At 68.1% G+C, this 54,469-nt stretch carries 58 protein-coding genes and 1 tRNA gene (2 of these 59 cut by a window edge); 25 read left to right on the top strand and 34 right to left on the bottom strand.

Annotation, left to right across the window (positions count from 1 at the left end; translation table 11 throughout):
- Positions 1 to 286, top strand: partial view of a DUF4112 domain-containing protein gene (locus tag RCO27_RS17040; protein ID WP_309003979.1) — the 3' portion only. 128 nt of this gene lie to the left of the window's left edge; 286 of the gene's 414 nt are visible here — the last part of the coding sequence; its start codon lies beyond the left edge, outside the window; its stop codon occupies positions 284 to 286.
- Here RCO27_RS17040 and nadC read toward each other — a convergent pair.
- From nadC to RCO27_RS17025, 3 genes are read right to left on the bottom strand one after another with little or no spacing between them, the layout of a single operon-like run.
- Entirely contained in the window at positions 283 to 1,131 is an 849-nt protein-coding gene (gene nadC, locus RCO27_RS17035) for a carboxylating nicotinate-nucleotide diphosphorylase (RefSeq protein WP_309003897.1), read from the bottom strand. The two genes, RCO27_RS17040 and nadC, sit on opposite strands and share 4 nt — an antisense overlap.
- Positions 1,128 to 2,066 carry an aldo/keto reductase family protein gene (locus tag RCO27_RS17030; protein WP_309003896.1) on the bottom strand — a complete coding sequence of 313 codons (939 nt, stop codon included), beginning with the start codon at positions 2,064 to 2,066 and terminating at the stop codon, positions 1,128 to 1,130. Before RCO27_RS17030 ends, nadC begins: the two co-directional genes overlap by 4 nt.
- Positions 2,067 to 2,079: 13 nt before the next feature.
- Positions 2,080 to 3,063: a zinc-dependent alcohol dehydrogenase family protein gene (locus tag RCO27_RS17025; RefSeq protein WP_374990395.1), complete on the bottom strand. Its 984-nt coding sequence runs from the start codon at positions 3,061 to 3,063 to the stop codon at positions 2,080 to 2,082.
- Between the two features lie 218 nt (positions 3,064 to 3,281).
- Between RCO27_RS17025 and RCO27_RS17020 the strand changes: the two genes are divergently transcribed.
- Positions 3,282 to 4,253 (top strand): nitronate monooxygenase family protein, encoded by a 972-nt coding sequence (locus RCO27_RS17020; protein WP_309003895.1) that lies wholly within the window; start codon positions 3,282 to 3,284, stop codon positions 4,251 to 4,253.
- Between the two features lie 24 nt (positions 4,254 to 4,277).
- On the opposite strand, the gene RCO27_RS17015 is transcribed toward RCO27_RS17020, so the two are convergent.
- The 7 genes from RCO27_RS17015 to RCO27_RS16985 form a co-directional block, all read right to left on the bottom strand.
- Positions 4,278 to 4,353 (bottom strand) — tRNA-Val (locus RCO27_RS17015).
- Positions 4,354 to 4,405: 52 nt separating this feature from the next.
- A complete protein-coding gene (locus RCO27_RS17010; protein WP_309003894.1) occupies positions 4,406 to 5,332 on the bottom strand; it encodes a winged helix DNA-binding protein in 927 nt (308 codons plus the stop codon).
- Between the two features lie 366 nt (positions 5,333 to 5,698).
- Positions 5,699 to 7,159 (bottom strand): NAD(P)(+) transhydrogenase (Re/Si-specific) subunit beta, encoded by a 1,461-nt coding sequence (locus tag RCO27_RS17005; RefSeq protein ID WP_309003893.1) that lies wholly within the window; start codon positions 7,157 to 7,159, stop codon positions 5,699 to 5,701.
- Positions 7,160 to 7,306: 147 nt separating this feature from the next.
- A complete protein-coding gene (locus RCO27_RS17000; RefSeq protein WP_309003892.1) occupies positions 7,307 to 7,597 on the bottom strand; it encodes an NAD(P) transhydrogenase subunit alpha in 291 nt (96 codons plus the stop codon).
- 15 nt (positions 7,598 to 7,612) lie between these two features.
- Positions 7,613 to 7,984: a hypothetical protein gene (locus tag RCO27_RS16995; RefSeq protein WP_309003891.1), complete on the bottom strand. Its 372-nt coding sequence runs from the start codon at positions 7,982 to 7,984 to the stop codon at positions 7,613 to 7,615.
- A gap of 44 nt (positions 7,985 to 8,028) precedes the next feature.
- Positions 8,029 to 9,156, bottom strand: a complete 1,128-nt coding sequence (locus RCO27_RS16990; RefSeq protein WP_309003890.1) for a Re/Si-specific NAD(P)(+) transhydrogenase subunit alpha — start codon at positions 9,154 to 9,156, stop codon at positions 8,029 to 8,031.
- Positions 9,157 to 9,172: 16 nt separating this feature from the next.
- Positions 9,173 to 9,310, bottom strand: a complete 138-nt coding sequence (locus RCO27_RS16985) for an aa3-type cytochrome c oxidase subunit IV (RefSeq protein ID WP_309003889.1) — start codon at positions 9,308 to 9,310, stop codon at positions 9,173 to 9,175.
- A 203-nt stretch (positions 9,311 to 9,513) separates the two neighbouring features.
- Here RCO27_RS16985 and RCO27_RS16980 point away from each other — a divergent pair, with 203 nt between their 5' ends.
- The 5 genes from RCO27_RS16980 to RCO27_RS16960 all read left to right on the top strand — a co-directional run bounded on the left by RCO27_RS16980 (position 9,514) and on the right by RCO27_RS16960 (position 13,541).
- The gene (locus RCO27_RS16980) at positions 9,514 to 10,974 is read left to right on the top strand and encodes a sigma-54 dependent transcriptional regulator (protein WP_309003888.1); all 1,461 of its coding nucleotides are present in this window, start codon (positions 9,514 to 9,516) and stop codon (positions 10,972 to 10,974) included.
- A 35-nt stretch (positions 10,975 to 11,009) separates the two neighbouring features.
- Positions 11,010 to 12,008, top strand: a complete 999-nt coding sequence (locus RCO27_RS16975; RefSeq protein WP_309003887.1) for a magnesium and cobalt transport protein CorA — start codon at positions 11,010 to 11,012, stop codon at positions 12,006 to 12,008.
- Positions 12,009 to 12,088: 80 nt separating this feature from the next.
- Complete coding sequence (locus tag RCO27_RS16970) at positions 12,089 to 12,451, top strand: GFA family protein (RefSeq protein ID WP_309003886.1); 363 nt, start codon at positions 12,089 to 12,091, stop codon at positions 12,449 to 12,451.
- A 65-nt stretch (positions 12,452 to 12,516) separates the two neighbouring features.
- A complete protein-coding gene (locus RCO27_RS16965; protein WP_309003885.1) occupies positions 12,517 to 13,155 on the top strand; it encodes an SRPBCC family protein in 639 nt (212 codons plus the stop codon).
- Positions 13,155 to 13,541 carry a metalloregulator ArsR/SmtB family transcription factor gene (locus RCO27_RS16960; protein ID WP_309003884.1) on the top strand — a complete coding sequence of 129 codons (387 nt, stop codon included), beginning with the start codon at positions 13,155 to 13,157 and terminating at the stop codon, positions 13,539 to 13,541. Before RCO27_RS16965 ends, RCO27_RS16960 begins: the two co-directional genes overlap by 1 nt.
- Here the strand turns inward: RCO27_RS16960 and folP are convergent.
- From folP to glmM, 6 genes are all read right to left on the bottom strand, one after another.
- Positions 13,487 to 14,557 carry a dihydropteroate synthase gene (gene folP / locus RCO27_RS16955; protein ID WP_309003883.1) on the bottom strand — a complete coding sequence of 357 codons (1,071 nt, stop codon included), beginning with the start codon at positions 14,555 to 14,557 and terminating at the stop codon, positions 13,487 to 13,489. The two genes, RCO27_RS16960 and folP, sit on opposite strands and share 55 nt — an antisense overlap.
- 94 nt (positions 14,558 to 14,651) lie before the next feature.
- Positions 14,652 to 15,785, bottom strand: coding sequence for a site-specific DNA-methyltransferase (locus RCO27_RS16950; RefSeq protein WP_309003882.1), 1,134 nt, complete (start codon positions 15,783 to 15,785; stop codon positions 14,652 to 14,654).
- Between the two features lie 187 nt (positions 15,786 to 15,972).
- Positions 15,973 to 16,575: a ribonuclease HII gene (locus RCO27_RS16945; protein WP_309003977.1), complete on the bottom strand. Its 603-nt coding sequence runs from the start codon at positions 16,573 to 16,575 to the stop codon at positions 15,973 to 15,975.
- A gap of 52 nt (positions 16,576 to 16,627) precedes the next feature.
- A complete protein-coding gene (gene thiD / locus RCO27_RS16940) occupies positions 16,628 to 17,518 on the bottom strand; it encodes a bifunctional hydroxymethylpyrimidine kinase/phosphomethylpyrimidine kinase (RefSeq protein WP_309003881.1) in 891 nt (296 codons plus the stop codon).
- Positions 17,519 to 17,653: 135 nt separating this feature from the next.
- The gene (locus RCO27_RS16935) at positions 17,654 to 17,878 is read right to left on the bottom strand and encodes a DUF1272 domain-containing protein (protein WP_309003880.1); all 225 of its coding nucleotides are present in this window, start codon (positions 17,876 to 17,878) and stop codon (positions 17,654 to 17,656) included.
- Entirely contained in the window at positions 17,878 to 19,212 is a 1,335-nt protein-coding gene (glmM, locus tag RCO27_RS16930) for a phosphoglucosamine mutase (protein ID WP_309003879.1), read from the bottom strand. Before glmM ends, RCO27_RS16935 begins: the two co-directional genes overlap by 1 nt.
- Before the next feature lie 84 nt (positions 19,213 to 19,296).
- Here glmM and RCO27_RS16925 point away from each other — a divergent pair, with 84 nt between their 5' ends.
- Genes RCO27_RS16925 through RCO27_RS16915 form a run of 3 tightly spaced genes read left to right on the top strand, consistent with a single transcriptional unit; the run spans position 19,297 to position 22,333 of the window.
- Positions 19,297 to 20,574, top strand: a complete 1,278-nt coding sequence (locus RCO27_RS16925) for a cation:dicarboxylate symporter family transporter (RefSeq protein WP_309003878.1) — start codon at positions 19,297 to 19,299, stop codon at positions 20,572 to 20,574.
- Positions 20,575 to 20,611: 37 nt separating this feature from the next.
- Positions 20,612 to 21,043 (top strand): DUF4383 domain-containing protein, encoded by a 432-nt coding sequence (locus tag RCO27_RS16920; RefSeq protein ID WP_309003877.1) that lies wholly within the window; start codon positions 20,612 to 20,614, stop codon positions 21,041 to 21,043.
- A 57-nt stretch (positions 21,044 to 21,100) separates the two neighbouring features.
- Positions 21,101 to 22,333, top strand: coding sequence for a L,D-transpeptidase family protein (locus RCO27_RS16915; protein ID WP_309003876.1), 1,233 nt, complete (start codon positions 21,101 to 21,103; stop codon positions 22,331 to 22,333).
- A gap of 13 nt (positions 22,334 to 22,346) precedes the next feature.
- On the opposite strand, the gene RCO27_RS16910 is transcribed toward RCO27_RS16915, so the two are convergent.
- Positions 22,347 to 23,024, bottom strand: a complete 678-nt coding sequence (locus RCO27_RS16910; protein ID WP_309003875.1) for a murein L,D-transpeptidase catalytic domain family protein — start codon at positions 23,022 to 23,024, stop codon at positions 22,347 to 22,349.
- Between the two features lie 298 nt (positions 23,025 to 23,322).
- Here RCO27_RS16910 and RCO27_RS16905 point away from each other — a divergent pair, with 298 nt between their 5' ends.
- Both RCO27_RS16905 and msrA read left to right on the top strand, forming a co-directional pair.
- The gene (locus tag RCO27_RS16905; protein WP_309003874.1) at positions 23,323 to 23,979 is read left to right on the top strand and encodes a response regulator; all 657 of its coding nucleotides are present in this window, start codon (positions 23,323 to 23,325) and stop codon (positions 23,977 to 23,979) included.
- A gap of 42 nt (positions 23,980 to 24,021) precedes the next feature.
- Entirely contained in the window at positions 24,022 to 24,567 is a 546-nt protein-coding gene (gene msrA, locus RCO27_RS16900) for a peptide-methionine (S)-S-oxide reductase MsrA (protein WP_309003873.1), read from the top strand.
- Here msrA and RCO27_RS16895 read toward each other — a convergent pair.
- Genes RCO27_RS16895 through RCO27_RS16885 form a run of 3 tightly spaced genes read right to left on the bottom strand, consistent with a single transcriptional unit; the run spans position 24,564 to position 27,536 of the window.
- Positions 24,564 to 25,808, bottom strand: a complete 1,245-nt coding sequence (locus tag RCO27_RS16895) for a threonine synthase (RefSeq protein ID WP_309003872.1) — start codon at positions 25,806 to 25,808, stop codon at positions 24,564 to 24,566. The genes msrA and RCO27_RS16895 overlap by 4 nt on opposite strands.
- A 22-nt stretch (positions 25,809 to 25,830) precedes the next feature.
- Positions 25,831 to 26,610, bottom strand: a complete 780-nt coding sequence (locus tag RCO27_RS16890; RefSeq protein ID WP_309003871.1) for a ZIP family zinc transporter — start codon at positions 26,608 to 26,610, stop codon at positions 25,831 to 25,833.
- The gene (locus RCO27_RS16885) at positions 26,607 to 27,536 is read right to left on the bottom strand and encodes an L-threonylcarbamoyladenylate synthase (RefSeq protein WP_309003870.1); all 930 of its coding nucleotides are present in this window, start codon (positions 27,534 to 27,536) and stop codon (positions 26,607 to 26,609) included. The genes RCO27_RS16890 and RCO27_RS16885 overlap by 4 nt, the downstream gene beginning before the upstream one ends.
- A gap of 50 nt (positions 27,537 to 27,586) precedes the next feature.
- Here RCO27_RS16885 and RCO27_RS16880 point away from each other — a divergent pair, with 50 nt between their 5' ends.
- Both RCO27_RS16880 and RCO27_RS16875 read left to right on the top strand, forming a co-directional pair.
- Positions 27,587 to 29,287 carry an acyl-CoA dehydrogenase gene (locus RCO27_RS16880; RefSeq protein ID WP_309003869.1) on the top strand — a complete coding sequence of 567 codons (1,701 nt, stop codon included), beginning with the start codon at positions 27,587 to 27,589 and terminating at the stop codon, positions 29,285 to 29,287.
- Between the two features lie 30 nt (positions 29,288 to 29,317).
- Positions 29,318 to 29,719, top strand: coding sequence for a hypothetical protein (locus RCO27_RS16875; RefSeq protein ID WP_309003868.1), 402 nt, complete (start codon positions 29,318 to 29,320; stop codon positions 29,717 to 29,719).
- On the opposite strand, the gene RCO27_RS16870 is transcribed toward RCO27_RS16875, so the two are convergent.
- The 5 genes from RCO27_RS16870 to RCO27_RS16850 all read right to left on the bottom strand — a co-directional run bounded on the left by RCO27_RS16870 (position 29,716) and on the right by RCO27_RS16850 (position 32,729).
- Positions 29,716 to 30,792: a hypothetical protein gene (locus RCO27_RS16870; RefSeq protein WP_309003867.1), complete on the bottom strand. Its 1,077-nt coding sequence runs from the start codon at positions 30,790 to 30,792 to the stop codon at positions 29,716 to 29,718. The two genes, RCO27_RS16875 and RCO27_RS16870, sit on opposite strands and share 4 nt — an antisense overlap.
- 206 nt (positions 30,793 to 30,998) lie before the next feature.
- A complete protein-coding gene (locus RCO27_RS16865; protein ID WP_309003866.1) occupies positions 30,999 to 31,421 on the bottom strand; it encodes an MliC family protein in 423 nt (140 codons plus the stop codon).
- Between the two features lie 52 nt (positions 31,422 to 31,473).
- Positions 31,474 to 31,620, bottom strand: coding sequence for a hypothetical protein (locus RCO27_RS16860; RefSeq protein WP_309003865.1), 147 nt, complete (start codon positions 31,618 to 31,620; stop codon positions 31,474 to 31,476).
- A 118-nt stretch (positions 31,621 to 31,738) separates the two neighbouring features.
- Positions 31,739 to 32,083, bottom strand: a complete 345-nt coding sequence (locus RCO27_RS16855) for a GntR family transcriptional regulator (protein WP_309003864.1) — start codon at positions 32,081 to 32,083, stop codon at positions 31,739 to 31,741.
- Positions 32,084 to 32,141: 58 nt separating this feature from the next.
- Positions 32,142 to 32,729, bottom strand: a complete 588-nt coding sequence (locus tag RCO27_RS16850) for a nitroreductase (protein ID WP_309003863.1) — start codon at positions 32,727 to 32,729, stop codon at positions 32,142 to 32,144.
- Between the two features lie 124 nt (positions 32,730 to 32,853).
- Here RCO27_RS16850 and RCO27_RS16845 point away from each other — a divergent pair, with 124 nt between their 5' ends.
- From RCO27_RS16845 to RCO27_RS16830, 4 genes are read left to right on the top strand one after another with little or no spacing between them, the layout of a single operon-like run.
- Positions 32,854 to 34,668 carry an oligopeptide:H+ symporter gene (locus tag RCO27_RS16845; RefSeq protein WP_309003862.1) on the top strand — a complete coding sequence of 605 codons (1,815 nt, stop codon included), beginning with the start codon at positions 32,854 to 32,856 and terminating at the stop codon, positions 34,666 to 34,668.
- Positions 34,655 to 36,073 (top strand): amidohydrolase, encoded by a 1,419-nt coding sequence (locus tag RCO27_RS16840; RefSeq protein ID WP_309003861.1) that lies wholly within the window; start codon positions 34,655 to 34,657, stop codon positions 36,071 to 36,073. Before RCO27_RS16845 ends, RCO27_RS16840 begins: the two co-directional genes overlap by 14 nt.
- Positions 36,070 to 37,413, top strand: a complete 1,344-nt coding sequence (locus RCO27_RS16835) for an amidohydrolase family protein (protein WP_309003860.1) — start codon at positions 36,070 to 36,072, stop codon at positions 37,411 to 37,413. Before RCO27_RS16840 ends, RCO27_RS16835 begins: the two co-directional genes overlap by 4 nt.
- A gap of 16 nt (positions 37,414 to 37,429) precedes the next feature.
- Positions 37,430 to 38,128: an NnrU family protein gene (locus RCO27_RS16830; protein ID WP_309003859.1), complete on the top strand. Its 699-nt coding sequence runs from the start codon at positions 37,430 to 37,432 to the stop codon at positions 38,126 to 38,128.
- On the opposite strand, the gene RCO27_RS16825 is transcribed toward RCO27_RS16830, so the two are convergent.
- The 5 genes from RCO27_RS16825 to RCO27_RS16805 all read right to left on the bottom strand — a co-directional run bounded on the left by RCO27_RS16825 (position 38,125) and on the right by RCO27_RS16805 (position 43,462).
- Positions 38,125 to 39,666: an EAL domain-containing protein gene (locus RCO27_RS16825; RefSeq protein ID WP_309003858.1), complete on the bottom strand. Its 1,542-nt coding sequence runs from the start codon at positions 39,664 to 39,666 to the stop codon at positions 38,125 to 38,127. The two genes, RCO27_RS16830 and RCO27_RS16825, sit on opposite strands and share 4 nt — an antisense overlap.
- 113 nt (positions 39,667 to 39,779) lie before the next feature.
- Entirely contained in the window at positions 39,780 to 41,282 is a 1,503-nt protein-coding gene (locus tag RCO27_RS16820) for an aldehyde dehydrogenase family protein (RefSeq protein WP_309003857.1), read from the bottom strand.
- On the bottom strand, positions 41,279 to 42,076 hold the full coding sequence (locus RCO27_RS16815; protein WP_309003856.1) for a DUF72 domain-containing protein: 798 nt from the start codon (positions 42,074 to 42,076) through the stop codon (positions 41,279 to 41,281). The genes RCO27_RS16820 and RCO27_RS16815 overlap by 4 nt, the downstream gene beginning before the upstream one ends.
- Positions 42,077 to 42,179: 103 nt before the next feature.
- Positions 42,180 to 42,698, bottom strand: coding sequence for a carboxymuconolactone decarboxylase family protein (locus RCO27_RS16810; RefSeq protein ID WP_309003855.1), 519 nt, complete (start codon positions 42,696 to 42,698; stop codon positions 42,180 to 42,182).
- 221 nt (positions 42,699 to 42,919) lie between these two features.
- Positions 42,920 to 43,462 carry a peroxiredoxin gene (locus tag RCO27_RS16805; protein WP_309003854.1) on the bottom strand — a complete coding sequence of 181 codons (543 nt, stop codon included), beginning with the start codon at positions 43,460 to 43,462 and terminating at the stop codon, positions 42,920 to 42,922.
- 113 nt (positions 43,463 to 43,575) lie between these two features.
- On the opposite strand from RCO27_RS16805, the gene RCO27_RS16800 reads away from it, so the two are divergent.
- Positions 43,576 to 44,475: a hydrogen peroxide-inducible genes activator gene (locus RCO27_RS16800; RefSeq protein WP_309003853.1), complete on the top strand. Its 900-nt coding sequence runs from the start codon at positions 43,576 to 43,578 to the stop codon at positions 44,473 to 44,475.
- Positions 44,476 to 44,625: 150 nt separating this feature from the next.
- Here the strand turns inward: RCO27_RS16800 and RCO27_RS16795 are convergent, their stop codons facing one another.
- Positions 44,626 to 44,937 carry an antibiotic biosynthesis monooxygenase gene (locus RCO27_RS16795; protein WP_309003852.1) on the bottom strand — a complete coding sequence of 104 codons (312 nt, stop codon included), beginning with the start codon at positions 44,935 to 44,937 and terminating at the stop codon, positions 44,626 to 44,628.
- 20 nt (positions 44,938 to 44,957) lie between these two features.
- Positions 44,958 to 45,533: a CDP-diacylglycerol--glycerol-3-phosphate 3-phosphatidyltransferase gene (gene pgsA / locus RCO27_RS16790; protein ID WP_309003851.1), complete on the bottom strand. Its 576-nt coding sequence runs from the start codon at positions 45,531 to 45,533 to the stop codon at positions 44,958 to 44,960.
- Positions 45,534 to 45,673: 140 nt separating this feature from the next.
- Between pgsA and RCO27_RS16785 the strand changes: the two genes are divergently transcribed.
- Both RCO27_RS16785 and RCO27_RS16780 read left to right on the top strand, forming a co-directional pair.
- Positions 45,674 to 47,230 (top strand): leucyl aminopeptidase, encoded by a 1,557-nt coding sequence (locus RCO27_RS16785; RefSeq protein ID WP_309003850.1) that lies wholly within the window; start codon positions 45,674 to 45,676, stop codon positions 47,228 to 47,230.
- 31 nt (positions 47,231 to 47,261) lie between these two features.
- On the top strand, positions 47,262 to 48,599 hold the full coding sequence (locus RCO27_RS16780) for an MFS transporter (protein WP_309003849.1): 1,338 nt from the start codon (positions 47,262 to 47,264) through the stop codon (positions 48,597 to 48,599).
- Positions 48,600 to 48,606: 7 nt separating this feature from the next.
- Here the strand turns inward: RCO27_RS16780 and RCO27_RS16775 are convergent, their stop codons facing one another.
- Positions 48,607 to 48,780: a hypothetical protein gene (locus RCO27_RS16775; RefSeq protein WP_309003848.1), complete on the bottom strand. Its 174-nt coding sequence runs from the start codon at positions 48,778 to 48,780 to the stop codon at positions 48,607 to 48,609.
- Positions 48,781 to 49,035: 255 nt separating this feature from the next.
- Between RCO27_RS16775 and RCO27_RS16770 the strand changes: the two genes are divergently transcribed.
- Positions 49,036 to 50,832, top strand: coding sequence for a YadA-like family protein (locus RCO27_RS16770; protein ID WP_309003847.1), 1,797 nt, complete (start codon positions 49,036 to 49,038; stop codon positions 50,830 to 50,832).
- Between the two features lie 99 nt (positions 50,833 to 50,931).
- On the opposite strand, the gene RCO27_RS16765 is transcribed toward RCO27_RS16770, so the two are convergent.
- The gene (locus RCO27_RS16765; RefSeq protein WP_309003846.1) at positions 50,932 to 51,291 is read right to left on the bottom strand and encodes a twin-arginine translocation signal domain-containing protein; all 360 of its coding nucleotides are present in this window, start codon (positions 51,289 to 51,291) and stop codon (positions 50,932 to 50,934) included.
- A 126-nt stretch (positions 51,292 to 51,417) separates the two neighbouring features.
- On the opposite strand from RCO27_RS16765, the gene RCO27_RS16760 reads away from it, so the two are divergent.
- The 3 genes from RCO27_RS16760 to RCO27_RS16750 form a co-directional block, all read left to right on the top strand.
- Entirely contained in the window at positions 51,418 to 52,626 is a 1,209-nt protein-coding gene (locus RCO27_RS16760) for a winged helix-turn-helix domain-containing protein (protein ID WP_309003845.1), read from the top strand.
- A gap of 82 nt (positions 52,627 to 52,708) precedes the next feature.
- Positions 52,709 to 53,179 (top strand): hypothetical protein, encoded by a 471-nt coding sequence (locus RCO27_RS16755; protein ID WP_309003844.1) that lies wholly within the window; start codon positions 52,709 to 52,711, stop codon positions 53,177 to 53,179.
- A 61-nt stretch (positions 53,180 to 53,240) separates the two neighbouring features.
- On the top strand, positions 53,241 to 54,469 hold the 5' portion of the coding sequence (locus RCO27_RS16750) for an ATP-binding protein (protein WP_309003843.1). It continues 253 nt past the right edge of the window; only the first 1,229 of its 1,482 coding nucleotides appear in the window; its start codon is at positions 53,241 to 53,243; its stop codon lies beyond the right edge, outside the window.

Here is a 54,469-nt window from a genome sequence, read left to right as displayed (position 1 = left end):
GATCGGCCTGGTGCCGGTGCTGGGCGACGTCGTCACGACCGCGATGGGCGCCTGGCTGGTCTGGGAGGCGCGCAATCTCGGCATGTCGAAATTCCATCTCGCGCGGATGGTCGGCAATGTCGGCATCGACACCGCAATCGGCGCAATCCCGCTGGTCGGCGACCTGTTCGACTTCGCCTTCCGCTCGAACAGCCGCAACTTGAGGATGATCAAGCGCCATCTCGACAAGCACCACCCCGCCGCCCGTACGATCGAGGGAGAAGTGGTCGGGCGAGGAACCGGCTAGAGCGTGGCGAAGTCGAGCCCGATGTCGGCTGCCGGCGCGGACTGGGTGATCCGGCCGACCGAGACGTAGGTCACACCGGTCTCCGCCTTCGCCCGGATCGTATCGAGGGTGACGCCGCCGCTCGCCTCGGTCGGCACCCGGCCGCCGATCAGCGCCACCGCCTCGCGCAGCGTCGCCGGATCCATATTGTCGAGCAGCAGATGCGTCGCCCCCGCGTCGAGCGCCGGCACGATCTGGTCGATCCGGTCGACCTCGACCATGATCCGCTGCACCCCCGATGCTACGGCCCGGCGCACCGCCTCTCCCACCGAGCCGGCGACGGCGACATGATTGTCCTTGATCATCGCCGCATCGTCGAGCCGCATCCGGTGGTTTTGCGCGCCGCCCATCCGGGTCGCATATTTTTCCAGCACCCGCAGGCCCGGAATGGTCTTGCGGGTGTCGAGCAGGATCGCGCCGGTTCCGGCGATCGCGTCGACATAGCGCCGGGTCAGCGTCGCAATGCCGGAAAGGTGCTGGACGGTGTTGAGCGCCGGGCGCTCTGCGGTGAGCAGCGCCCGCGCATTGCCGCGCAGCCGCATCAGATCGGTGCCGGCCGGAACGGATTGACCCTCCTCGGCCAGCCGCGCGATCTCCATCTCGGGATCGAGCGCGCGGAAAAAGGCTTCGGCGATCGGCAGGCCGGCAACGACGATCCCATCGCGGCTGTCCATCACGCCTGAGAAGCGCGCATCGGCCGGAATCACGGACGCCGAGGTGACGTCGCCATGATCGCCCAGGTCCTCCTCGAGCGTCGCCGCGACGAAGCGATCGAGATCGAAGCGTTCGAGCGCGAAACGGGTCATGCGCCGGCCACGATCCGCTCGGCCTCGGCAAACAGCGCCGGATCGACCCGGGCATCAGCCGCCGCCGCATTCTCGTCCACCTGCTCGGGCCGCGACGCGCCGATGATGGCGGAGGCGACGTTCGGCTCACGCAGCACCCAGGCCAAAGCGAACTGGGCGAGGCTGAGCCCGGCCTCGGCGGCCACCGGCTTCAGCCGCTCGACCCCCTCCAGCGTCGGGCGGGTGAGGAAGCGATCGATCCAGCCGCCCATCTCGTCGCTGGTTGCCCGGCTGCCGGCAGGCGGCGGCGCGTCCGGACGATATTTGCCGGTCAGCACGCCCTGGGCGAGCGGCGACCAGACGATCTGCGAGATGCCGTTCGCCGCGGATAGGGGTATCACTTCGGCCTCCGGCGCGCGCCAGAGCAGCGAATATTGCGGCTGGCTCGACACGAAGCGCACCACCCCCGCCATGTCGATCGCCGCACGGATCTTGTCCGCCGGCCATTCGGAGAAGCCGACATGGCGGGCCTTGCCGCCCTCGACCGCGCGGGTCAGCGCCCGCATCGTCTCCTCGAGCGGGGTCTCGTCATCATAGCGGTGGCATTGATAGAGATCGACGTAATCGCACCCGAGACGCCGCAGCGACGCATCGAGCTGCTTTTCGATCTGCGCCGCCGACAGGCCCCGGTCGGTGTCCGACATCGGGAAATAAACCTTGGTCGCCAGCACATAGCTGTCGCGCGGGCGCCCGGCGAGCGCTTCTCCCAGAAACGTTTCTGCGGCACCGCGGCCATAGGCGTTGGCAGTGTCGATGAAATTGATCCCGACATCGAACGCGCGATCAAGGCACGCCCGCGCCTTTTCCGCCTCGACGCCCACGCCATAGGTCAGCCAGGAGCCGAGCGAGATGGCGGAAACCTCGAGATCGCTGTCGCCAAGTCTGCGGTAGTGCATCGGGCGAATCCCCTCATGGCTGGAGCACGGCCGCGCCCTCGATAGCGCCCGTGCGCAGCCGGTCCAGCGCGACATTGGCCTCGGCCAGCGGAAAAACGGTGACGTGCGTCTTCACCGGGACCTGTGCCGCGATGTGGAGGAATTCCCGCCCGTCCGCGCGGGTGAGGTTCGCGACCGAGAGGATGCTGCGTTCGCCCCAGAGGTCCGCATAGGGAAAGGCCGGAATGTCGCTCATATGGATGCCGGCGCAGACGACACGGCCGCCCTTGCGGACATGGCGGAGCGCCACCGGCACCAGCCCCCCGACCGGCGCGAACAGGATCGCCGCGTCGAGCAGCTCCGGCGGCGCCTCGTCCGATCCACCCGCCCAGCCGCAGCCGAGCGACCGCGCGAAATCCTGCGCGGCCGCATCGCCCGTGCGGGTGAAGGCATGGGCCCGCCGCCCCTGCCAGGTCGCGACCTGGGCGAGGATATGGGCGGCGGCGCCGAACCCGTAGAGGCCGATCGCTTCCCCTGCCCCGGCGAGCCGCAGCGCGCGGTAGCCGATCAGCCCCGCGCAGAGCAAAGGTGCCGCCTCGGCATCGCCGAACCGGTCCGGGATCGGGAAGCAATAGCGCGCATCGGCCACGACATGGCTCGCAAAGCCACCATCGCGGGTAAACCCGGTGAACAGCGGCGCGTCGCACAGATTCTCCTGCCCCGTCTGGCAATAGAAGCAGCGGCCGCAGGTCTGCGCGAGCCAGGGCACGCCGACCCGGTCGCCGACCGAGAAACCCTCCGAACCCGCGCCCAGGGCCCTCACCCGCCCCACGATCTCGTGCCCGGGCACGATCGGCAGCGGTCCGTTGAGATCGCCCTCGGCGACATGGAGATCGGTGCGGCAGACGCCGCAGGCGGCCACCTCGATCAGCAGCTCGCCGGGTCCCGGCATCGGGATCGGCCGCTCGACCATCCGGAGCGGGGCGCCGGGCCGCTCCACCTGCATCGCCTGCATCATTCCACCAGTCTAGGACTGCCAGCCTCCGGTTCATAGCCTGCGACAATTCCCGTCATACCGGCGAAGGCCGGTATCCAGCCCGAACAGGAACTGGACCCCGGCCTTCGCCGGGGTGACGATTGAAGGGCAGGGGTGACGATCGAAGAGGAGGCAGCAAAGGTTAGCCAGACCGGTTTGGCGGCGCTTGTCAGTCCGGCAGTTTACGTTAAGGTAAAGCAATGACCCTGCCCGCACTCTTCGACCGCCTGCGCCTGCCGGTGATCGGCTCGCCCTTGTTCATCGTCTCGAGCCCGGAGCTGGTCATCGCCCAGTGCAAGGCGGGAATCGTCGGGTCTTTCCCGGCACTCAATGCCCGGCCTCAGAGCCTGCTCGACGAATGGCTGCACCGGATCACCGAGGAGCTCGCCGCCTGGGACCGCGACCATCCCGACACGCCGTCGGCCCCGTTCGCGGTCAACCAGATCGTCCACAAGTCCAACGCCCGCCTGCAGGAGGACATGGCGACCTGCGCCAAGTGGAAGGCGCCGATCGTCATCACCTCGCTGGGCGCCATCCCCGAGCTCAACGATGCGGTGCACGGCTGGGGCGGCATCACGCTCCACGACATCATCAACGACCGCTTCGCCCGCAAGGCGATCGAGAAGGGCGCGGACGGGATCATTGCGGTCGCCGCCGGCGCGGGCGGCCATGCCGGAACGCTCTCGCCCTTCGCGCTGGTGCAGGAGATCCGAACCTGGTTCGACGGGCCGCTGATCCTCTCCGGCGCGATCGCCAGCGGCCGCGCGATCCTCGCCACGCAGGCGATGGGCGCCGACCTCGCCTATATCGGCTCGCCCTTCATCGCGACCGCGGAGGCCAATGCGACCGACGCCTACAAGAACGGCATCGTCGAGGGCCGGGCGAGCGACATCGTCTATTCGAATCTCTTCACCGGCGTGCACGGCAACTATCTCAGGAAATCGATCGAGCTGGCCGGCCTCGATCCCGCCAACTTGCCCGAGGGCGACATCAGCACGATGAACTTCGCCAATCCCGGCGGCAGCAAGGCCAAGGCCTGGCGCGACATCTGGGGCTCCGGTCAGGGCATCGGCGCGATCGAGGCCGTGCTGCCTGCGGCGGACTATATTTCTCGGCTGACGCGGGAATATGAGGTCGCGAAAGCAGAGCTAGGGGCGAAGATCGCCCGCTGACCGCGCCTCCGGGCTTTTTCGCGATGGTGGGCGCTGACGGGCTCGAACCGCCGACCCGCACGGTGTAAACGTGCTGCTCTACCAACTGAGCTAAGCGCCCACATCGCGTGGGCGGCTCCACTGCCATCGCGGGCGCAGCAGGGCAAGCCTCTTCAGATCACCGTGGGTGCCAGCCGCTGCGCCGCGCGCAGATAGGCCGCGACCGATCGCGCCGCCTCGTCGGACAGCTCGATATAGACCCGCCGGCCGTCGAGCGGATCGGCCGAGCGCACGAACAGGCCCCGGTCGGTCAGCGCCTTGATCCACCGGAGCGCCGTGGTCGGCGGCACCGCCGCCGCGATGCACAGGCTCGAGACCGCGACGCGGCCCTTCTCGATCCGGGCAGCCATGAGATCGAGCAGCATGTCCCAGGCCGGATCGGCGAACAGGTCGTTGCGGAAGAACTGGTCCCGCAACCGGCGGGCCCGGATGATGGCGCGAATATGCCCCGCATCGATATCCGCGAAATCGTCGTCGCTCGCGTGCATCTTGCCGGGCCCGGCGCGCGCCGCTTCCTCGTCCTCCGAGAGCGAGGCCAGGATGCCCGCAATCCGCCCGACCTCCTCGGAAAGCTGATGCAGCAGCGCATGCTGCATCAGTGCGTCGCCCTCCCGATTGACATCGTGGAGCCGTTCCGGTCGGCGCATGCTCGCGAGACGCAAGGCCAGCAGCCGGGCCGGCTCCGGAGCCTCGCACAAATGGGTGATGGACGAATGGAATGCGTGCGCCGCGATCACGTCGATCATTCCACGTGGCGCGGCGACAATGCCGGGTCTTCCCGATTGGGCATCCATCTCCATCCTGTCGAGCAGACCGACCAGGGCCTCCCGAGCGACATGCCCATCCAGATTCAAGAAGATCGGTGCCGGTGCAGCCTGATCGACGGTATCAAAAGCGGAGACGAGGTCGGATCGGACGACCCGGAACCCGGCCACCTCGGCATCGCGTCGCGCCTGATCCAGAGCAATCTGAGTATCGCCAAAGACAAGAAGAGGCTGATCGTCGCCATATTCAATCATCATCAGCGCATCATGCGCCATCTTTACTTCCCATGCCATCATCATTTGCTGGGAAAGATCGCTCCATCTTCGAAGGCATCAAACCGTTTTCGCCTCCGAACCGGAGTGGAATTTAATATCCCCGGGTCGATCCATTCCTGCGTCTTTCTTGAGGCCGCGAGCGCCGAGAGCCAATCGCGGAATCGGGAGGGTCGCCTGCGGGAGAACGGCGGATTCAGTCAGTCTCCCTCTCGGGCATCCTATGTCGCCGAAATTGGTCCATTGTGGACCCACTTGCGAATGCGAGCTGGCTGCGGCGTAGGTGCATGTCGATCGCCCCAGGCGAAGGCTGGTCCGCTCTAGCTCATCGCCGCCTTCACGAGATTGTCAAAAGGCCAGCGCCTCGCGCTAGCCCATGGCTTTGACGATTTCCTCGACCATCTTCTTGGCGTCGGCGAGCAGCATCATCGTGTTGTCGCGGTAGAAGAGCTCGTTGTCGACGCCGGCATAGCCGACGCCGCCCATCGAGCGCTTCACGAACAGCACGGTCTTCGCCTTCTCGACGTCGAGCACGGGCATGCCGTAGATCGGCGACGTCTTGTCGGTCTTCGCCGCCGGGTTGGTCACGTCGTTGGCGCCGATCACGAAGGCGACGTCGGCGCGGCTGAACTCGGAGTTGATGTCCTCGAGCTCGAACACCTCGTCATAGGGCACGTTCGCCTCGGCGAGCAGCACGTTCATGTGGCCCGGCATGCGGCCCGCGACCGGGTGGATCGCATATTTGACGGTGACGCCCTCCTTCTTGAGCAGGTCCGCCATCTCGCGCAGCGCATGCTGCGCCTGCGCGACCGCCATGCCATAGCCCGGCGCGATCACGACCAGCTCGGCCTGCTTCATCAGGAAGGCCGCGTCCTCGGCGGAGCCGCGCTTCCACGGCCGGTCGATCGCCGCCTCGGCGCCCGCGGCGATCGCATCGCCGCCGAAGCCGCCGGCAATGACCGAGATGAAGTTGCGGTTCATCGCCCGGCACATGATGTAGCTGAGGATCGCGCCCGACGAGCCGACCAGCGCGCCGGTGATGATCATCGCGCTGTTCTGCAGCGTGAAGCCCATCGCCGCCGCCGCCCAGCCCGAATAGCTGTTGAGCATCGAAACGACGACCGGCATGTCCGCACCGCCGATCGGGATGATCAGCAGGAAGCCGATCAGGAAAGAAAGCGCCGTGACCGTCCAGAAGATCCACGGGCTCTGGTCCTGCGTGAAATAGCCGACGAGCCCGACGATCACCGCGAGGGTGCCGAGGTTGATTACGTGCCGCAGCGGCAGGATGATCGGCTTGCCCGACATGTTGCCGTTCAGCTTGAGGAACGCGATCACCGAGCCCGAGAAGGTGACCGCGCCGATCGCGACGCCGAGCCCCATCTCGATCCGGCTGACCTGATGGATGACCCCCGCCGCGTCGGCGATGCCGAAGGCGATCGGATTCAGGAAGGCGGCCGCGGCCACCGCGACGGCGGCGAGGCCGACGAGACTGTGGAAGGCGGCGACGAGTTGCGGCATCGCCGTCATCGCGATCCGCCGTGCCATGACCAGGCCGATCGCCGCGCCGATCGCGATCGCGACCAGCACCTCGCCGATCGCCATCCAGTCGGGCCCGACATAGCTGTCGAGCCCCGGTGCCGGCGCGGCGTGCGGCACATAGTGCACCAGCGTGGTCGCCAGCGCGATCGCCATACCGGTCATGCCGAAGCGGTTGCCGCGGCGCGAGCTTTCCGGGCTGGAGAGTCCTCTCAGCGCAAGGATGAAGCAGACGCCCGAAATCAGATAGGCGAGCATCACCCAGGCGGGCGCGGCGGCGGTCTCATGCATGACGGGCACCCCCTGTGACCGTCATCCCGGCCCTTCGACGCCGCCTGCGGCGTCGCTCAGGATAAACTCCGGCCGGGATCTCGGTGAGACACGCCGTGACTTCTGGTCCTGAGACCCCGGCCTTCGCCGGGGTGACGATTGCCCCCTTCACCCCTTGCGCTCCTTCTTCTTGTACATGGCGAGCATGCGCGCGGTGACGGCGAAGCCGCCGAAGATGTTGACGCTCGCCATCACGATCGCGGCGAGGCCCAGCCATTTCGATCCCGGCGAGCTGGCCCCCGCCATCGCGGCGATCAGCGCGCCGACGATGATCACCGAAGAAATGGCGTTGGTGACGCTCATCAGCGGCGTGTGCAGCGCCGGCGTCACCGACCAGACGACGTAGTAGCCGACGAAGCAGGCCAGCACGAAGATCGACAGGATCGAGATGAAATCCACTTTGAAGCCTCCCCCTCAGGCCAGCCCGAGCCGCATTTCCAAGAGCCGCAGCAGCCGCGAATAATGGGTGCGCCACGTAAGGTCCGGCACGTCCGGACAGGGCACGGTCTGCACCGGCTCGGTCCGCGCGCGATCGACCGCGTCCGCGCCGTGCCGGGCCGCCAGGGCCACCCGCACCGCCGCCTCGCGCGCGCCGAAATCATCGTCCCAGTGGGTGCGCACCGACACCGGACTGAATCCCCCGCACAGCGTCGCCTGCTCGCGCGCGATCCCGCCATAGGCGTCCATCGCCGCATAGACGGTGAGATCCGGCGCCCGGCTCCACCCGGCAAGCGGCGCGGAGGGCGAGCTCGTCGCACAGCCGGCGAGCGCGGCAGCGCCGAGCATGACGCAACGTGGCGGCAATCCTTTCAGGGCGCCGCGCATCGCGATCATCCCTGCAGCCGTTCGCTGACGACCTTGCCGCCCCGGGTGAGGCGGGCGCCCTGGACGATCTCGTCCTCGTCGGGCAGCTTCAGCGCCTTCGCCTCGGCGTCCCAGAAGGCGCTGAGCAGGTTGAACAGGTTGCGCGCGTAGAGCGCCGAGGTGTCCGACGCGAGCCGGCTCGGCACGTTCTTGTGGCCGACGATCTTCACCCCATGCTTCTCGACGATTTCGCCCGCGACCGCGCCCTCGACATTGCCGCCCTGCTCGACGGCGAGGTCGACGATCACGCTGCCCGGCCGCATCGTCGCTATCTGCGCGTCGCTGATCAGGCGCGGCGCCGGCCGCCCCGGAATCAGGGCGGTGGTGATGACGATGTCCTGTTTGGCGATATGGTTCGACACCAGCTCGGCCTGCGCCGCCTTGTACTCGTCCGACAACTCCGACGCGTAGCCGCCGGTGCCCTCGCCCTCGATGCCGGCAACGCTCTCGACGAAGATCGCCTTGGCGCCGAGGCTCTGGATCTGCTCCCTGGTCGCCGCGCGCACGTCGGTCGCGGAGACCTGCGCCCCGAGCCGGCGCGCGGTGGCGATCGCCTGCAGGCCGGCGACGCCGACGCCCATCACGAAGACCTTGGCGGCCGACACCGTGCCGGCCGCGGTCATCATCATCGGGAAGGCGCGGCCATATTCGGCCGCCGCGTCGAGCACCGCCTTGTAGCCGGCGAGGTTCGCCTGGCTGGACAGCATGTCCATCGACTGGGCGCGGGTGATGCGCGGCAGGAATTCCATCGCCAGCGTCTCGAAGCCCGCGGCGGCATAGGCGTCGACCCGCTCGCGCTTGCCGAACGGATTGAGCGCGCCGACCAGGATCGCGCCCGATTTCGCGCCCTTCAGCGCATCGGGATCGGGACCCTGGACGGCGAGGATGATCTCCGCATCCTTCAGCACCTCGCCGCGCGGACCGACGACCGCGCCCGCGGTCACGTAATCGGCATCGGCGATGCTGGCACCGTCGCCCGCCCCCGATTCGACGGCGACGCTGGCGCCGAGGCCGACGAATTTCTTCACCGTCTCCGGCGTGGCGGCGACACGGCGTTCCCCCGCTTCGCTTTCTTTCAGAACCGCGATCTTCACCCCCCGCGGTCCCGGCTCAGTTCGCGATGATCAGGACGACGATGATCGCCGTGATCGCGCTGAGGATCGTTCCCCACTTCATCAGGCCGATGAAGAAATCGTAGGTGTTCGCGTGCGCCTTGAATTCCTTGCCCGCTTCAGCGTCGGCAGCCATGTCCTGTCCTTCCTGGAGTCCCCTGTTCGGCGCCTTCTTATCAAGGGCGGGGAAGGAAGGGCAAGGCTCGTCTCGCCGTTGCCCGATTTCCGTTCCGGAAGCGGCACGGCCGGCGCACAGGATCGCCGTTGGAGCAATCTGCTTTAAGCCCCCCTTTACCCGTTTCGGAGTAACCGGTCCCGAATTCGCACAGAGGGGACAAGATGCGGCCGGACCCGACCCGTTGCCTGTTGCTCATCGACGACGAGCCCGCCCAGCGCCGCCTGGTCACGGCGATCGGCGCGCGCGCCGGCTGGTGGGTGCGCGGCGCCAACGATCTCGACGCCGCGCGCGCGATGTTCGCCGATCCACAGGAACCGAAATTCGACGCGATCCTGATCGATCACTGGCTCCCCGGCGAGGAGGGCGCGGAGCTGATCCGCCAGATCCGCGCATTGAAGCCGGAAATCCCGCTCCTCGTCCTCACCGCCCAGAGCAGCGTCGCCGTCGCCGTCGAGGCCATGCGTGCCGGTGCCAGCGACTTCCTGGTGAAGCCGATCGCGCCGGACCGGCTGCTCGGCGCGCTCAACACCGCCACCGACCGCCGTCGCTCGGCCGGCGAACTGCGTCCGCTGTCCGAGAAGATCGCCAAGAGCCTCGGCTTCGACGAGATCGTCGGCTCGGCGCCGCAGTTCCGCGCCGCGCTCGCGGTCGCCGCCAAGGCCGCCCGTGCCCGCGTTTCCGTCCTGATCGAGGGCGAGAGCGGTGCCGGCAAGGAGATCATCGCCCAAGCGATCCATGCCGCCTCCCCGCGCGGCAAGAAGCAGCTCCATGTCGTCAATTGCGGCGCGATTCCCGAGAATCTCGTCGAATCGGTGCTGTTCGGCCATGAGAAAGGCAGCTTCACCGGCGCGTTCGACCGCCATATCGGCCGGTTCGAGGATGCCGACGGCGCGACCCTGTTCCTCGACGAAGTCGGCGAGCTGCCGCTCGACACCCAGGTGAAGCTGCTGCGCGTGCTCGAAAGCGGCGAGTTCCAGCGGATCGGCAGCCGGATCACCCAGACGGTCGACGTCAGGATCATCGCGGCGACCAACAGGCGGCTCGCCGGCGAGGTCGCCGCCGGACGCTTCCGCGAGGACCTCTATTACCGGCTCAACGTCGTCCACGTGCCGGTCCCGCCGCTCCGCGACCGGGCCAGCGACATCCCTGCCCTCGCCCGCCACCTGCTCGCCCGCATCGCCGACCAGCCGGGCATGCGTCCGCTCTCGATCACCGACGATGCGCTCGCGGTGCTGATGTCCTTCGGCTGGCCGGGCAATGTCCGCCAGCTCCAGAACGCCCTCTTCCGTGCCGCGGTGCTGTGCGAGGGCGACGCGCTGACCGCCGCCGATTTCCCGCACATCGCCAACGAGGCGACCTTCGGCCGCCGGGCCGACGACTATCACGCCAAGCCGCTTGCCGGGCAGTCGCAGACCGCCGCCATGGCTCATGGTCCGGGCGTCACACTCTATGATTCGGACGGCAACCTGCGCTCGCTCGAGGCGATCGAGGCCGACGTCATCCGCCTCGCCATCGGCCATTATCGCGGCCGCATGACCGAGGTCGCCCGCCGTCTCGGCATCGGCCGCTCGACCCTCTACCGCAAATTGGGCGAGCTCGGCATCGGCGACATCGCCGCCTGATCGCGCTAAGCTGGCCCTGGCGGAGGGGACCAGCCATGGCGGACGACCAGAGCCCATCGAGACCGGCGAGCCTGATCGCCGCGACGGTCTATCACAAGGGATGCCGCGTCGCCGACATCGGCATCGACGAGGGTGGCGGCTGGGCGGCACGCGAGGGCCATGTCGTCTGGATCGGCCTGCTCGAGCCGTCCGAGGCGGAGCTACGCACCGTCCAGCGGCAATTCGGCCTCAATGAGCTCGCCATCGAGGATGCCGGCCAGGCCCACCAGCGGCCGAAGCTCCAGCGTTACGGCGAATCGCTGTTCGTGGTCGCCCGCACCGCCGAGCTGATCGACGGCCGGATCGAATTCGGCGAGACCCATCTCTTCGTCGGTTGCGGCTATGTCGTCTCGATCCGCCACGGCCCCTCGGCCTCCTACAAGAAGGTCCGCGCCCATTGCGAAGCCTCGCCAGCGCTGCTCGTGCGCGGCGAGACCTATATCCTCCACTCGATCCTCGACTTCATCGTCGACAATTACCAGGGCGTGCTGGAAAGCGTCCACGAGGAGGCCGAGGGGATCGAGAACGACGTGCTCGCCGAGCGCCTCAGCGCGGTCCAGGTCCAGCGCCTCTACATCCTGCGCCGCGACCTGCTGCGGCTGCGCGCCGGCGTGCTGCCGCTGGTCGAGGTCTGCCGCCGGCTCGAGCACAGCGACCTGTTCGAGATGGACGCGAAGATGGAGCTCCTGTTCCGCGACGTGACCGATCATGTCCGCTCGGTGCAGGAGGAGATCGACGGCCTCAGGGAAATGCTCGCCTTCGCCTTCGAGGCGAGCCTGCTCACCTCACAGTCGCAGCAGACGATGATCTCCCGCCGGCTCGCGGCCTGGGCGGCGATCCTCGCGGTGCCGACCGCGGTCGCCGGCATCTACGGCATGAATTTCGAGAACATGCCCGAACTGCGCTGGGCGAACGGCTATTATTTCGTTCTCGCGCTCGTCCTCGCCACCTGCTTTGCGCTCTACGTCAACTTCCGTCGCAGGGACTGGCTGTGAGCGCCCGACCCAAAATCCTGCGGACTTGATTCCCCGTTGGTCCAGGGCTAGCCAGATCCCGGAACAAAAGGAGAATATCGATGCCGTTCACCGGAAGCTGCCACTGCGGCGCGATCGCCTACAGCGTCGACGAAGACACGCCCGCCAAGGCGATGGAATGCAACTGCTCGATCTGCCGCCGGCGCGGCGCGCTGCATCATTTCACGACCGCCGAAAAGTTCACCCTGAACACGCCCCGCGATGCGTTGCTCACGTACAGATGGAACAAACAGGCGATCCGCTACCATTTCTGCAGGACCTGCGGCTGCGCGCCCTTTGCCGAGGGCGACAGCCCGAACGGGCCGATGGTCGAGATCAACCTGCGCTGCGTCGACGAGATCGATCTCGATGCGGTCGAGGTCGAGAGGTTCGACGGGGCCCACCTCGTGCCCGGACCGCAGTAACACGGTCTGGACTTATATAAGTATAAACTGATATAGCGCCCGCCATCACGACGAAGGAGAGAGTGATGGAATTCGATGTCCCACGCCATATCGGCGCGATCACCAGGGAAGTTGTGGGCGGCGAGCGCGACGGCCAGCCGACCCGGATCGTGCGCGCCAGCCGCAGCTTCAGCACCGATATCGACGACACCTGGGACGCGGTCACCAATCCGGCGCGCATCCCGCGCTGGTTCTCGCCGGTGAGCGGCGACCTGAAGCTCGGCGGCCGCTACCAGATCGAGGGCAATGCCGGCGGCACGATCGAGGAATGCGCCCCGCCGCGCCGCCTCGCCGTGACCTGGGAGTTCGGCGGCGGCATGTCGTGGGTGTCGCTGACCCTCGCCGAGGAAGCCGGCGGCACGACGCGGCTCGAGCTCGAACATGCGGCGCCGCTCGACGAGAAGTCGGAGGAATTCTGGAACCAGTACGGCCCCGGCGCGGTCGGAATCGGCTGGGATCTCTCCTTCCTCGGCCTTGCCGAGCATCTCGAGCATGGCTGGGACAAGCCGCCCGAAACCGACACGGAATGGGTCAAGAGCGACAATTACAAGGATTTCGCGCGCGGCAGCAGCACGAACTGGCGCGACGCCTCGATCACCTACGGCACCGATGCCGAGGCCGCGACCGAGGCGGCGGACCGCACGACCCAGTTCTACGGAGGCTGATGCACGCGTTCGACGTCCTCGGCGACCCGGTCCGGCGGCGCATCCTCGAGTTGCTCGCCGAGCGCGAACGCGCGTCCGGCGAGCTGGTCGAGATCGTCGGGGGCGAATTCGGGATCAGCCAGCCGGCGGTTTCGCAACACCTCAAGGTCCTGCGCGACAGCGGCTTCGCGACGGTGCGCGCCGAGGCGCAGCGCCGCGTCTATGCGGTTGACACCGCGCCGCTCGAGCAGGTCGACCGGTGGCTCGGGCGGTTCCGTGTCTTCTGGGAGAGCAAGCTCGACGCGCTCGAAACCGAGATTGCCCGTGGCAAGCGGCAGCGCCACCTCGCCGCTCAGGACGGCGTCAGCGCCGCGTCGCGCAAGCCCCGCCAGACCCGCAGCGCCTGAAGCGTCTCGGGCACGTCGTGGACGCGCAGCAGCTGCGCGCCCTGCTCCGCGCCCTTGAGCGCGAGCGTCAGCGAGCCGGCAAGCCTTCGGTCCGCCGGCGCCTCGTTCGACAGCGCACCGATGGCGCGCTTGCGGCTGGCGCCGAGCATCACCGGACAGCCGAGACCGTGGAAGATGGCGAGGCCGTTCATCAGCTGGAGATTGTGCTGCAGCGTCTTGCCGAAGCCGAAACCGGGATCGACGATGATCCGTTCCCGCGCGATCCCCGACGCCACCGCCGCCTCGATCCGCGCCGCGAGCCAGTCATAGACCTCGAAGAGCACCGGCCGGTCGTAGCGCGGATTGTCCTGCATCGTCTCGGGATCGCCCAGATGGTGCATCAGCACGACCGGACATCCGGTCCGCGCGAGGATCTCCGGGGCGTGCGGATCCCAGGTCAGCGCCGAAACGTCGTTGACCAGCCCCGCGCCTGCCACGATCGCCGCCTCCATCACCGCGGCCTTGCGGGTGTCCACTGACACGGCCGTCCCGGACGCGGCGAGCCGGCGCACCACCGGCACCACCTTCCCGATCTCGTCACCCTCCCAGACCGGCTTGGCGCCGGGCCGGGTCGATTCCCCGCCGACGTCGATCAACGCCGCCCCGGCCGCCGCCATGGCATGGCCCGCCGCAACAGCCGCTTCGGTATCGTCAAATCGTCCGCCGTCGGAAAAGCTGTCCGGCGTCACGTTGAGGATGCCCATCACCTGCGGCTGGTCAAGCCGGATCGTCCGGTCGCCGAGGGTCAGCGGCGCACGCGGCGAGGTGAGATTTGCCCAGACGGCGCGCGCCTGATCTCCCAGAGCATCGAGCCGCACCTCGATGCCTTCGACCGGCGCCAGCTCCGCGGCGCCCTCGCTCACGATCTCGACCGACGAAAACCACAGCAATCCGCCGGCCAGCCGCGCGACCTTGCCGTCATGCCCGAACGGCGCATCGACGAACCCGGTGGGGCGGATATAGATTCGCTCGCTCATCAACCCCTCGTCATTCCAGCGAAAGCTGGAATCTCATTTTCTAAGCTGAAGAAGGAAGAGGGATTCCAGCTTTCGCTGGAATGACGAAGGAAAATCAGGCGAGATTCGCCAGATATCTCTGCCGCAGCGTATCGATCGGCATCAGCGTTCCGGCCTCCTCGACATGCCAGAAGGTCCAGCCGTTGCAGCTCGGCGCGCCCTGGACGGCGGCGCCGATCTTGTGGATCGAGCCCTGCTGGCCGCCATGCTCCAGCGTCGCGTCGGCGAGGACGCGCGCCTGCCAGCGGCGCTTGCTGTCCGTCATGAGACTTCCCGGCACGATCAGCCCGCTTTCGATCATCGCGCCGAACGGCACCTTCGGCTGGGTGGCGCGCGAGGCCATCACCTTCATGGCGCTTTCGTCCAGCTCCAGCGTCGATTCGATCCGCTCCCGCGCGACCTTGATGTAACGGGTCTCGCGCTCGATCCCGATCCAGTGCCGCCCGAGCCGCCGCGCCACCGCGCCGGTCGTCCCGGTGCCGAAAAAGGGATCGAGCACGACATCGCCCTTGTTGGTGCAGGCGAGCAGAACCCGGTAGAGCAGTGCCTCGGGCTTCTGGGTCGGATGCGCCTTGGCCCCCTCCCCGTCCCTCGCCCGCTCAGCCCCGGCGCAGATCGGGATCACCCAGTCGGAGCGCATCTGGAGCTCGTCGTTGAGCGCCTTCATCGCGCGGTAGTTGAACGTGTAGCGGCTGTCCTCGCTGCGCGACGCCCAGATCAGGGTCTCGTGCGCATTGGTGAAGCGGGTGCCGCGGAAGTTCGGCATCGGGTTGGACTTGCGCCAGATGATATCGTTCAAGATCCAGTAGCCGGCGTCCTGCAGCGCCGCGCCGACCCGGAAGATGTTGTGGTAGGAACCGATCACCCAGAGCGTTCCGTTGGGCTTCAGGATACGGCGCGCCTCCCTGAGCCAGGCGCGGGTGAAGGCGTCATACGCCTCGAACGTGTCGAACTTGTCCCAATCGTCGTCGACCGCATCGACCCGGCTGCCCTCGGGGCGGAACAGATCGCCGCCCAATTGCAGATTGTAGGGCGGATCGGCGAAGACCATGTCGACCGAGGCGTCGGGGAGACGCGCCATCGCCTTCACGCAATCGTCCTGCAGGATCTGCTCCAGCGGGAGATCGGGCGAGGGCGCGGCTGATTGGCGCGACTTCACCGCCGTGTCGACACGTCCCAGCACGCCCATGCAGATGCCCCCTTCGAAGTCCTGGACCTTATGCTGAGTCTTCAGGACTCCGCGGTCAAGTTCAAAGGTTTAGGGGTTCGAATCTGAGACAGGGCGGAAGGCGGGAGAACGAAAGGAGTCTGCCCCCAAATGTTGTGGCGCGTGAACCGGCGTGGACTCCATTAGCGGTGGGTGTGGCGCGAAAGACTCACAGGTCGAGGGTAAATTGCCGCACCGGCGCGAAGCTCCGCCGGTGAATCGGCGTCGGCCCGAGCTCGCGCAGCGCGCGCTGGTGGGCGGGGGTCGGATAGCCCTGGTTGGTCTCCCAACCATAGCCGGGCCAGGCGCGGGCATAGTCGGCCATTATCGCATCGCGCGTCACCTTCGCGACGATCGAGGCGGCGGCGATCGAGCGGCATCTGGCATCGCCTCCGACAATCGCGAGGCTTGGCCGCTCCCAGTCCGGACAGCGGTTGCCGTCGACCAGCACCATCGCCGGCTCGACCCCGAGCGCATCGACCGCGCGCTGCATCGCGAGCATCCGCGCCCAGAAGATGTTGATCGTGTCGATCTCCTCGACCGTCGCGATGCCGACGCCGACCACCGCCGTCTTGCGCAGCCGCGCACAGATCGCCTCGCGCGCCTTGGCCGGCAGCGCCTTGGAATCGTCGATGCCGCGCGGGAAGCGTTCGCGATCGAGGATCACGGCGGCGGCAACCACCGGCCCGGCAAGCGGCGCGCAACCCGCCTCGTCCACCCCCGCAAGCGGATCGGGATGCAGCTTCTCGAGCTTGAAGCAGGGACGGCCCATCACCATCAGCCTAGAATCTGCACCCATCGTCATTCCAGCGAAAGCTGGAATCTCAATTATCTTTCCTGTGGATAAGGTCGAAGGGCGCTTCACCAAGCGCGTGTCCGATCGGGCCATGCCCAGCTCCAAAACCCGGCGCGGCGCGCAGCGTGGCCTGCACATAGTCCCGCGCGTTCATCACAGCTCGATCAAGATCGTAGTCCCGGGCAAGGCCGACTGCGATTGCGCTGGCGAGGGTGCATCCAGTGCCGTGCGTATGTCGAGTCTGGATACGCGGATGGGAAAAACCGACTTCTAATGCCTGCCCTTCGTCCGACGCGAAAAAGAGTGCATCGAACAGTTCATCTTCAGTCGATCGAATCCGTGTTTCTCCGGTGGCAATGTCGCTGCTTTGAATCTCGATACCCGGAAAGTGACCGCCTTTCGCCAGAACTGCCCGACAGCCGTGTTTCAGAATGAGTATCTCGGCAGCCGAATATCGGTCCTCGAAAGTCTCGATTCTGGTGCCGGAAAGTTTCTCAAGCTCCGGTGTATTCGGCGTAACGACAGACGCCAGTCGCATCAGCCTGCCGAAAGCTGTCACCGTCGCCGCGTCGGCCAGCACCGAGCCGCTGGTCGCAACCATCACCGGATCGAACACGATCGGCGCGGCGAGATGTTCGAGCCGATCCGCCACGGCGTTGGCGATCTCCGGCGAGCCAATCATGCCAATCTTCACGGCGTCCACGCCGATGTCGCTCACGACTGAGTCGATCTGCGCGATCACCATCTCGGCGGGTATCGGCAGCACCGCCTGCACGCCCAACGTGTTCTGCGCGGTGATCGCGGTGACCGCCGTCATGGCGTGGCCGCCGAGCATCGTCACCGTCTTGATGTCGGCCTGGATGCCGGCGCCGCCGCCGGAATCCGAACCGGCGATGATCAGGATGCGCGGCGTTTTCACGGTGCCGTCATTGCGAGCGGAGCGAAGCAATCCAGTGCAGCCTCCGAGGCCAGCTGGATTGCCGCGTCGCGGCCGCGAAGTGGCAGTTTATCCTGAGCGACGCCGCAGGGCTCCTCGCAATGACCAGGAAGGGTTTCACGCTGGGCCCTTCCGCTCCGTCGAAGCGGGATATTTCTCCAGCAGATGCGCCGGGCGGATCGGGCGGCGTTCGAAATTGCCGCCGCAGTTCGGGCAGGTTCCGGCGAGCGGCCCGTCGGCGCAGCCGGCGCAGAAGGTGCATTCGAAGGTGCAGATGCGCGCGTCGGCTTCGGGCGGCAGGTCGCGGCCGCACCGCTCGCAATCGGGGCGAAGCTCCAGCATCAGGCGGCCTGCACCGCGGCGCAGATCGAGTCGACGACGTCGGCGACCAGCGCCTCGTCGTCGCCCTCGGCCATGACCCGGATCAGCGGCTCGGTGCCCGACTTGCGGATCACCAGCCGGCCACGACCGTCGAGCCGCGCCTCGCCGTCTGCGATCGCCGCCCTGACGCCATCGGCGTCTAGAGGGGCGCCACCGGAGAAGCGCACGTTCCTGAGCAATTGCGGCAGCGGTTCGAACAGGTTCAGGAGCTCGCTCGCCGGCTTGCCCGCGAGCACCAGCTCGGCCAGCACCTGCAGCCCTGCGACCAGACCGTCACCGGTCGTGCCGTGATCGGCGAGGATGATGTGGCCGGACTGCTCGCCGCCGACATTGTAGCCCTTGGCGCGCATCGTCTCGAGCACGTAGCGGTCGCCGACCGTGGTGCGTTCGAGGATGAGTCCCTGCCCGTCCAGGAAGCGCTCCAGGCCGAGATTGGACATCACCGTGGCGACGATGCCGCCGCCCTTCAGCACGCCGCGGCGGTGCCAGGAGGCGCCGATCAGCGCCATGAGCTGGTCGCCGTCGACGATCGCCCCCTTCTCGTCGACGACGATCAGCCGGTCGGCGTCGCCGTCGAGCGCAAGGCCGACATGGGCGCCGGTCTCGACCACGGTCGTGCGGAGCAGCTCCGTATCGGTCGAGCCGCATTCATCGTTGATGTTGAGCCCGTTCGGCGCGACGCCGATCGCCGTCACCTCGGCGCCGAGTTCCCACAGCGCCGAAGGCGCGACCTGGTAGGCGGCGCCGTTGGCGCAGTCGATGACAACCTTTAAACCATCGAGGGTGAGGCGCGGCGGGAAGGTCGCCTTGGCGGCGTGGATATAGCGGCCGCGGGCGTCCTCGATTCGTTTGGCGCGGCCGATCGCCTCGGCCGGCACCAGCTTCGGCGGCTGCTCCAGCAGGGCCTCGATCGCCGCCTCGTCGGCGTCGGAGAGCTTGTAGCCGGTCGGGCCGAACAGCTTGATGCCGTTGTCGGCGAACTTGTTGTGGCTGGCCGAGATCATCACGCCGAGATCGGCGCGCATCGAATGGGTCAGCATCGCCACTGCCGGCGTCGGCACCGGCCCCACCATCACCACGTCCATGCCGACGCTGGTGAAGCCGGCGACGAGCGCGGTCTCCATCATATAGCCGGACAGGCGGGTGTCCTTGCCGATCACCACCCGGTGGCGATGGTCGCCGCGCAGGAAATGGGCGCCGGCCGCCTGGCCGACCTTCAGCGCCATCTCGGCGGTCATCGGGGACTGGTTGGTGCGGCCGCGAATGCCGTCGGTACCGAAATATTTGCGCGTCATTCTTTTCTCAGTCGCGTGAAAAAGACGAGAATCAACCCAAAAGTGATTCTTCCGCCATCGCGCGGAGCCGGTTAAGACGTTCGCGTGTCGCAGCCCACCCGCATTCTTCTCGCCCTCGTCGTCGGTATCGTTGCAGGGATCGCGAGCGTTGCCTGGGCCGGCACCTTCGCCGCCCGCGCCGTCGCCGTCGCCGAGCCGATCGGCGGCATGTGGCTGAGTGCGCTGCAGATGACGATCGTGCCGCTGGTCGTCTCGCTGATCGTGACCGGCATCGCCGCGTCGGCAGAGGCGGCGCGGGCGAGCAAGCTGGCGACCCGGGCGCTCGTCCTGTTCGTCGTCCTGCTCTGGGCGTCCGCGCTCACCGCGGCGCTGCTGACGCCACTATTCCTCAACCTCTTCCCGCTCCCGGCCGAATCGGCCGCCGCGCTCCGCGATGCGCTGACGACCACGGCGCCGGTGGGCGAAGCGCCGAGCTTTACCGATTTCCTGCGCGGGATCGTGCCGACCAACCCGATCGCGGCCGCTTCCCAGGACGCGATCCTGCCGCTCATCGTCTTCACCCTGGTCTTCGCCTTCGCGCTGACCCGCCTTCCGGAAGAGCCCCGCACGAAACTGGTCGGCCTGTTCCAGGCTTTCGCCGATACGATGCTGGTCGTCGTGGGCTGGGTGCTGTGGATCGCCCCGATCGGCGTGTTCGCCCTCGCCTACGTGGTGGGAGTGCGCGCCGGTGGATCGGCGTTCGGGGCCTTGCTCCATTATGTCCTGATCGTCTCGGCGGTCGGCGCCGTGGTCTGGCTCGCCGCCTGGCCGCTGGCCGCGGTCGGCGCGAAAGTCTCTCTCGTCCGCTTCACCAAAGCGGTCGCGCCGAGCCAGGCGATCGCGCTCAGCACCCAGTCCTCGCTCGCCTGCCTGCCGGCGATGCTGCGCGCGGCGCACAAGCTCGACGTCCCGGTCGCCGCCTCGGGCATCACCCTGCCGATGGCGGTGGCGGTGTTCCGCGCGACCGGGCCGGTCATGAACCTCGCGGTCGCGATCTACATCGCATACTGGTTCGGCATCGAGCTGACCCCGGCGCAGATGGCGATGGGCGTCGCCGCCGCCGCGACCACCACCATGGGTGCCGCCGGCGTTCCCGGACAGGCGACCTTCATCACCTCGATCGCGCCGATCTGCCTCGCCATGGGCGTGCCGATCGAGCCGCTCGCGCTGCTGATCGCGGTCGAGGTGCTGCCCGATCTCGTCCGCACGCTTGGCAATGTCAGCATGGACGTCGCCGCCACCGCGACGGTGGCGAAGCGCTCGGGCTTCGAGGCGGATGACGCGACCAGCCGCGAGGACCGGCTGCTGGAGGACGGCGCGTGACGATCATTGGCCGGCAGACCTGGCGGTGAGCCGGAGCATGAGCACGCGGACCTTCGCGGTCCTGCTCGGCGGCATCTTGCTGCTCGGCGCCGCGCTGGGCTTCGTCCCCGCCCTGCTGGTGCCCAGTGCCGACATCCATCCGCTCTCCGTCGATACGCCGCACGACCAGCTGTTCGGCCTGTTTCCGGTCAATGCGGGCGACAACATCCTGCACGCCGTGCTCGGACTTTGGGGCCTGTTCTGGTCGCGCGGCGCGCGGACGGCGGCCCGCTACCTGCGCCTTATGACCGGCATCCTCATCCTGCTGACCCTGCTCGGCTTCGTGCCGGCCCTCAGCAATCTGCTGCCGCTCTACGGCAACGACATCTGGCTGCACGCCCTGTTCGCGCTGCCGACCGCCTATTTCGGCTGGGTCCACCGCAGCGCCCCTGACGCGGTCCTGTCACGCCCCGATGGCACGGTCCGATAGGACATATGTCGGTCTGGCGCCCCGGAGCGTGCTGTCGTAAAGTGGGATATGACCAAAATGTTCAAACTTTCGGCGCTGGCGCTGTTGCTCGCCTCGCCCACCATGCCCGGGGCCATCCAGACGGCCGCCTTCGCCCAGCAGGCGCAGCCGGTGCCCGTGCAGGCGCCGCCACCGCTCAGCTATCAGCCGGTGGCGCCGGTTCCGGTGATCTGGCAGCGCGCGGCGGCCGAGGAGCTGCTCAGCTATGTCGAAGCGATCGGCCAGGAGGGCCTCGACCCCGCCGCCTATGAACCGCAGCAATTGCGTGCGGCGCTCGCCACTGGCGACGATGCCTCGGTCGGCCCGGCCGCGACCGAGATTTTCCTGAGGCTGACGGCAGACCTCAGCGGCGGCGCGGTGCGCGGCGATGCGCGCGGCGAATGGTATATGCCGGACAGCTCGATCGACGGGAACCAGCAGCAGCAGCTGCTCGCCCGCGCTGCCGGCGGCGGCGTAGCCGGAATCCTGAACGCGTTGCTGCCGACCCATCCGCAATATGCCGGCCTCAGGCGCGCGCTCGCCATGGCGCCGGAGGAGGACACCGCGCGGCGCGAGCTGATCCGCGCCAATATGGAGCGCTGGCGCTGGATGCCGCGCAGCCTCGGCCAGCGCCACCTGCTGGTCAACGTGCCGGCCTTCACCGCCGCGATCGTCGATGACGGCCGGGTGACGCGCCGCCACCGCACCGTGGTCGGCGCCCGCCGGACCCAGACGCCTGCACTCAGCGCCACCGTCACCGCCGTCACCCTCAATCCCTGGTGGACGTTGCCGCAGAGCATCATCCGCGAGATGGGCGGGCGCTTCAACAGCAGCTATGTCGTCACCCGCAACGGCGGCATGACGATCGCGCGCCAGCGGCCGGGACCGGGCAACTCGCTCGGCCGGGTGAAGATCGAGATGCCGAACGAGCATGCGATCTACCTGCACGACACGCCGGCGCAGAATCTGTTCAGCCGGCCGGTGCGCGCCTTCAGCCATGGCTGCATCCGCACCCAATATGTCCGCGACTTCGCCGCCGAGCTGCTTGCCTCGACCGGCCAGTGGGACCGCGCGGCGATCGATGCGGCGATCGACGCCGGGCGCACCCAGCAAGTGCCGCTCGCCCAGCCGATCCCGGTCTACATCGCCTATTTCACCGCGGCGGCGACCACCGACGGCAACATCGTCACCTATGCCGACATCTATGGTCGCGATGCCGCCGTGCGCCGGGCATTGAACGGCGGCCGAACCGCCGTCGCCAGCGCGGACTAGGCGGAGGCTGGGGCTAGATCGACCGAATGCGGTCGGCGTAGAGGAAGTGGCCGGGTCCGAGCCGGGCCATCACTTCCTGAAGGCTGCGGTTCGGCAGCGCGAAGCAGCCCTCGCTGCGGCCGAGGCGTCCTTGCTGGGCGATAACCTCCGGCTCGGCGTACCAGGCGGTGTGGACGACGATCGCCCGCGCCTCGGCGTTGTTGTTCGACGGATCGAGTCCGCGCACCCGCATCGAGCGGCCATAGCGGCCGTAATAATAGTCGCCCACGATGTAGGAGCCGTCGGAGCTGGCTTCCGATCCGATCAGGTTCGAGAAGCGCTGCAGGAAGCCGGTGTGGCTGGGATCGGAGCCGCGGCCGTGGGACACGAAGTGTCGCGTCACCCGTCCGGTGTTGGTGTCGAGCAGGTAGAAGCGTGGATCGCTCGAATATTTGGTGAAGTCGACGATGCCGACGACATTGGTGTCGCGGATCTGCGACCGGTGCCGGTCGAACGCCGCGCGCGCGCGCTGGACGATGCGTGGATCGACGGTGGGATCGACCATGACCCGCGGACGCGCGGCCTGCGGCTGCGCCGGTTGCGGATCCATGTCGGGACGGCGCCGAATCCCGTCGGGATCGATCGTGGCCGCAAGCAGCGGCGAGCTGGCCATCAAGGCGAGCGCGCCCGTGGCGGCTCCAGCCTCGATCATCTGCCGACGCGACAATGTCATCCAAATCCCTCCGCTCGGATCAGGAAGCTAGGGTTTTTCCCCTTTCGTCTCAATGAGAAGAACCAAAGCGTTCCATCCGTCTACCGCGACTGAGCCGCGCTTCGCCGCACAATGCGGGGTGATTGGTTAACGCTCTGGCCGCCCCGTCGACGAAGCGTTTTCTTCGCGCGTCGAATGGGTTGCAGATCTTTGGCGCCCCATTTTCCTGCGCATTTTCACGCGTGATCGCGATTGTGACGGGTTGCTCTTTCGGATCGAAATGGTCATTTGCAACGCCATGGTTTCGGCACAGCAACAGGCCGGCGAGTCTCATTATGTCTATGTGGTGGACGACGATCGCGACGTCCGCCGCTCGCTGAGCTTCATGCTGGCCGCATCGGAGACCCGCTCGCACCCTTTTGGATCGGGCATGGACTTCCTCGATGCAGTGCCGGACCTCTCCCCCGGCTGCGTCCTGCTCGATTTGCGCATGCCGCAGATGGACGGCTTTCAGGTGATGGCAGAGCTCGCCAGGCGCGATGTCGACTGGCCGATCATCGTCATGACCGGTCATGGTGAGGTGCCGGTCGCGGTCCGGGCGATGAAGCAGGGCGCGGTCGACTTCATCGAGAAGCCGTTCTCGGAAGAGGCGCTGCTCGGCTGCCTCAACAATGCCTTCAACCTGCTGGGCGAGCGCGAGGCGACCAGCCGGCGGCGGCGCGCCGCGCGTGAGCGGGTTGACCAGCTCACCGCGCGCGAAACCGAGGTGCTGGAGGGGCTACTCGCCGGCGAATCCAACAAGCAGCTCGCCAAGCGGCTCGGCATCAGCCTGCGCACCGTCGAAATGCACCGCGGCAACATGATGGACCGGCTCGAGGTCGCAAATCTCGCCGAAGCGCTTACCTTGGCGATCGAGGCGGGCCTCACACCGGCCACCACCGGCCAGGCCGCCTGAGACGCGAAAAAGCGCCCGGCGCGGGTGCGCAAGGAGACTGACATGGCGATCGAGCAGGCGACTCTGGCCGGCGGATGCTTCTGGTGCACGGAAGCAGTGTTCAAGGACGTGATCGGCGTCGAGAAGGTCGAGAGCGGCTATACCGGCGGCACCGTTCCCAGCCCGACCTACAAGCAGGTGTGCGGCGGCGATACCGGCCATGCCGAAGCGATCCGGATCACCTACGATCCCACCCAGGTCAGTTATGACGACCTGCTCGATATGTTCTTCGCGACCCATGACCCGACCCAGCTCAATCGCCAGGGCAACGATATCGGCACGCAATACCGCTCCGCCATCTTCCCGCATTCGCCGGGGCAGGAGGCGGCTGCGCGCTCGGCGATCGCGCGCGCCCAGCCGGACTGGCCGGCGCCGATCGTGACGACGATCGAGCCCCTCGGCGACTGGTATCCCGCCGAGGACTATCATCAGGACTATTGGGAGGGCGAAGGCCAGCGCAATCCCTACTGCCTCGCGATCATTCCGCCCAAGCTCCAGAAGCTAAGAAAGAGCTTCGCGGCGCGGGTAAAGGCGGACGCCACCGCTTAGAGCGCGAACGGGTCGATCGCCGCGTGCCGGTCGAGCCGGCGCGATTCGTCCGGCATCGGATATTTGAGGCCGGTTGCGCAATTGAACAGCACCACGCGGTCCGTGGGGGCGATCAGGCCCTGGGAACGCGCCCGCATGCAAGCCGCGAGCGTCGCGCCGCCTTCCGGACAGAGCAGCACGCCATCCCGCGCTGCCGCCTCGGTGGCGGCGACAATCTCCTCGTCCGGGACGGCGATGGCGAAGCCGCCACTTTCCCGTACCGCGCGCAGGATCAGGAAATCGCCCACCGCCTTCGGCACGCGAATGCCCGCCGCGACAGTGCGGGCATTCTCCCAGCGCGCGGCATGCTCGACGCCATCCTCGAAGGCCTTCACGATCGGCGCGCAGCCGGCGGCCTGGACGGCGACCATGCGCGGCCGCTCCGGTCCGATGAAGCCGAGCGCCTCGAGCTCGTCGAACGCCTTCCACATGCCGATCAATCCGGTGCCGCCGCCGGTCGGATAGAAGATGACGTCGGGAAGCTGCCAGCCGAGCTGCTCGGCGAGCTCCAGCCCCATCGTCTTCTTGCCCTCGATCCGGTAGGGCTCCTTCAGCGTCGAGAGGTCGAACCAGGTGCCTTTCGCGGCACCGTCGGCAACGATCGCGCCGCATTCGTCGATCAGGCCGTTGACCCGGTAGACGCGCGCGCCCTGGAAAGCGATCTCCCGCACGTTCACCTCCGGCGTGTCCTCCGGGCAGAGCACGATCGTCTCGATCCCGGCACGGCTGCCATAGGCGGCGAGCGCGGCGCCGGCATTGCCGTTGGTCGGCATCGCGATCTTCCTGACACCGAGCTCCTTCGCCATTGAGACGGCAAGCGCGAGGCCCCGCGCCTTGAACGAGCCGGTCGGCAGGCGGCCCTCGTCCTTGACCAGCAGGTCGGCGACGTCGAGGCGGCGCGCCATCGCATCCAGCGCGACGAGCGGCGTCTCCGCCTCGCCGAGGCTGACGATATTGGCGGTCCGGCGGACCGGCAGCAGCTCGCGCCAGCGCCAGAGATCGCGGGGGCGCTGCGCGAGCGTTTCGCGCGTGAGTTCCCGGGAGGCGGCGGCAAGGTCGTAGCGGACGAGCAACGGGCGGCCCGCCTCGGAGAGGCCGTGGAGACGGTCAGCCTCGTAGCGCCGGCCGGTCAGCCCGCATTCGAGATGGGTGACGAAGGTTGCCCGCTCGGCGACAAGATTGGCGTTCCAGGAAGTGGTCACGTCCTACTCCGATGGTTGGGTGTCAGCCGGCGAGCTTGGACAGCGCGAAGGCGGCGAGGAAGCCGGCGACGGCGATGAGGCCGGCGAAATCGTGCGTGCCTTCAAAGGCCTCCGGCACCATCGTGTCGACGATCATGGCGAGGATCGCGCCGGCCGCCACCGCCTGGACCGCGGCAATCAGAGCCGGGTCGGCGCCGGCGAAAACGACATAGCCGAGCCAGGCGGCGAGGCCCGCGATCAGCGCCACGCCCGACCAGAGCAGGAAGACGAACGCGGCCGTCCGGCCCTCGGCCTTCATGCCGGCGGCGCTCGACAGGCCCTCGGGCAGGTTCGAGAGAAAGACCGCGACCACCGCGACCACGCCCACCCCGCCCCCTTCGAGCAGGCTGACCCCGATCACGATCGATTCCGGAATGCCGTCAAGCAGCGCGCCGATCGCCAGCGCGCCGCCATTGCTGGCGTTCCGGTCGGTGTCCTTGCGCCGATGCGCGAGGGTCGAGCGCTTGCGGTGCCGCGCGCCCCACAGGCCAAGCGCGAAATTGCAGGCGGTGAAGATGACGGCGCCGCCGAGGAAGCCGGCAGCGACGGGCCAGAAACCGCCGCCCGCCGCATCGACGCGCTGCCAGGCCTCGTCCATCAGCTCGAAGGAGAGCGCCGAGATGAGGACGCCCGCCCCGAACCCCATGATCGCGGCGATCGTCCGGCGCGACAAGGGCGCGAACCACCCCGCCAGCGCGCCCAGCAACAGCGCCGACCCGCTGAGCAGGCCCCAGAGGCCTGCCTGGATCGCGATGGGGATCATCCCCTGCCCCGCGGCGCGGCGGCGCGGCGCAGGCGATCGTTGATCGCGGCGCCGAGACCTTGTTCGGGGATCGGCGCTACGGCGATGGCGGGGCGATCCTGACGATCGGCCTCATGCAGCAGCGCGAACAGCCGTGCCGCCGCTTCGACGAGATCACCGGACGGGCTGAGGCTGACGTCGCCGGCCACCGCGTCGAACCCGATCAGCCACTCGCCGGGCTCGGCCGCCCTGGCATCCAGGCGCAGCGGCTTTTCCGGGGCATAATGGCTTTCGAGTTGGCCCGGCGCCTCGATCACCCTGGCCGCCGCCACGGAGAGGCCCAAGTCGATCGGCCCCGGCCGCAGCAGGCGCAGCGGCCCGCCGGTCGCCGCGACGATGGTGGATTCTATGCCATGTCGGGTCGGGCCGGCATCGACGATCAACGGGATCCGGCCGCCAAGCGAGGCCAGGACATGATCGGCCCGGGTCGGGCTGATCCGGCCGCTCGCATTGGCCGACGGCGCGGCGAGCGGCCGGCCGACCGCGTCGAGGAGTGCCTGCATGGCGGGATGCGCCGGTGCGCGAACGGCGACGGTGGCGAGACCCGCTGTCACCAGCGACGCGATCGGGATATTCTCCTTGAGCGGCACGATCAGTGTGAGCGGACCAGGCCAATAGCGCGTAGCGAGCTCGCAGGCTTCTTCATCAAAACTAGTAAATTCAGTAGCTTGATCAAGATTTCTTACATGAACGATGAGCGGGTTGAAGCTCGGCCGCCCTTTGGCGGCATAGATGCGCGCCACCGCCTCGCCATTTGTCGCATCGGCCGCCAGACCGTAGACTGTCTCGGTCGGCACCGCGACCGGCTGCCCCTCGCCGATCAGCCGCGCCGCCTCGGCGACGGCCTCGGGCCCGAAGGGCAGGACGCGGGTGTTTTGCGCGCTCACCGGCCCGCGCTATAGCCGCGCAAAGCACAGCGCAACATGCGAGAGGGGTCATGGGCTACACGCCGCCGGTCGAGGAACAGAAATTCCTGCTACGCCACATCGTCGGCATGGACGAGCTGGCCGGCCATAACGCCTTCGCCGAAGCCGCCCCCGACCTGGTCGACGCGATCGTCGAAGGTGCGGGCGCCTTCGCCGCGGGCGAGTTCGCGCCGCTCAATCGCAGCGGCGACGAGATCGGCGCGCAATGGTCGCCTGATGGCGTCACCATGCCGCCCGGCTTCAGGGAGGCCTATCGCGCTTATGTCGAGGGCGGCTGGGGCACGCTCGCCGGTCCGCCCGAACAAGGCGGCCAGGGCCTGCCGCTGACCCTTGCCACCGTCGTCATGGAGGACCTGGGCTCCGCCAATATGGGCTTCTCGCTGGTGATGATGCTGACGCCGGGATCGGTCGAGGCGCTGCGCCATCACGGCTCGCCCGAGCTGCAGGACGCATGGCTGCCGAAGCTCGTCACCGGCGAATGGACCGGCACAATGAACCTGACCGAGTCGCAGGCCGGCTCCGACGTCGGCGCGCTCAAGACGCGCGCCGTCCCGGCCGGCGACGGCACCTATCGGATCACCGGGCAGAAGATCTTCATCACCTTCGGCGAGCACGACTTGGCCGACAACATCGTCCACCTCGTCCTCGCCCGGCTGCCGGACGCGCCCGAGGGCACGCGGGGCATCTCGCTCTTCCTCGTGCCCAAGATCCTGCCGGACGGGACGCGGAACGACCTGCGCTGCGTGTCGATCGAGCACAAGCTCGGCATCCACGCCTCACCGACCTGCGTCATGTCCTACGGCGACGAGGGCGGCGCGACCGGCTGGCTGATCGGCGAGGAGAACAAGGGCATGGCGGCGATGTTCACGATGATGAACAACGCCCGCCTCAATGTCGGCCTGCAGGGCGTGTCGATCGCCGAGCGCGCGACGCAGCAGGCGGTCGCCTATGCCCGCGAGCGCGTGCAAGGCAGCCGAGAGGGCCGGCCGGCGCGGATCATCGAGTTTCCGGACGTGCGCCGCATGCTGCTCCGAATGAAGGCGCTGACCCAGGCCGCCCGCGCCCTCACTTACTATTGCGCCGGCCAGACCGACCGGGCCGGCCTCGGTGACGAGGCGGCGCGGGCACGGGCGGACCTGCTGACGCCTCTGGTCAAGGCCTATGGCACCGACGTCGGGGTCGAGGTGACGAGCCTCGGCGTGCAGGTCCATGGCGGCATGGGCTATGTCGAGGAGACCGGCGCCGCCCAGCACTACCGCGACGCGCGCATCTCGCCGATCTACGAGGGCACGAACGGCATCCAGGCTGCCGATCTGGTCGGGCGCAAGCTGGCGATGGAGGGTGGCGGCGTGCTGCGGCGGCTGCTCGCCGATATTCGGACGGACGCGGGGGGCGAACCGACGCTGAAGAATCTGCTCGCGGACTGCGAGGAGGTAGCGACTCATCTGCTGTCGGCGGGGCCGGACGACCGGCTGGCCGCATCCTACCCCTTTCTCACGATGCTCTCGGTCGCCACGTCCGCTTGGTTAATGGTGCGGCAGTGGGCGGCGCTGGACACACATGAAGGCGATCCCGCTTTTGCTGCGATGAAGCAGGCCGCGGCGCGATTCTATCTGCATCAGGTTGTGCCGGAAGCCAGTGGATTGAAGGCAGCGGCGGTGGCAGACGCGGGGATCCTCTATTCTATTGAAGAGGACGTGTTCGCAGCCTGATTGTTGGAGGCGAGAATGTCGATTCTTCCCATGCTGCTGCTCCTGGCCGCGACCGCGCAGAACGATCCGGAGCCGTCAGGCCTGCCCGAGCCCGGGCAGGCCACAACCCAGCAGAGCGGGCCGGGCCTGTGGATCGGCGGCATCTCCTTCGGTCGGGAGGATGTCGCCGCAGCGACCCAGGACTTTGACAGCTACACAGCCGTGCCCATCGTGGTCCTGACGCTGAGCGAAACCGGTCACGCGAAATTTGCGCGCGCGCAGGAAGGCCGCCTCCACCAGGTCATCGAAATCAGCCTCGATGGCGAGGTCATCGCCAGTCCCATCCTGGCGGAGCCGATCGAAGGCAGGCAGATCATGATCTCGGGCTCGTTCACCGTCGCCGAAGCGACGAGACTCGCCGAACGGCTTATGCGCCTGCCTACGCCCCGCTAGACCCGCCGGGTCAGCTTGTGCGGGCGCTGGCCGACGGTGCGCCAGATGCGGGGGCCCTGATCGACGCGGAAGGCGCCCATCTTGTCGGTCTGCTGCTGGAGCTCGCGGCCGACCACATAGGATTTGGAGCTCTGTCCGGTACGTCCGTCGCCGCAATCGTAGAGCGCGTTCACCGCGACCACCGGGATGAACAGCATGCGATCGTTGAGGCGGACGGCGCGCATTTCCTCCAGCGTCATCGCGACCTCGCCGCGGATCGTACCGCTGGCGCCCGTGGCGATGCCCGGCAGGCTGAGCTTGGTGCTCTGGCGGCCGGCGGTGCGGAAGAAGGCGCCGATCTCCTTGTCCTGCTCGGCGCCGGCGTTGAACATCTTCACGTCTATGCGGACGTTGCGCGCCGTCGTCTTGCCGGCGTTGCGGATCTCGAGCTGGAATTGGATGCTGGCTTCGGTCGCCGTGAAGGAGGCACGATCGGTCTTGAGATCGAGCTCGATCCATGGCCGTTCGCCGGGCTCGAGGCGCGGTGGGGGCGGCGCGGCGGCAGCGACGGGCGCCGCTTCCTCCGCCCACCCTTCCTCGCCGGCGCGACGGCGGCGGCGGAAGGTCACGGCGGCGCCGATCAGCGCGAGTAGTGCCACCGGCAGCGCATAGAGCCACCAGGGCGCGCCACTCTCCTCGGCCGGGCGTGCGGGTGCCGGAAGGCTCGGGATCGGTGCGGGCGCCTCGGCGGGCGGCGGGGCCGGCTCGTTGGTTGGCGGAACGATGGTGGGCAGCGGGGCGCCCGCCGAGGGCGCGGGCGCCTGTTGCTGTGGCGCCGACGCCTGCGGTGCCGGCCGCGTCGTGGCAGACGGGGCTGACGATCGGGGCTGGGACTGTGCGGGCCGGGTCGCGACGGGCGACGGCGGGGCGACGCGAACCGGCGGCGCCTGTGGCGCCGGCTGCGGCTGGGTGACGATCCGCTCCTGCGGCTGCAGCGAGAAGTCGCGCAGCTGCGGCGGGCCGATCACCGGAGACGGCGTATTCTGGGTCGGGGCAGGCTGGGCGACCACGCTGTTTTGGGCCGTGGCAGGCATCCCGCAGGCAAATCCGGCGCTGACCGCGCCAATCACCCACAGCCTCCGCTTGTTCATCACCATCTATTTCGCTCGACAACCCCGCAACCGACGGCCCCATTGAGACCGAAGGCGCCCACATAAGCGTGCAGGTGCAGGATTTTAATGCCCCGTCAATGGCCCGCCGCTGAACGGCCACTGCACTGCGGCAAAAGGGTCACACCTGCCTAGTGTTCGCCCTCGGAACGGCTCGCCATCTGCATGCCGCGCTGGCGCAGGCATTGCGCGATCGGTCGGCCCGGCGTGGTGACGTCCGCCGGATCGGCAACCTCGGTGAGGAATGCCTGCTCGCCCTGCAGCGACCAGGAAAGATGTTGTGCGCTCCCTGCCGCCGGCGCGCTCGTGTAGCGGACGCCGAACTGGGTCGGCGCGGCTTCGAGCTCGGTGGTGCGGCCGTCATAGGTGAGCAGCACCTTGGCATGGAGGAAATCGCCGCCATTCTCGTAGATCGCGCTCGCCGCCTGCCCGTTCTGGCAGACATAGGGCACGGTCGCGGGACTGGCGGCAACGCGCCCGCCGCCGGCATAGCCGGAGAGCAGGAAGGCCGCGCCGATCAAGGTCGCGGCAGTGATGGGGAACGATCTGGTCATCTTGCGGCCTCTCGCACCTGTGACCCCATGGTGCGGCAGCGACGTCTCGAAATCAAGCGATCGGCGGCTTGATCGGCCCTTTGGCGGGTGCCTCCGGAGGGGTCGCGAGCATGTGCGACAGGATCGCCTGGCCGGCGACCAGGGCAAGCAGCCCGGCCGAGAAGGAGATCAGGAACGCACGCAGCGGAGTCATCGTCACGAGTCTCGTCCTTTCGCGGCCCTGCGCCGCGGCCCGATATGGGGCGCCGGTCGTTACGGGGCAAGAATCCCGGTCGACGGATTTGTCGTGTTGGTCGAAGAATCGGGCCCAGGCGCAATCAGGCGAGCGCGCGCTCGACCAGGTCTTCGGTGTCGAGCCCGAGCATGCGCATGTGCGAGACGATGCGCGGCCAGCGATTCTCGAGGAAGTCCTTGCGCTCGGCGGTGCGCAGACGATCGGCCGCACCCGGGGCGACGAACATGCCGACGCCGCGCTTCACGGTCACCAGCCCCTCTTCCTGGAAGGTCTGATAGGCCTTCGCCACCGTCAGCGGATTGGCGCCGAAATCGGCCGCGAGGCTGCGCACCGACGGGAGCGGATCGCCGTCGCGGACCCGACCCTCGAGGATCATCGCGGCGATGCGGTCGCGCAGGCGGAGATAGACGGGACGATCATCGGTCATAAGCGTGATGGTCTCCTAATACACCGCAAAGGTCAAGAAAAGAATCGCTTTCCGGTCATTAAGCGGGCGGCGTCCACGCGGAGATCACGCTTTCGGGCGCCGGCCGGACGCGTTCCTCGAGATCGGCGCCGGGCGTGCCGAGGAAGATGAAGCCGGCGATCCGGTCGTCGGGCCCGCCGCCGAACGCCTCGCGAACCCTGTCCGAATAGGCCGCCCAGCCCGTCACCCAGCCGGCCGCATAACCCAAAGCGTGCGTCGCCAGCAGCAGGTTCATGCAGGCGGCGCCGCAGGAGAGCTCCTGCTCCCAGACCGGGATCTTGTGATCCGGCGTCGGGCAGGACAGCGCGACGATCAGCTCCGGCGCCTGATGGGCAAAGCGCTGGTTCGCCTCGATCTCCAGCCGTCCCGGCTCGGGACGGTCGATCCGATAGGCGGCGTCGAGGAGGGCCGCGAAAGCGTCGCGCTCGGCCTGCGCCACATGGACGAAGCGCCAGGGGGCGAGCTTGCCATGATCGGGGCTTCGCGTCGCGATCGCAAGGATGCGCCGCAGCTCCCCCGGGCTCGGTCCCGGCGCGACGAGATCGCGCGGGCGGCCGGAACGGCGGGTTTCGAGCAGGCTGAGGGTCGAGGTCAGGTCATTGAACATGACGGCGGCGCTACCAGCCGGGCGGCTCGGCAACAATCCCGCTTCACAATGCGGTTTTGGCCGTTAGGTTGCCCCGATCAAGGCCGGGAACACGGCCACAGGATTGCCCAGGGAGCAAAGCTACATGGTGGACACACCGACCGCGGACAACCCGCGCGAACCCGACATCAGCCACGTCAACCCGGCCGCCCAGTCGACCTGGTTCGGCCATCCGCGCCAGCTCGCCCGACTGTTCACCACCGAGATGTGGGAGCGGTTCGGCTATTACGGCATGCGGGCGCTGCTCGCGCTCTATCTCGCGCAATGGTTCCTGTTCGACGATGCGACCACCGGCGGCCTCTACGGCGCCTTCACCAGCCTGGTCTACCTCACCCCGCTGTTCGGCGGCCTGATCGCCGACCGCATCCTCGGCTCGAAGATGTCGGTGAAGACCGGCGCGGTCATCATGTGCCTGGGCTATCTCGGCCTCTGCTTCGGCGGGGAGCAGGCGAAGCCGCTCTTCGTCCACAACAACCAGACCTACGAGGTCGCCTCGGCGGTCGACGCGTCGGGCCGGACGGTCCAGTCGGTGGTCACGCCGGCGGGCAATTACGCGATCCGCGGCAACCCGGACGGCAGCGTGACGCTCGAGGGCTCGGACGGCAGCGTGCTGCCGCAGACCATCGCGCGCGGCGAGTTCCGCGCCGACGCGGTGCGCGATCCGTTCTGGATCTCGGTCATGCTGTTCTCGCTCGCGCTGGTCGTGGTCGGCAACGGCTTCTTCAAGCCCAACATCTCGACCATGGTGGGCACGCTCTACGAGCAGGGGGACCGGCGCCGCGACGCCGGCTTCACCATCTTCTACATGGGCATCAACATCGGCTCGATCGGCAGCCAGATCCTTGCGCCGCTGTTTGCGAGCTGGTTCGGCTGGTGGGCGGGCTTCGCGCTCGTCGCCGTCGGCATGGCGATCGCCTTCATCCTGTTCCAGTTCGATGGCGGACGCCTGAAGGGCTATGGCGAGCCGCCCGAGGGGGTCAGCGACCGCACCCGCCTCTACGTCTATATCGGCATCCTGCTCGCCATTCCGGTCGCCTGGTTCCTGCTCAACAATGCGATGCTGTCGGCGCAGGCGGCCCATGCCGCGGCGAGCGACGGCAGCGGCATCCTCGGGTATCTCGCCGCGCTGCCGCTGCTCGGCAAGGCGCTGTTCGCCCTGTTTCTCGTCGCCGTGATCGGCATTCCTATCTGGGCGGCGCGGGTCGGCAGCAAGGCCGAATTCCAGATGATGGTGGTGGCGATCATCCTGGTCGTCATGTCGGTGGTGTTCTGGACCCTGTTCGAGCTCGCCGGCTCCGCACTGACCTTGTTCGCCGAACGCTCGACCGACCGTAGCCTGGGTTTCGGAGTCGTGATGGAGGCTGGCTCCGTCCAGGCGTTCAACCCGATCTTCATCGTATTGATGGCGCCGTTCTTCGCCGGCCTGTGGGTGCGGCTGGCGAAGCGCAACGTCGAGCCCTCGATCCCGGTCAAGTTCGCGATCGCGCTGGTGCTCGTCGGCCTCGGCTTCCTGGTCGTGGTGTTCGGTGCCAACTTCGCCGACAGCCAGTTCCGCGTCGGCATTATTTGGTTGGTCCTGCTCTATCTCTTGCATTCGATCGGCGAGCTCTGCCTGTCCCCGATCGGGCTGTCGATGATCACCAAGCTCTCGATCGCACGCATCGTCGGGCTGATGATGGGTGTGTGGTTCCTCGGCACGTCGATGGCCAATTATGTCGGCGGCATCATCACCCAGTTCGCCAGCGTCGAGACGGTGGGCGGCGAGGTGACCAACCCGGCGCTGGCGCTGCAGACCTATGTCGACACCTTCTGGACAATCGGCATCGCGGCGATCATCATCGGCGTGTTCCTGTTCCTCATTTCCCCGCTACTCAAGAGGTGGATGCATGGCGTTGTCTAAGGGGCGCAGCGCGCTGCTGGGCTTTGTCGCGGCGGCCGCGCTGGCCGGCTGCGCGCAGAACGGGGGAGAGACCGAATCCGCGTCGGCCTCCCAGCCTTCCTCGTCTCGGGAGCGCTACACGCCGCCCGAGGACCCCTACCCTTCCACCTATCGCCCCTATGGCGGCGTGCCGACCGCGATCACCGGCGCGACCGTCTTCGACGGCGAAGGCGGCAGGATCGAGAACGGCACGGTGGTGCTGGTCGACGGCCGCATCCAGGCGGTCGGCGGGCCGGACACCCCGATCCCCGAGGGCGCGACCCGGATCGACGGTGCCGGCCGCTGGGTGACGCCGGGCGTCATCGACGTGCACAGCCATCTCGGCGACTATCCGAGCCCCGGCGTCGACGCGCACAGCGACGGCAACGAGATGACCAATCCGGTGCGCCCGGAAGTCTGGGCGGAGCACAGCGTGTGGCCGCAGGATCCCGGCTTCAGTCGTGCGCTCGCCAATGGCGGCATCACGACGCTGCAGATCCTGCCCGGCTCGGCCAACCTGTTCGGCGGCCGCGGCGTGACCTTGCGCAACGTGCCGGCGCGCACGATGCAGGCGATGCGCTTCCCGGGCGCACCGCGCGGCCTCAAGCTGGCCTGCGGCGAGAATCCCAAGCGCGTCTACGGCAACCGCAACACCATGCCGAGCACCCGCATGGGCAATGTCGCGGTGATGCGTTCGACCTGGCAGCGCGCGATCGAATATCGCGAACGGCGGGCGCGAGATCCTAATACGGCGCGCGACCTGCAGATGGACACGCTGGTCGAGGCGATGGACGGCGACATCCTGATCCACAACCATTGCTACCGTGCCGACGAGATGGCGATCATGCTCGACATGGCGCGCGAGTTCGGCTTCCGGATCTCGACCTTCCATCACGCGGTCGAGTCCTACAAGATCGCCGATCTGCTACGGGAGAACGGCACCTGCTCGGCGATGTGGGCGGACTGGTGGGGCTTCAAGATGGAAGCCTATGATGCGGTCAACGAGAACATCCCGCTCGTCCACAACGCCGGCGCCTGTGCGATCGTCCATTCCGACGACGCCAATGGCATCCAGCGGCTCAACCAGGAAGCCGCCAAGGCGCTCGCCGACGGCCGCCGCATGGGGATCGACATCCCGGACGAGGTCGCCTGGCGCTGGCTCGCGATCAACCCGGCCCAGGCGCTCGGCATCCAGGAGCAGACCGGCTCGCTCCGCCCCGGCAAGCGCGCGGACGTGGTGTTGTGGAACGGCAATCCGTTCAGCGCCTACACCCGACCGCAGCAGGTGTGGATCGACGGCGCCCTGCTCCACGACATGAACAATCCGCAGCTGCGTCCGGTGAGCGACTTCGAGCTCGGCCAGCCGGGCGAGGGAGACGTGAAATGAAGGCGCTCGGGCTTCTTCTCGCGGGCGTCGCCGCCCTTGCCGCCACGCCTGCGGTGGCGCAGACCATCGCCATCACCGGCGGCCGGGTGGTCGTCGGCGACGGATCGCCGCCGATCGACGGCGGGACCGTGGTCATTCGCAACGGCCGCGTCGTCGCGGCGGGCGCCGGCGTGAACGTGCCGGCGGGCGCCACGACCGTGGATGCGAGCGGCAAGTGGGTGACGCCCGGCCTCGTCGCCGGTTTCTCGCGCATCGGCCTGACCGAAGTCGACGCCGTCGACGAGACCAACGACATCAGCGCCAACAACTCGCCGTTCAACGCCGCGATCGACGTGGTGCCGGCGATCAACCCGCAGTCGGCGTCGATCGCCGTGAACCGCGCCGCCGGGATCACGCGTGCCGTGGTGTCGCCCGGCACCGGCCGCAGCATCTTCGCCGGCCAGGGCGCGGTCATCGATCTCGGCGGCGACATGGAGCCGATCACCCGCCCCCGCCTGTTCCAGTTCATCGAACTGGGCGAGACCGGAGCGGAGGACGCCGGCGGCAGCCGCGCCGCCGCCCACGTCATGCTGCGCAACGCGCTGCGCGAGGCGCGCGACCTGCGCCCCGGCGCCGGGCGCGGCGCCGGCCCGAACGATCCCCACATCCAGGCCGACGCCCGTCGGTCCGAGGACGTGCTGCTGACCCGCTTCGACGCGGCGGCGCTCGTTCCGGTGCTGCAGGGCCGGCAGCTGCTGCTCGTCCATGTCGAACGGGCGAGCGACCTCCTCCAGACGCTGGCGCTTCGCGAGGAGTTCCCCAATCTGCGCCTCGTCCTGATCGGCGCGACCGAGGGCTGGCGCGTGGCCGATCGGATCGCCGCGGCGCGGGTGCCGGTGATCGCCAACGCGCTCAACGACCTGCCGTCGACCTTCGAGCAGCTGGCCGCGACCCAGTCCAATGTCGGACGGATGCGCGCGGCCGGGGTCAATGTCGCGCTCGGCATGATCAATGACGACGAGACGAGGCAGATCCGCCTGCTGACCCAATATGCCGGCAACCTGGTCGGCATCGGTCGGGTGCCGGGCCATACCGGCCTGTCGTGGGACGAGGCCTTCGCGTCGTTGAGCGCGCATCCCGCCGAGGCGATCGGCCTTGCCGACGAGATCGGCTCGCTGCGCCCCGGCCGGCGCGCCGACGTGGTGATCTGGGACGGCGACCCGCTGGAGCTCGCCACCGGCGTCGACGCGGTGTGGATCGACGGCGTCCAGCAGGACCTCACCAACCGCCAGACGCGGCTGCGCGACCGCTATCGCCAGCCCCAGGAGGGCGCGCTGCCGCACGCCTACGATCCGAGATGAACGGAGCGCAGGTGCGGTGACTCCCGTCGTCAGCCTCGCGCTGGCGACCGCGGCCTTCGTCGGCACGCATCTGTTGATGTCGCATCCCTTGCGGCCGGCGCTGGTCGGGCGGCTCGGCGCACAGGGTTTTCTCGGCCTCTATTCCCTGGTGTCGCTGGCGACCCTAGGGTGGATGGTCCTCGCCTGGCGGGCGGGAACGGACTCCGTTCCGTTGTGGGTCGCGCCGCTCTGGTGGTGGCCGATTGCTTCCGCGTTCATGCTGGCCGCCAGCATCCTTCTGGTCGGTTCGTTCAACCGCAATCCGGCCTTCCCGCATCCCGGCGCCGGTGCGCGCGACATCCCTACCCCGCGCGGCGTGTTCGCGATCACCCGCCATCCGATGAACTGGAGCTTCATCCTGTGGGCGCTCGTCCACATCTCGCTGTCGGGGAGCGCCCGCAACCTGATCGTCGCCGGCGGCATCCTGCTGCTGGCTTGGGTCGGCTCGCTCGGTCAGGACCGCAAGAAGGCCGGACTCATTGGCGATGCCTGGCGCGACTGGGCACGGCGCACCTCGTTCCTGCCCTTTGGAGCGCTGGCCTCCGGCCGGGTCCCATGGCGGTCGGCCTTTCCGGGCTGGACCGCACTGATCGGCGGCCTCGTCCTGTGGGCGGTGGTGACATCCTTCCACGCACCGCTCGTGTCGCCGCTGGGGGACCTGCTCTCGCGCAGCTAAGCTGCGTCGGAGAAGGCCGAGCCGCGGCGGGCGGCCTCCAGATAGGCACCGAGATCGTCCGGGGTCAGCGCATGGGCGTAGAGATGGCCCTGCAGCGCGTCGCAGCCCGCTTCCAGGGCCACCTGCTCCTCGGCGACGCAGGAGATGCCTTCGGCGACCACTTCCAAATTCATCGCATGGCCGAGCGTGACCGCGGCGCGAATGATCGCGACGCTCTGATCGCGCGCCGCCACGTCGATGAACGAACGGTCGAGCTTGATCTTGTCGACCGGAAAGCGGCGGAGCGAGGACAGCGACGAGTATCCCGTGCCGAAATCGTCGAGCACGACCCGGAAGCCGTCCTGGCGCAGATCCTCGATCGCGGCGCTGCACAGCGCACCATGCTCGATGAACAGGCTTTCGGTGATTTCCAGTTCGAGCTGGGCGTGGTCGACGCCATGCTCGTCGGCGATCCGGCGCAGCGCCGCCGGAAAGCCCGGATTGCGGAACTGGATCGGCGAGAGATTCACCGCGACGCTGAGCTCCGGCCAACGCCGCGCCACCTTGCAAGCCTCGCGGAAGGCCATCAGGCCGAGCTCGTCGATGATGCCGCATTCCTCGGCGATGGGCACGATCTCCATCGGCGCGACCTGGCCGAGCGTCGGATGATCCCAGCGCAGCAGGCCCTCGACGCCGACGACCTGGCCGCGGCTGCCGATCACCGGCTGGAAATGGAGCTGCAGTGCATCGGGCGCGCGCAGCTCGGCGCGCAGGCTGCTCTCGATTCGATCGCGGCGCTGGACGTCGGCGTCCATTGCCTCGGTGAAGATGCGGAAGCAGTCGCGGCCGGCCGCCTTGGCGCGATACATGGTGATGTCCGCCTTGCGCAGCAGCTCGGACGCTTCGGCGACCTCCTTGCTGGCGAAGACCGCGCCGATGCTGACGCCGACCCGCGCCTCGCGCTCGCCGATCTGGAACGGCTCGCGGATGATCGTGATGATACGCTCGCACAGGCGGCGCACATCGGCCTCACCCTTGGGGCTGACCTGGACGATCGCGAATTCGTCGCCGCCGATGCGGGCAACCGTGTCCGTCTCCCGCAGCAGGGATTTCAGCCGCTCCCCGACCTCGATGACGAGCTGGTCGCCGGCATTGTGGCCAAGCGTGTCGTTGACCTGCTTGAAGCGATCGAGGTCGAGCATCAGCAACGCGACCTGCTCGCCCGCCCGGCGATAACGGGTCAGCGCCTGGGCGAGGCGATCCTCGAGCAGGGCACGGTTGGCGAGGCCGGTGAGCTGATCATGCAGCGCCTGATGCTGCGCCGCGGCCTGGCGCGTTTCCAGCTCGCTTACCAATTCGACGATCGAGCGATAGAGAAAGGACATGACGAGGACGATCGCGACCGCGGAGGTCAGCGAGATCGGCCAGATGGTCGTGAACAGCTCGAGACGGGACGCGGTGTCGTCGCGCACGATCGAGACCGTCGCGAAATTCGTCAGGACCAGGGTCGCCACTGCTGCCGATACGATCGGCGGGCCGACCTTGCGCGAATAACCCACCAATAACCTCCCCCGCGAGAGGCGCGGTCAATACCGCAGGAGGGGTTAACAAATCGCTCAGGCCTGCAGGGCGGAAAAGCGCGGATTGCCGCGGTTTTCGACAGTGCACTGCGTTAATCCGGAAGGGAGAAGTCAACCCCTTGCGCGAGCGGCAATTCGCGGCCGTAGTTGATGACGTTGGTCGCCCGCCGCATGTAGGCGCGCCAGGAATCCGAGCCGCTCTCGCGCCCGCCGCCCGTTTCCTTCTCGCCGCCGAATGCGCCGCCGATTTCGGCGCCGGACGGTCCGATATTGACGTTGGCCATGCCGCAATCGGAGCCCGAGGTGGAGAGAAAGCGCTCGGTTTCCCTGAGATCGGTGGTGAAGATCGACGAGGAAAGACCTTGTGCAACACCGTTCTGTAGCGCGATCGCTTCGTCGAAATCGCGATAGCGCAGCACGTAGAGGATCGGCGCGAAGGTCTCGTTGAGCATGACCGGCGTTTGGGCCGGCATCTCCACCAGGGCCGGCCGCACGTAGTTTCCTTCGAGCGGCGCGTCGTCCTGATGAACGACGCCGCCCTGCCCTCGCGCCTCATCGAGTGCCGAACGCATCATCGCGACCGCATCGGCATCGATCAGCGGGCCGATCAGAATGCCGTCGTCGAGCGGGTTACCGATCGGGAAGCTGCGCCAGATGCGGCGCAGGCGTGCGAGCAGCGCATCATAGATATCCGCGTGAACGAGGAGGCGACGCAGGCTCGTGCAGCGCTGCCCGGCCGTGCCGGCCGCCGCGAACGCGATCGCGCGCGTCGCCAGCTCGAGATCGGCCGAGGGCGTGACGATCATCGCGTTGTTGCCGCCGAGCTCGAGCAGGCTCCGGCCGAAACGGGCGGCGACGCGCGGCGCCAGCTCACGGCCCATCCGGGTCGATCCGGTCGCCGAGACGAGCGGCACGCGCGGATCGTCGGCAAGCGCCTGCCCGACGGCGCGCGCTCCCTGGACGACCTCCAGCAATCCCGCTGGCGCCCCGCCGAAACGTTCGACGGCCCGGGCGAAAAGGGCGGCGACCGCGGCTGCGCAAATCGGCGTCTTTTCAGATGGTTTCCAGACGATGCTGTCACCGCACACGAGGCCGAGGCAGGCATTCCAGGCCCACACTGCCACCGGGAAGTTGAACGCCGAAATCACGCCGACCGGCCCAAGCGGATGCCAGGTCTCCATCATCCGGTGGTCGGTCCGCTCGGTGGCGATCGTGAGCCCGTGGAGCTGGCGGGACAGGCCGACGGCAAAGTCGCAAATGTCGACCATTTCCTGAACTTCGCCCAGACCCTCCGAGAGGACCTTGCCGCACTCGAGGGTGACGAGGCGGCCGAGCGCCTGCTTCTCCTCCCGCAGCACCTCACCGAACAGGCGGACGAGATCGCCGCGACGCGGCGCGGGCACCAGGCGCCAGCGGAGGAACGCCGTTTGCGCACGGCCGATCGCCGCCGCGACCTCGTCGGGCGAGGCGCTGGCGACGCGGCCGATCGCCTGCCCGTCGATCGGGGACCGCGATTCGAGGTCGCCGGCGCCGGCCTCGACCCCGAGGCGGCGGAGCAGGTCGGCCGCCTCGGCAGCCGCGGAGAAGCCGGTCATGAAATCCTCGCGAGAAGCGCCTGGGCCGCCGCCGGGGCGCGGACCTTGGCGCCATTGATCATGAAGGCGAATACGTCGCGCGCACCGCCAGGCGCGGGCTGATCGCCGACCTCGTCGTAGCCATCCACGGGCCTCCCGGCGGCCCAGCCGCGCACCGTCGCCGCCCAGCGATCGAGCCCGGCCGCGTCATAGCCGGTCGGCTCCTCCTCGCGCGCCTGCATGAAGCGCGCATAGACGAAGTCGGCGGCGACGTCAGGAATCAACGGATATTCGGCGTGATCGGCGAACACGATCGCGACCTTGGCCGCACGCATCATGGCGACGAAGCCGGGATTCCTGAAGCTCTCGTTCCGCGGTTCGATTGCATGGCGAAGCGCGATCCCGTCCTGCCTCGCCGGCAGCAGCGCGAGGAAGGCGCGGATCTCGTCCGGATCGAATTTCTTGGTCGGCGCGAACTGCCACAGGATCGGACCCAGCCTGTCGCCGAGCTGGGTGAAGCCCTGCCCGCAGAACCTGGCGATCGACTCGCCCGCCTCGCCGAGATCGCGGCGATTGGTGCAGAAGCGCGACGCCTTCAGCGCGAACCTGAAGCCGTCCGGCACCGTCTGTGCCCAGCGCGCGAACGTTTCCGGCTTCTGGGTGCTGTAGTAGGTGGCGTTGACCTCGGTGCCGGTCAGCTGCTCGCCGACATAGGCGAGCTGCTTCGTCTTCGCCAATCCGGCCGGAAAGAAGGTGCCGCGCCAGGGATCGAAGTCCCAGCCGCCGATGCCGATATGGATCGATCCCGCTGCCATCTTGCGCCTATCCGTCCGCTGGCGGAAAAGGGCAAGAGACTATCATATCCCGCAGCCCCGGCGAGGACTCGGTGCCGTCCGCGCCCACGGGCCGCCGGCCCCTTCAGAGCGTCGCGTGCACGGTCGCGACCGCCTTGATCACCGCCGCGATGCGCACGGCATTCTGGATGGTCTCGGTCTTCACCCCATTCTGGGTCAGGACCCGCTCGTGGCTTTCGATGCACATGCCGCAGCCGTTCTGGGCGCTGACCGCCAGGCTGAACAGCTCGAAATCGGCCTTGTCGATGCCCGGCGCGCCGATGACGTTCATCCTGAGCTTCGCCGGCAATGACTGGTAGACCGGGTTCGAGGCGAGGTGGACGAAGCGGTAGTAGACGTTGTTCATCGCCATGATCGCTGCCGCCGCGCGGGCGGCATTGGCATAGGTCTCGTCGATCTTGCCGGCGGCCTCCGCCTCGGCCGCCGCGACGATCGGCTTGTAGCCGGTGCCGTGGGCGCAGGCGAGGAGAAGGCCGAGCTTGCGCTCCTCGCCGAGCGTCTGGTCGCTGAGCAGCGAGCCGACGTTGAGCCGCAGATCCTTGGCATAATCGGGGAGGGTATCGGCGAAATCCTTGAGGGACATGGCATTACTCCACTCGCGTCATCCCGGCGAAGGCCGGGATCTCAGGGAGACTCGCTGGAGACTTCTCGTCACCAAATTCCCGCCTACGCCTGCGTGACGCAATTGCAAAGAAAGGGGCCCGGCGATTGGTGGTTCGCCGCGCCCCCGCACTGGAGGTCGGCCGGTTCGGGGGCGTGCGGGGGGAACACGCCGCGAGGGCCGGACCTCGAACTCGCGCCGGCTCACGCGGCCGGACGCAGCACCTCTTCGCCGGCCGCCCAGTTGCACGGGCACAGTTCGTCGGTCTGCAGCGCGTCGAGGACACGCAGCGTCTCGGCCGGATTGCGGCCGACGTTGAGGCCGTTGACCGTGACGTGCTGGATCACGTTGTCCGGATCGACGACGAAGGTCGCACGGAAGGCGACATGCTCGTTCCGGTCGAGGATGCCGAGCGCGCCGGCGAGCTGGGCGCCGTTGTCGGCGATCCACGGGAAGTCCGCATTGGCGAGCTGCTCGTCCGAGCGGCGCCAGGCGAAGTGGACATGGGCGGTGTCGGTCGACGCGCCGATCAGCACCGCATCACGATCGGCGAAATCGCGGGCGAGCTCGCCATAGCCGACGATCTCGGTCGGGCAGACGAAGGTGAAGTCCTTCGGCCAGTAGAACAGGATCTTCCACTTGCCGTTGGTCTCGGCCAGGTCGATCGTCTCGCCGGCCGGAAGGGCCGCGGTGCCCTGCTGGACCGGAAGGGTGAGGCCGGGAAGCGTGTCGCCAACGGTAAGCATAGGTGCGCGTCTCCTGTTTTTGTGCACTGCGTCAGAAATCTTGTGCAGCGCATATAGAAGGTGGAATTCATCGTTCCAATTGATTAGATCGCATGGATTGATCGAGGGAAACGATGAACGTTCACTTGCCCACCCTGAAGCAGCTTCAGTACCTCGTGGCCCTGAAAATCCACGGGCATTTCGGCCGGGCCGCCGACGCGTGCTTCGTCACCCAGTCCACCCTGTCGGCCGGAATCAAGGAGCTGGAGACGCTGATCGGCGTGACCTTGGTCGAGCGCACCCGCCGGGTCGTGCGCTTCACCCCGCTCGGCGAGCGCGTCGCGGACAAGGCGCAGCGCATCCTGCGCGAGGCGGAGGATCTCGCCGACATGGTCCGCGCCGCCGGCAAGCCGCTCGCCGGCGAGCTCCGGATGGGCGTGATCCCGACCATCGCCCCCTTCCTGCTCCCTACCCTGCTGCCGCGGCTCCGCGAGCAGTGGCCGGACCTGAAACTCTATCTGCGCGAGGAGACCAGCCAGGCCGCCTGTGACGCGCTCCACCGCGGCAAGCTCGATTGCGTGCTGCTCGCTCTCCCCTACGCCTGCGGCGACGTCGACTCGGCCGATCTGTTCGACGATCGGCTCATGGTCGCCTTCCCGCCCGGCGGCGCCAAGGACCTGCCGGAGTGCGTGCCGGCCAGCGCGATCGACGAGGCGAGCCTGCTGCTGCTCGAGGACGGGCATTGCCTCAAGGATCATGCGCTCGCCGCCTGCAACCGGCCGGAGTTGCGGGCCGAGGCCTCGATCCTCGGCACCTCGCTCCACACCCTGGTCCAGATGGTCGACAACGGCCTCGGCATGACCCTGGTCCCGGAGATGGCGGTCGATGCCGGCCTCCTCGACGGCACCAACGTTGTCGCCCGCCGCCTCGACGCCGATCACCCGGCCCGCCGCATCGCCCTGGTCTGGCGCAAGGGCAGCCCGCGCGAGAAGGAATTCCGGCTGCTCGCGGACGCGCTCAAGACGGCGGCCTAGGACGTATCGACATTCAGCACACTGCTCCCCGGTGGGGAGAGGGTTGGGGCGAGGGGGTTCTGACTCCGAGGATTTCCGCTGAAGCCGAACCCCCTCACCCTGCCCTCTCCCCACCGGGGAGAGGGTAAAAGGCTTGAACGTCGATACAGCCTAGACCTGGTCCTCGAACGCGGGCGCATAATGGGCGACCCGCTCCTCCCAGCGCGAAAGCAGGGCCCGGGCTTCGGGCGCGACATGGGCGCGCTCGGGATCGTCGCCGGCAAAGGCGCGGATCGCGTCCATCGAGGTGAAGCGGGTGGCGGTGAGGAACTCCACTTCCTCGCCGAGGTCGCGCCGCAGCACGCGGGCGCCGAGATAGCCGGGGATCGCATGGGCGGCCGGCAGGAAGTGGCGCTGCAGGAAGTCCTGATAGGCCTCGGCCCTCTCGGGGGCGATCCAGCCCCGCCAGACGCGCTCGATCATTCCGACTCCCTCCCCGATCGTCAGTCCATGTGCTTGAGGCCGACTCGCAGATAGTCCCACCCGGTCACCAGCGTCAGCGCCGCCGCCGCCCAGAGGCTGACCAGTCCGACGAGATAGACCCACCCCCAGTGCGGCAACGCGCCGGCGAGGATCAGGGCGCCGAGCGAGACGAGCTGGAAGGTCGTCTTCCACTTGGCCAGCTGGCTGACGGGAACCGAGACCTGCAAACCGGCGAGGAACTCGCGCAGGCCCGAGACGATGATCTCGCGCAGCAGGATCACCAGCGCCGGAATGAGGTGCCAGTCGGCGATGATCGGCCCGGCGAAGCTGCCGTCCGCCGGCGGCCGGGCGATCAGCATCACGATCACCGCCGCGACCATGATCTTGTCGGCGATCGGATCGAGGAACTGGCCAAGCCGCGAGACCGTCCCCTGGGCGCGGGCGAGATAGCCGTCGAAATAGTCGGTGATGCCGACGAGGCAGTAGAGGACGAAGGTCACCGCATAGTCGAACCAGCCTGGCTGCCACAGCAGGAAGACCAGGATCGGCACCGCCAGGATGCGCGACAGGGTGAGCAGGTTCGGCAGGGTCAGCATGTCACACCCCGGCTTTAGCGGCAGCTGCGCCGGAATGGGAGGGTCATGCACGCATTGCCGCGGCCGTCTCGCGGAATGACTTGTGCGGCGTCGGACGGTCCGCCAAACAGGCGAGCGACGTCCACGGTCCGGAGACCCGCATGCACCGCCTTGCCCTTCTCGCCCTGCTCGCCTCGGCTATGGCGGCACCGGCACAGGCGGCCCGGCCCGTCCAGTTCGCCGAACAGGCGGCACCCGGCGGGGCGCTGGTGCTGCCGCTCGGCAGCGCCGCGGACCTCCAGACACGCGGCGCCATGCTCGATCCGGCGACGCGCGACTCCGTTGCGCGGGCGCTGGAGTCCGCCCGGTTCCGCTACCGCACCAGCGATGTGCTCACGCTTCGCGGCCTGGGCCCGTGGAGCCAGATCACCCTCATCGGCACCGGCGGTGACCCGCTCGAGACGGTTGAGCTACAGGACATCGGCGGCCGTGCTGCCCATGAAACCGCCGCCACGGACGGGCCGGTGACCGTGGCAGGGGTCGGCGATGCGGCGGCGGCGGTGCAGATCGGCATCGGCGCCCGGCTCGGCGGCTACAGCTTCGATCGCTATCGCTCCGAAGATCCCGAGGCGCCGCGCCGGCCGGGCCAGGACACCCCGCTCACGATCCTGACGGCCGGCGCGGCGGCCGCCACTGCGCGCTGGCAGTCGGAGGGACAGGCGCTCAGCGACGCCGTCCACTTCACCCGCGACCTCATCACCGAGCCTGCCAATGTCATCTATCCGGAAAGCTTCGTCGAGCGGACGCGCGAGGCGTTCCGCGGCGTCGGCAACGTGCGCATCGAGGCACTCGATGTGACCGCGATGGAACGACTCGGCATGGGATCGATCCTCGCGGTCGGCCGCGGGTCGGAACGGCCACCGAGGATGCTCATCGTCGAATATCGCGGCGCGGGTTCGCCCGATGCGCCCGTCGTACTGGCAGGCAAGGGCATCACCTTCGATTCGGGCGGAATCTCGCTGAAGCCAGGGACCGGTATGTCGGCGATGAAGGGCGACATGGCCGGCGCCGCCGCGGCCGTCGGCGCGGTGCTCAGCCTCGCCCGCGCCCGGGCGCCGGTCCACGTCGTCGCGATCGCCGCGCTGGCCGAGAACATGCCGGGCGGCAACGCCAGCCGGCCCGGCGACGTGGTGCGCGCCATGAACGGGCGCACGATCGAGATCATCAATACCGATGCCGAAGGCCGCCTCGTCCTCGCCGACGCCGTTGCGCTGGCCGAGCGGCGGTTCCGCCCCGCCGCGATCGTCGACATCGCCACCCTGACCGGCGCGGTCACCACCGCGCTCGGCAACGAATATGCCGGCCTGTTCAGCCGCAATGACGGGCTCGCCGGGCAATTGCTCGCCGCCGGCCGCGACACCGGCGAGGAGCTGTGGCGCCTGCCGCTTCACTCCAACTATGCCGACGACATGGATTCGGACATCGCCGACATCAAGAATTCGGATGAGGGCGGCAGCCCCGGAGCCGGTCTGGGGGCCCATTTCATCGGCTTCTTCGTGGAAAGCACGCCCTGGGCGCATCTCGACATCGCCGGGGTCGACATGGGCGCGGACCAGCCGACCGTGCCGGACGGCTATGCCGGCTTCGGCGTGAGGCTGCTGGATCGCTTCGTCCGCAATTTCCAGCCCGTCGCCGCCCCTTCCTCGGACGGCAATTGAGCAGTCTCTTCCGGGGGCCAGAAGAGCAGCGATGACCGGCGCAACCCATCTTCTCGGCACGCGGCGCTTCCTGCCGCTGTTCACGACCCAGCTGCTGGGCGCGTTCAACGACAACCTGTTCAAGAACGCGATGGTGCTGTTCGTCGTCTACCAGGTCTATAACGACGAGGCGTCGGAATTCTGGTTCAGCGCGGTCACCACCGCGATCTTCATCCTGCCCTTCTTCCTGCTGTCGGCTTTGTCGGGGCAGCTCGCCGACGCGACCGACAAGGCGCGCATCATCCGCATCGTCAAGGCGTGCGAGGTGGCGATCATGCTGGTCGGCGCCGGCGGCCTGCTGATGGCCTGGCAGGGAATCATGGTGCACACGGTGGCGATCCCGCTGCTGCTGCTCGCCCTCTTCGCGATGGGCGTCCATTCGACCTTCTTCGGCCCGATCAAATATGCGATCCTGCCCCAGCATCTGGAGCCCGACGAGGTGCTGGGCGGAACCGGCCTGGTCGAGGCCGGCACCTATATCGCCATCCTCGGCGGCACGATCCTCGCCGGCATGATCTCGATCGAGGCCTCGGCCATCGCGGTGATCCTCATCGCGGTCGTCGGCTACCTCTCCGGCCGCCGGGTGCCGCCGGCGCCGGCGCTGGAGGGCGGCCACGTCATCGATCTCAACGTCTTCCGCTCCTCCTACCGCCTGATCGCGGCGACCCTGCACATCCCGCGCCTCTTCCTCGCCATCGTCTCGATCAGCTTCTTCTGGACGATCGGCGCGGTGCTGTTCATCCAGTTCCCGCCGCTGGTGAAGAATGTGCTCACCGCCGACAAGGCGGTCGCCAGCCTGTTCCTCGCCATCTTCTCGATCGGCGTCGCGATCGGCTCGGTCGCGGTCAACCGGTTGCTCAAGGGCGAGGTCTCGGCGCGCTATTCGACGCCGGCGGTGCTCGTCATGGGCCTGTTCGTCGTCGCCTTCCATCTCGTCTCGGCGAGCTGGGTCGGGACGACCGACGGCAGCCTCTACGATCTCGGCGCCTTCATGAACCATTCCGGCAACTGGCCGTTGCTCGGCTCCCTGCTCGGCATCGCGATCTTCGGCGGCATGTTCGTGGTGCCGCTCTACGCCTTCCTCACCACCACCGTCCCCAAGTCGCAGGCGGCGCGCACCGTCGCGGCCAACAACATCGTCAATTCGGGCGCGATGGTGATCGGCTCGATCATCGCCGGCGCGCTGTCGCTGTTCGGGATCGAGGGTGAGGACCAGCTCCTCCTCGCCGCCGCCATGTGCCTGATTTCGGCCTGGCTCGCCTGGAAGCTGCACAAGGCCTGCGACGACGTCGAATGCGTCGACAAGGAAGTCCTCCCGCCGACGGTCTAGCGGAACGCTAGCCCAGCAGGGTTCCGAAGAAGATCAGCCCGCCGATCCAGGCGGTGGCGAACAGCCTCAGATCATCCAGCCAGATCGCCGCATCGATGCCGGCGAAAGGAACGGCCACGTCCACCTGGGCGGTGGCCGTCGGGTCGATCCGGCGAGCGATCAGGGGCGACAGGCGATTCATGCCGTCATTAAGAATTCATTTACCAAAAGGTTGCAAGCGCCCCGCCGCCGCTCTGCCTCCAGCGTCCCGTATCGAGACGCCGGCCCATCAAGGTCCGCTCGCGGCCGGGTTCGTCTAAATATCCGAAATGAACTTTGTATCGGACTCAAAATACGCGATCAGATAAGTTCAAGTAAAAAGTCGAATTAATCTTTTGATTCAATAATCACCCTTGCGAACAACGCAGGTGAAATCAGATTCAAAAGGGGAATCGTCATGCCTACTCGCAAGAATCGCCACATCGGACGCAAGCTGCTTCTGAGCTGCGCCCTCATTTCCGCAACGTGCGCCACGCTGGTTCCGGCTCGGGCGCAGGCCCAGACCGCCGTCGTCAATGTCTGCACCGGAATCCGGCTGCCGCGCTCGGCGGTGACCGACGTGCTCGGGCCGGTGGCGAACGGCATCGTCGACCCGATCGAGGACCGGGTCAATTCGATCCTCGACGTGATCGCGATCATCCCGATCGTCGGGCAGCTCATTCCCGATCTCAACACCAATGTCGCCGGCCTGCTTTCGAACGCGGCCGCCGGCGCGCCGATCTCGCTGCAGGTGCTCGACACCAACGGCAATGTCGTCGATCCGGCCGACGGCTGCAACGTCCAGGCGGACGGCATCAGCCTTACCAATCCCGCCGGCATCGCGATCGGCGGCAACCAGATCACCGGGCTCGGCGCCAACGGCGAGGCCGCCACCGCCGCCGACATCGACGCCATCGCCTTCGGCAACAGCGCCCGTGCGGACGCCGGTGCAACCGGCTCGATCGCGATCGGCGCCGATTCCCGCGCCGGCGCGGCAAACAGCGTTGCGATCGGCGCCGGCTCGACCGCCACGCGCGGTGCGCAGGCCGGCTATGCCGCACTCGGCCTCGACACGGCACAGACCTCCACCGGCGAATTCTCGGTCGGCGCCGCAGGTGCGACCCGTCAGGTCACCAACGTCGCCGCCGGCTCGGCCGCGACCGATGCGGTCAATGTCGCGCAGCTCCAGGGCGTCGCCGACGACGTGTCGGCGATCGACACGCGGGTCACCAACAACAGCACCACCATCGCCAATCATGAGACCCGGATCACGGCGCTCGAGGCGGGTGGCGGAGGTGGCGGGACACCGGGCCCGGTCCGTTATGCCGACGCGGCGACGCCGACCACGCCGAATGCCGGCACGCCGACCAACGAGGCCACCCTGGTCGGCGCGGCCGCCGGCGCGGTCGGGCTGCACAATGTTCGGGATGGCGCGCTTGCCGCATCCTCGACCGACGCGGTCAATGGCGGCCAGCTCTTCGCCACCAACCAGCAGGTCGCCGACCACGAGACCCGGATCACGGTGATTGAGAACAGCGTCACGGGCAGCGCGATCAGCCCGATCCAATATTCCAACACCGCCACGCCGACGGTTCCCAACGGCGGCACGGTCAGCAACGACGTGACGCTGGTCGGCGCCGGCGGGGCGCCGGTGGCGGTCCACAATGTCGCCGCCGGCCGCGTCGCCGCCGGGTCGACCGATGCGGTCAACGGCGACCAGCTCGCCGCCACCAACACGGTCGCCCAGGAGGCGGTCGCGCTGGGTCGCAATTCCGTCCAATATGATGCGGGCGGCCGGTCGGTGACCTTCGGCCCCGGCGCGGCCCCGGTCCGGCTGGGCAACGTCGCTCCCGGCGTCGCGGCGACCGATGCGGTCAACGTCGCCCAGCTCCAAGCCGGTATCCAGAGCGCGGTCGCGGAAGCGCAAGCCTATATCGATGCGCGCTTCGACCTGCTCGGCCGCGACATGGACAGCCTCCGCCGCGACTCCGAGGCCGGCACCGCCGGCGCCCTTGCCGCCGCGTCACTGCCGCAGGCGGTTGACGCGGGCCGCGGCATGATCGCCTTCGGCACCGGCCTGTTCCAGGGCGAAGGCGCCTTCGCGATGGGCCTCTCCACCCGCACCGACAATGGCCGCGCCGTGATCCGCGCCGGCGCGACGATCGACACCCGCGGCCGCGCCGGTGCCAATGCGGGCGTGGGGATCCAGTTCTGATGCGAAGTTTCGAAACTTACGATTTCTGACCGCGCTTGGCGGCCGGAAGGGAGGAGGCGCCACCCCACCAGCGCCTCCTCCCGATTTTTATTGACGCGATCAGCGCCGGCCGCAGCCCGCCGGATCGCTAGGATCTCCGTCCGAACGGCCGGTGCCGCGTCCGCGGCCGGCGGGATCGGAATTGCTGCCGCTGTCACTGTCGGTGCAGCCCTGAATGCCGCGCCGCCGGCCGCCGCTGCGGCCGTGGTTGGGCCGGTCCGAATTGGCGCCGCTGTCCGAATCCGTGACGCCGGTATAGCCGCGGCCAGGCGGGTCGGAATTGGGTCCGCTGTCATTGTCGCTGACCTGTCCGGCTTCCGCCTTTCCCTGCAAGGCGACGATCGCGCCGCCGGTGATGGCGACGCCGCCCGCGACGCGGCCAAGAAAGGAACGGCGCGTGAGTTGACGCTCGGTCTTCATCCGGACTCTCCCCCTCCGATTGAATGGTGCGAGGCTATGCCTCTTCCCGCCCCACGGCAAACGCTATTCGCTGCCGGTTTCGAGCGCCGTGCTTGACAAGCGTTTCCCATATGTTCTCATGCATCCATGACTCGACCGCAGGAAAAGCTCACCCTCCCCGCCGCCTGCCGGATCGCCCTCGCGGCCCAGGGCTTCGGTGCGGCGCGTCCCGACTCGGTCAACAAAGGCCATCTGCACCGCACGATCGAACGGCTCGGCCTCCACCAGATCGACAGCGTCAACGTCCTCGCCCGCGCCCACTATCTTCCCGCCTTCTCGCGGCTCGGCCCCTATGACCGCAGCCTCCTCGACCATTCCGTCTGGGGGAAGCGCGGCGAGCGCCGCCTGTTCGAATATTGGGCGCACGAGGCGTCCATGCTCCCGCTCGCGCTCCACCCGTTGCTGCGCTGGCGGATGGACGAGGCGGCGCGCGGCGAGCGCGGCTGGCGCAGCTTGCGCGCCTTCGCCCACGGGCGCCGACCGGCGGCCGAGGCGATCCTCAAACGCCTTCAGACCGACGGGCCGATGGCAGCCTCCGATTTCGAGCATGGCAAGAGCCGCAGCGGCTGGTGGGAATGGGGGGAGACCAAGCAGGCGCTGGAATGGCTTTTCTGGTCCGGCCAGATCACCACCGCCACCCGGCGCGGCAGCTTCGAGCGCGTCTATGACCTCACCGAACGGGTGATCCCCGCCGCGATCCTGGACCTGCCGACCCCTGGCAAGGTCGATGCCCACCGCCAGCTTGTCGAGCTGGGGGCGCAAGCCCTGGGTGTCGCCACCGCTGCCGACCTGCGCGACTATTTCCGCCTCGACGTCGCCGAAAGCCGCGCCGGTCTCGATGCACTGGTCGAGGCCGGCACCCTGATCCCGGTCGCCATCGAAGGCTGGCGCCAGCCCGCGTTCCTTCACGCCGAGGCCCGCCGCCCGCGCCGCATCGCCGGCCAGGCCTTGCTCGCCCCGTTCGACCCGCTGATCTGGGAGCGCGGCCGCACCGAACGGCTGTTCGGCTTCCGCTACCGGATCGAGATCTACGTGCCCGCGCCCAAACGCATCTTCGGCTACTACGTTCTCCCCTTCCTGATGGACGGCCGCCTCGTCGCCCGGGTCGACCTCAAGAGCGACCGGCAGCAGCGCCGCCTCCTCGTCCGTTCCATAAATCTCGAGCCCGGTGCACCGGCGGAAACGGAGGAACGCCTGATGGCGGAACTGTGTCTGATGGCGGATTGGCTCGGCCTCGACGCCGGCGTCTTGATGCCGGACGCCGCCCTCGCCCCGGAGCTGCTGACGACCGGCTGAAGCGGCCGGATGCATCCAAATCGCCGGTGCAACATTGTCCCCGGCAGGATGCGGCCGCGACCGCGCAGCGAAGGAAGAGACCATGCGGACATTGGCGATCCTCGGCGCGCTGCTTATCGCGTCCTGCGGTGGCGGCGAGGATCAGTGGAAGGTTCGCGACCGGGACAGCGGCGCCACGCCCGGTGCCTCGGCGCAGAAGATCGCGCGCGACGGCGTCGGCTATCTCGCCTTGTCGTGCGATCGCGGCGGGCCGCTCGCCGTCCTGATCGGAACCCCGGTGAACGTGGCGCCGGCCGGCCGCCGCGATCCGCAGCCGCGCACCATCCACTACCGCGTCGATGACGGCATGGAGAAGCCGGCCGAGGTGCACGTGCTGGAAGACACCATCCACATCGACGACGGGTCGCTTCCGACCATCCTCGCCGACATCGCCTCTGCGTCCCGCCTCGATGTGCGGACCCGGTCGGACGGTGGCGGAAACCTCGCCATGACCGTCGATCTGGCGGGCCTCGCCGAAGCGAGGGCCGAGGTCGAGGAGAGGTGCCGGGGCTGAAGGCCTGACCTGACCGTCGCGGCCCTTGTCCCCGACCCGTCTTTCCGGCCAAGGACGGATCATGTCCGTGAGAATCGAAATGGGGACGGGCGGCGACGGCGCGCCGGCCGAGGTCGACCTGGAGGAGCTGCTCGCCACGCGTCTGCTCGTCCAGGGCAACAGCGGCTCGGGCAAGTCGCATCTGCTGCGCCGCCTGCTCGAGGAAAGCGCCGGCCTCGTCCAGCAGGTGGTGATCGATCCCGAGGGCGATTTCGTCTCGCTGGGCGACGCCTTCGGCCACACCGCGATCGAGGCGAGCGAGTACAGCACCGCCGAGATCGCCCGCATGGCCGCCCGGGTCCGCGAGCACCGCGCCTCGGTCGTGCTCAGTCTCGAGGGGCTGGAGATCGACGCGCAGATGCGCTGCGCCGCCGCCTTCCTCTCCGCCTTGTTCGAAGCGCCGCGCGACCACCGGTATCCCGTGCTGGTCGTGGTCGACGAGGCGCAGCTCTTCGCCCCGGCCGCGGCCGGCGAGGTCAGCGACGAGGCGCGCCGCCTGTCGCTCGCGGCGATGACCAACCTCATGTGCCGCGGCCGCAAGCGCGGCCTTGCCGGCGTGATCGCCACCCAGCGCCTCGCCAAGCTCGCCAAGAATGTCGCCGCCGAGGCCTCCAACTTCCTGATGGGCCGCACCTTCCTCGACATCGACATGGCCCGCGCCGCCGATCTGCTCGGCATGGAACGCCGCCAGGCCGAGGCGATCCGCGACCTCGCCCGCGGCCAGTTCCTCGCGCTCGGCCCGGCCCTGTCGCGCCGCCCGGTCAACATCCGCATCGGGCCGGTCCGCACCCAGGCGCGCAGCTCGAGCCCGAAGCTGATCCCTCTGCCCACCGCTGACGCAATCGGCCTCGACGACCTGCTCGTGCGGGTCGCAGCCGAGCTCATCCCCCTCCCCGTCCCACCCGCGCCACCGAGCGCCGACGAGGTGCTGCGCACCCTCGAAACCGCCGATACGCCGCCGCCAAGCAACGTGCCGCGGATCGACATGGACGACGACAAGGCCCGCACCATCGTCGAGTCCGCGCTCGCCGGCCTCGCCGCCGAGCCCGGCACCGCCTTCCAGCCCGTCGCTACCCTGTACCAGGATTTCCAGCTTCGCTGTCGGATGCTCGGCCTCGCCACACCAGGCCTGGACCTCATCGCCTTCCGCACCCGCCTCGCCATGGCCCGCGCCGGCATCGACGGCGACGAGAGCTGGCACGGCGTCCTCGCCCTCGGCGCGACCCTGCCCGAGGACATGCTGCCGGTCTT

This window comes from Sphingosinicella sp. LHD-64, assembly GCF_031157375.1.
GTDB lineage: Bacteria > Pseudomonadota > Alphaproteobacteria > Sphingomonadales > Sphingomonadaceae > Allosphingosinicella.
The sequence above is the reverse complement of the archived record's forward strand: the minus strand, read 5'-3'. Positions and strand labels throughout refer to the sequence as shown.

Bases quoted from the DNA above. Each gene is read 5' to 3' on its own strand.
- RCO27_RS16865 (WP_309003866.1), bottom strand. From the start codon at position 31,421: ATGACCAGATCGTTCCCCATCACTGCCGCGACCTTGATCGGCGCGGCC.
- RCO27_RS16970 (WP_309003886.1), top strand. From the start codon at position 12,089: ATGCCGTTCACCGGAAGCTGCCACTGCGGCGCGATCGCCTACAGCGTC.
- RCO27_RS17010 (WP_309003894.1), bottom strand. From the start codon at position 5,332: ATGGCGCATGATGCGCTGATGATGATTGAATATGGCGACGATCAGCCT.
- RCO27_RS16815 (WP_309003856.1), bottom strand. From the start codon at position 42,076: ATGGCAGCGGGATCGATCCATATCGGCATCGGCGGCTGGGACTTCGAT.
- RCO27_RS16985 (WP_309003889.1), bottom strand. From the start codon at position 9,310: ATGGCTGCCGACGCTGAAGCGGGCAAGGAATTCAAGGCGCACGCGAAC.
- pgsA (WP_309003851.1), bottom strand. From the start codon at position 45,533: ATGCTGACCCTGCCGAACCTGCTCACCCTGTCGCGCATCCTGGCGGTG.
- RCO27_RS16850 (WP_309003863.1), bottom strand. From the start codon at position 32,729: ATGTTCAATGACCTGACCTCGACCCTCAGCCTGCTCGAAACCCGCCGT.
- RCO27_RS16995 (WP_309003891.1), bottom strand. From the start codon at position 7,984: ATGCTCGGCGCTGCCGCGCTCGCCGGCTGTGCGACGAGCTCGCCCTCC.
- RCO27_RS16935 (WP_309003880.1), bottom strand. From the start codon at position 17,878: ATGCTGGAGCTTCGCCCCGATTGCGAGCGGTGCGGCCGCGACCTGCCG.
- RCO27_RS16805 (WP_309003854.1), bottom strand. From the start codon at position 43,462: ATGCTTACCGTTGGCGACACGCTTCCCGGCCTCACCCTTCCGGTCCAG.
- RCO27_RS16835 (WP_309003860.1), top strand. From the start codon at position 36,070: ATGAAGGCGCTCGGGCTTCTTCTCGCGGGCGTCGCCGCCCTTGCCGCC.
- RCO27_RS16755 (WP_309003844.1), top strand. From the start codon at position 52,709: ATGCGGACATTGGCGATCCTCGGCGCGCTGCTTATCGCGTCCTGCGGT.
- RCO27_RS17020 (WP_309003895.1), top strand. From the start codon at position 3,282: ATGACCCTGCCCGCACTCTTCGACCGCCTGCGCCTGCCGGTGATCGGC.
- RCO27_RS16800 (WP_309003853.1), top strand. From the start codon at position 43,576: ATGAACGTTCACTTGCCCACCCTGAAGCAGCTTCAGTACCTCGTGGCC.
- RCO27_RS16780 (WP_309003849.1), top strand. From the start codon at position 47,262: ATGACCGGCGCAACCCATCTTCTCGGCACGCGGCGCTTCCTGCCGCTG.
- RCO27_RS16915 (WP_309003876.1), top strand. From the start codon at position 21,101: ATGTTCAAACTTTCGGCGCTGGCGCTGTTGCTCGCCTCGCCCACCATG.
- RCO27_RS16785 (WP_309003850.1), top strand. From the start codon at position 45,674: ATGCACCGCCTTGCCCTTCTCGCCCTGCTCGCCTCGGCTATGGCGGCA.
- RCO27_RS16910 (WP_309003875.1), bottom strand. From the start codon at position 23,024: ATGATCGAGGCTGGAGCCGCCACGGGCGCGCTCGCCTTGATGGCCAGC.
- RCO27_RS16840 (WP_309003861.1), top strand. From the start codon at position 34,655: ATGGCGTTGTCTAAGGGGCGCAGCGCGCTGCTGGGCTTTGTCGCGGCG.
- RCO27_RS16905 (WP_309003874.1), top strand. From the start codon at position 23,323: ATGGTTTCGGCACAGCAACAGGCCGGCGAGTCTCATTATGTCTATGTG.
- RCO27_RS17025 (WP_374990395.1), bottom strand. From the start codon at position 3,063: ATGATGCAGGCGATGCAGGTGGAGCGGCCCGGCGCCCCGCTCCGGATG.
- RCO27_RS16810 (WP_309003855.1), bottom strand. From the start codon at position 42,698: ATGTCCCTCAAGGATTTCGCCGATACCCTCCCCGATTATGCCAAGGAT.
- RCO27_RS16775 (WP_309003848.1), bottom strand. From the start codon at position 48,780: ATGAATCGCCTGTCGCCCCTGATCGCTCGCCGGATCGACCCGACGGCC.
- RCO27_RS16820 (WP_309003857.1), bottom strand. From the start codon at position 41,282: ATGACCGGCTTCTCCGCGGCTGCCGAGGCGGCCGACCTGCTCCGCCGC.
- RCO27_RS16975 (WP_309003887.1), top strand. From the start codon at position 11,010: ATGGCGGACGACCAGAGCCCATCGAGACCGGCGAGCCTGATCGCCGCG.
- RCO27_RS16870 (WP_309003867.1), bottom strand. From the start codon at position 30,792: ATGCCTGCCACGGCCCAAAACAGCGTGGTCGCCCAGCCTGCCCCGACC.
- RCO27_RS16880 (WP_309003869.1), top strand. From the start codon at position 27,587: ATGGGCTACACGCCGCCGGTCGAGGAACAGAAATTCCTGCTACGCCAC.
- RCO27_RS16965 (WP_309003885.1), top strand. From the start codon at position 12,517: ATGGAATTCGATGTCCCACGCCATATCGGCGCGATCACCAGGGAAGTT.
- RCO27_RS16960 (WP_309003884.1), top strand. From the start codon at position 13,155: ATGCACGCGTTCGACGTCCTCGGCGACCCGGTCCGGCGGCGCATCCTC.
- msrA (WP_309003873.1), top strand. From the start codon at position 24,022: ATGGCGATCGAGCAGGCGACTCTGGCCGGCGGATGCTTCTGGTGCACG.
- glmM (WP_309003879.1), bottom strand. From the start codon at position 19,212: ATGACGCGCAAATATTTCGGTACCGACGGCATTCGCGGCCGCACCAAC.
- nadC (WP_309003897.1), bottom strand. From the start codon at position 1,131: ATGACCCGTTTCGCGCTCGAACGCTTCGATCTCGATCGCTTCGTCGCG.
- RCO27_RS16770 (WP_309003847.1), top strand. From the start codon at position 49,036: ATGCCTACTCGCAAGAATCGCCACATCGGACGCAAGCTGCTTCTGAGC.
- RCO27_RS16855 (WP_309003864.1), bottom strand. From the start codon at position 32,083: ATGACCGATGATCGTCCCGTCTATCTCCGCCTGCGCGACCGCATCGCC.
- RCO27_RS17005 (WP_309003893.1), bottom strand. From the start codon at position 7,159: ATGCATGAGACCGCCGCCGCGCCCGCCTGGGTGATGCTCGCCTATCTG.
- RCO27_RS16950 (WP_309003882.1), bottom strand. From the start codon at position 15,785: ATGGGCGTGCTGGGACGTGTCGACACGGCGGTGAAGTCGCGCCAATCA.
- RCO27_RS17030 (WP_309003896.1), bottom strand. From the start codon at position 2,066: ATGCACTACCGCAGACTTGGCGACAGCGATCTCGAGGTTTCCGCCATC.
- RCO27_RS16890 (WP_309003871.1), bottom strand. From the start codon at position 26,610: ATGATCCCCATCGCGATCCAGGCAGGCCTCTGGGGCCTGCTCAGCGGG.
- RCO27_RS16845 (WP_309003862.1), top strand. From the start codon at position 32,854: ATGGTGGACACACCGACCGCGGACAACCCGCGCGAACCCGACATCAGC.
- folP (WP_309003883.1), bottom strand. From the start codon at position 14,557: ATGAGCGAGCGAATCTATATCCGCCCCACCGGGTTCGTCGATGCGCCG.
- RCO27_RS16920 (WP_309003877.1), top strand. From the start codon at position 20,612: ATGAGCACGCGGACCTTCGCGGTCCTGCTCGGCGGCATCTTGCTGCTC.
- RCO27_RS16945 (WP_309003977.1), bottom strand. From the start codon at position 16,575: ATGGGCCGTCCCTGCTTCAAGCTCGAGAAGCTGCATCCCGATCCGCTT.
- RCO27_RS16765 (WP_309003846.1), bottom strand. From the start codon at position 51,291: ATGAAGACCGAGCGTCAACTCACGCGCCGTTCCTTTCTTGGCCGCGTC.
- RCO27_RS16760 (WP_309003845.1), top strand. From the start codon at position 51,418: ATGACTCGACCGCAGGAAAAGCTCACCCTCCCCGCCGCCTGCCGGATC.
- RCO27_RS16980 (WP_309003888.1), top strand. From the start codon at position 9,514: ATGCGGCCGGACCCGACCCGTTGCCTGTTGCTCATCGACGACGAGCCC.
- RCO27_RS16795 (WP_309003852.1), bottom strand. From the start codon at position 44,937: ATGATCGAGCGCGTCTGGCGGGGCTGGATCGCCCCCGAGAGGGCCGAG.
- RCO27_RS16875 (WP_309003868.1), top strand. From the start codon at position 29,318: ATGCTGCTGCTCCTGGCCGCGACCGCGCAGAACGATCCGGAGCCGTCA.